The sequence below is a fragment of the Luteimicrobium subarcticum genome, assembly GCF_002798015.1.
Taxonomy (GTDB): Bacteria; Actinomycetota; Actinomycetes; order Actinomycetales; family Cellulomonadaceae; genus Luteimicrobium; species Luteimicrobium subarcticum.
In genome coordinates, this window is record NZ_PGTZ01000007.1 from 500,790 (window position 1) to 558,460 (window position 57,671).

Genomic DNA, 57,671 nt, shown 5'->3' on the forward strand with positions numbered 1-57,671 from the left:
CACGCACACGGTGGCACCCCGTGGACGGGGTGGCTGAGGTCCGACCGGTGCACGACCCTCAGCCGGTGCTGTCCGGCGGGTCAGGTCTGCGCGTCGAGCTTCGCGATCTCCTTGTCGATGCGCTGGATCTCCGCGGCGAGGTTCTGCCGCGCCGACTCCTCCCACGCGCTGCCCAGCGGGCTGGTGAAGATGGCCTGGCGTGCGAGGAACTTCGACACGATGGCACGTCGCGCCCGCAGGAACACGGGCCACGGGATCGCGGAGTACTCCTCGCGGACCGCACGCAGGTACTCCTTGTAGCGCTGCGGCTCCGCGGCGAAGATCGCGAGGTCGGCGTCGCACAGGACGGCCCCGTCGAAGTCGTCGGCGTCCGGGTAGTGCCGGTGCAGCGCCAGGACGAGGTGTCGCACGCGCTCGGCCGTGCGCTCCGGGACGCCCAGAGCCGCGAGCTCGTCGTGGGCGAGCGTCGCGCTCGCGTCCTCGTCGGACGAGTCCAGCGTGGCGCGCTCCGCGTCCTCGTCGTGCCCGAAGACGGCGCCGTGGTACCAGGCGGCGAGGCGCACCTGGTCGGGCCCGTGGGTCTCCTCGGCGAGCTCGTCCACGTGACCGAGCACGTCGATGAGGTGCCGCACGTTGTGGAAGGTCCGGGACGGGTGGGACCAGCGCTCGACGAGCGCCTTGCCCGTCGCTCGGATCTCGTCGTCGGGTGCGGTGGCACCCAGAGCCTTGCAGGAGCGGACCCATGACGAGATGAGCCACTGCTGCGCCTCGGCGACGCCCATCGACCAGCCTTCTTCCGGGGACCTGGACAGCGACCGAGCCTACCCCGCGGCAGGGGTCGCCGACGCCGCGTCCGCCGTGGGGACGTCCGTCGCGGCCGCCGGGCCCGCCAGCGGCAGCTCCAGCCGGACCGTGAGGCCGCCGCCCGGGGTGTCGACGACCCCGACACGGCCGTGGTGGGCCCCGGCGATCGCGGCGACGATGGCGAGCCCGAGGCCCGAGCCCCCCGACGCCCGGTTGCGTGACGAGTCGGCGCGGTAGAACCGTTCGAACACGTGCTGCGACTGCTCGGACGTGATGCCGGTGCCGTGGTCGCGCACCTCGAGGACGGCGCGCCCCTCGGACGTCCCGACGGCGATCTGCGCGGGCGTCCCGGACGCGGTGTGCCGGGCGACGTTGCCGACGAGGTTCGCGAGCACCTGACGCAGCCGCTCCTCGTCGCCCACGACGACGACGGGCGCCGGCCCGTCGGACGTGTCGGCGCCCGGCGCGGGCGGGTTGAGGGAGACGAGCTGCACGTCCCGGGTGGGGTCGAGCGCGACGAGGTCGCGCACGGAGTCGGCGGCGAGCACGGTGAGGTCGACGTCGTCCTGGCGCAGCGGGCGGCCCTCGTCGAGCCGGGCGAGCGCGAGGAGGTCGTTGACGAGCGTCCCCATGCGGTTCGCCGAGTCCTCGATGCGGCGCATCGTGTCGTCGACCTGGTCGTGGGACGTCAGCGCGCCCATGCGGTAGAGCTCCCCGTAGCCCCGGATGGTCGCGAGCGGGGTGCGCAGCTCGTGGCTGGCGTCGGACACGAACCTCCGCATGCGCGCCTCGGATGCCTCCTGGGCGACGAACGCCGCCTCGATCTGCGCGAGCATCACGTTGAGGGACGCGGTGAGCGAGCCCACCTCGGTCGACGGCGGCTCCTGCGGGATGCGCTGCGTGAGGTCGCCGGCCGCGATGGACGCGGCGGTCGTCTCGATGGCGTGCAGGGGCCGCAGCTCGCGGCGCACGAGCCACCAGCCGAGCACCGCGCCGAGCAGGATGACGGCGAGGGCGGTCAGCCCGAGCACCTTGGAGAGCTGGTGCACCGTCGACGAGACGTCGGCGAGCGGCAGCCCGACGTACACGATCGAGTTCAGGCTCCCGTCGGTCGTGGAGGTCCCGGTCGCCGCGATGAGCCGCCACTGGGTCGACGCGTCCGTCCCGTCGACGTTCTTGGCGTCCACGGTGAACGGTTCGCGGTCGCGGACCTTGACCTCGGTGAGCGTGAGGTCGGGTGTGACGGGCACCCCGTACATGTCCTTGGTGGCGGACTGCTCAAGGGGCAGGGTGCCGCCCGACAGGAAGTCCACCTCGACGTACCACTCGCTGGGCAGCGCCGTCTGGTTCTTGCCCGTCGACTGCTGTGACTGCAGCACGACCTGGTCGGCGTTGCGCAGCAGCTCGCTGTCGACCTGGTCGACCAGGTACCGCTGCACGAGCGTGGTGGACGCGATCGCCGCGACGACGAGCCCCACGGCGAGCAGTGCGGAGACGATCGCGACGAGCCGGGTGCGCAGCGAGATCCGGGCCCACCACGTCCAGCGCGGGGAGCCAGGGGGCGCGGCGACGCGGCGGACGACCGGTGCGTCGTCGGTCGGCGCGCCACCGCCGCCCGCGGGCGCGCCCGTCGGTGCTGCGGGCTCGTCGACGGTCACGGGCACCGTCACCGGGGTGGCTGGCGCAGCAGGTACCCCACTCCGCGCTTGGTCTGGATGAGGGCGGGCAGGGGGACCTGCTCGCCGTCCGGGCCCTCGGTGGTCAAGGTGTCGATCTTGCGCCGCAGGTACGAGATGTACGACTCGACGATGTTGGCGTCGCCGCCCCAGTCGTACTGCCACACGTGGTCGAGGATCTGCGCCTTGGACAGCACCCGGCCGCCGTTGAGCATGAGGTAGCGCAGGAGCTTGAACTCGGTGGGGGAGAGCTCGACGAGCTGCCCGGCACGCTGGACCTCGTGGGAGTCCTCGTCGAGCTCGAGGTCGGCGAACCGCAGGACGGCCGAGTCGTCGGGCTCGGCATGGGTGCGGCGCAGCACCGCACGGATGCGGGCGACGACCTCCTCGAGGCTGAACGGCTTGGTGACGTAGTCGTCGCCGCCGACCGTGAGGCCCGCGATCTTGTCCTGCGTGTCGTCGCGGGCGGTGAGGAACAGGACGGGCGTGTACTGGCCCTTCTCCCGCATCCGTCGCGTCACGGTGAAGCCGTCCATGTCGGGCAGCATCACGTCGAGGACGACGAGGTCGGGGTCGAGGTCGCGCACGAGCCGCAGCGCGCTCTGCCCGTCCTCGGCGGCGTGGACCTCGAACCCGGCGAACCGGAGCGAGGTGGACAGGAGCTCACGGATGTTCGGCTCGTCGTCGACGACGACGAGGCGTGCCTCAGGCTGACCCATGCCTGAGAGTCTCCCGTGTCCGTCTGGGTCCCGCCTGGGAGGAACCCGGGCGTCGGCCGGGGAATCGCAGGACGTTACAGGAACGCGACCGGGTCGAACTCCTCGATCGGGATGATCCGGACGCGCGGCAGGATCGTGTTGAACGCCGCGACGTCGTGCTCGAGGTCGAAGATCTCGAGCCCGCGGCTCGCGAGCTCGGTCATGCGCTGGTTCACGAACTCGCGGAACCCCAGGAGCCCGACGCGGCGCGACCCGTCGAGGAGCGCCTCGACCTGCGGGATGAAGTCGCCGTCGTGGCTCGCGAGCACCACGTTGCCCGGGCGGTCCTGCAGCGCCTCCAGCGTCCGCTGGATACCGATGTCCACGACCTTCTCGGAGCCGTTGCCCGCGAGGGGGACGGGCCGGTAGCCCATGGCGAGGAGCGCCTGCACGAACGCCATCGGCATCGAGCCGGAGGTCGCGTTGAGGAAGAACAGCCCGCGCACCGGTGCGCCCCACTGCTGCCCGGCGAAGTCGACGATCCGGTCCCAGCGCGGACGCTCGTCCGGCGTGGGGCGGTGCCCGAGGACGCTCATCCCGAGCGTCGCGTCGATGTTCTCGCCGTCGACCAGCAGATAGGTCGCGGGCGTGCCCGCGGACGTCGCGTCGCTCATGGCGTCCAGGGTACTGGCGCCCGGTCGTTACGGTGGACCGATGAGCACAGCGCCCGCGCCGCGCGGCCCCGAGCGCTTCCTGCGCGACGGCCGTCTCGAGCAGATGCCACGCCGATGGGACGACAAGCGGGCCGTCGTGCTCCTGCTGGCCTCGCGGGTGCTCGTGCTCGACGAGCCCACGAGCGAGCGGGTGCTCACCGAGCGTCTCGCCGCGGTCACGGACGACCCCGTCGGCCTGCGCCGCGCCATGGTGGACATGGGGTACGTCAGCCGGACGCGGGACGGGTCCGAGTACTGGCGCACCGTCGTCGTCGAGCCCTGACCGTCAGGACGGCAGCTCGCGCGCCAGGCCCTCCTCGAGGTCCTCGGCGTCGAGGATCTTGTACGCGTAGCCCTGTTCGGCGAGGAACCGCTGCCGGTGCGCGGCGAACTCCTGGTCGACCGTGTCGCGCGCGACCACCGTGTAGAAGTGCGCCGTGCGGCCGTCCTGCTTGGGGCGCATGACGCGGCCGAGCCGCTGCGCCTCTTCCTGTCGCGACCCGAACGACCCGGACACCTGCACCGCGACGGACGCCTCGGGCAGGTCGATCGAGAAGTTCGCGACCTTGCTCACGACGAGCCGGTGGATCTCGCCGGTGCGGAACGCGTCGAACAGCCGCTGCCGCTCCTTGACCGTCGTCTCGCCGGTGATGAGGTCGGCGTCCAGGTGCTCGGCGAGCTCGTGGAGCTGGTCGATGTACTGCCCGATGACGAGCGTCTGCTCGCCCGGGTGCGCCTGCAGGATCTGGTCGACGACCCGGTTCTTGCCCGGGGCCGACGCCGCGAGGCGGTACTTCTCCTCGGGCTCCGCGACGGCGTACGCCATGCGGTCCGCGTCGGACAGCGTGAGCCGGACCTCGGTGCACTCCGCGGGCGCGATGTAGCCCTGCGCCTCGATGTCCTTCCACGGCGCGTCGAACCGCTTGGGTCCGATGAGGCTGAACACCTCGTCCTCGCGGCCGTCCTCGCGCACCAGGGTCGCGGTGAGACCGAGCCGCCGGCGCGCCTGCAGGTCCGCGGTCATGCGGAAGATCGGCGCGGGCAGCAGGTGGACCTCGTCGTACACGACCAGTCCCCAGTCGCGGGCGTCGAGCAGCTCGAGGTGCGTGTACACGCCCTTCCGGCGGGTGGTGAGCACCTGGTAGGTCGCGATGGTGACGGGCCGGATCTCCTTGCGGGTGCCCGAGTACTCGCCGATCTCGTCCTCCGTGAGCGTCGTGCGGCGGACGAGCTCGTCCTTCCACTGGCGTGCGCTCACCGTGTTCGTCACCAGGATCAGCGTGGTCGTCGACGACTTCGCCATCGCCCCCGCGCCCACGAGCGTCTTGCCCGCGCCGCACGGCAGCACGACGACGCCCGACCCGCCGTGCCAGAACGACTCGACCGCGTGCTCCTGGTACGGGCGCAGGGTCCAGCCGTCGGGCGTCAGCGCGATGTCGTGCTTCTCGCCGTCGACGTAGCCCGCGAGGTCCTCGGCCGGCCAGCCCAGCTTGATGAGGACCTGCTTGAGGTTGCCGCGCTCGCTCGGGTGCACGACGACGGTGTCCTCGTCGATGCGGTCGCCTACGAGGCCCGCGGTCCGCTTCGAGCGCAGCACCTCCGTGAGCACGGCGCGGTCCGTCGTCTGCAGCACGAGCCCGTGCACCGGGTGCTTGACCAGCTGGAGGCGGCCGTAGCGCGCCATCGTCTCCGCGACGTCGACGAGCAGCGAGTGCGGGACCGGGTACCGGCTGTAGTCCATGAGCGCCGAGACGACCTGCTCCGCGTCGTGCCCGGCCGCGCGCGCGTTCCACAGGCCCAGCGGCGTCAGCCGGTACGTGTGGACGTGCTCGGGCGCGCGCTCCAGCTCCGCGAACGGCGCGATCGCGCGCCGCGCCTCGGTCGCCTGCGGGTGGTCGACCTCGAGCAGCAGCGTCTTGTCGGACTGGACGATCAGCGGTCCGTCGGTCATGCAGGCTCCTTGTGGGGGGTGGCTGGTCAGTCGTCGCGCGGGACGACCGACGCGATGCGGTGCACCGCGACCGTGAGCTCCGCGTCGCGTGCGGGGTCGACGGCCCGCAACCGTCCGCCGTCGAGGCGCAGCGGCCGCACCGTCCGGATCACCGGGGTGCCGTGGCCGTCGACCGTCGACAGGTCGACCAGCCGGCGCTCCTCGATCGCTTCCCGCAGCAGAGCCAACGTGTCGGCGGGCGGCGTTGTTCCGGGGCGGGCCCCTGAGGCGTGGGCGGCACCCGCACGGTGCGGACCCAGATCGAGATCCGGACCCGCACCCGCACCGGTCGAGCCCGTCGCCCCCGGGTGGTCCGCCGCGCGCGCCAGGTCGTCCCGGGCTCGCAGCTCGGCGACGACGCGGCGCGCTCGCGCGTCCTCGTCGACCCGTCGACCGGACGGGGGTCCGGTCGACGGGCCGCCCGCGCGACCTCGTCCACGCCGCCCGGACGGTGGTGCGGCACGTCGGCGCTCGCGGGCGGTGGAGACCGCGCGACCGTCAGGGCCCTCGAGGACGGCCGTCACCCCCGCGGCGGCCAGCGCCTCGTGGAGCCGCGCCGCGGGGATGTTCGCGGCGACGACGGTCGGCGCGAGCCCGACGAGGCCGAGTGCACGCAGGGCGGGGTCGGCGAGGAGGCTCGCGACGACGGCCGGGTCGTCGACGCGCACGTAGCTCAGCGCGGCGCCCACCCGGACCCGGCCGTGCCGCCGGGCCACGTCGCGCACGAGGTACTCGAGCGCCTGGGGCAGCGGCCCGCGCGCGTGCCGGTCGATACGTCCCAGGACGTCCTCGGCGCTGAGGCCGCCCGCCATGGCGCGCTCGACCGACGCGGGCGTGAACCGGACGGTCAGGGCGGCACCCCGGGACTCGACCTCCGCGACGGCGTCCAGCAGCTCCGCGAGGTCGCGCCCCGGGCGGCCCGGCACGATCCCGGTGAGGTCGCCCTGCACCAGCAGGTCGTCGACCGGGGCGGGGAGCACGGCGTCGAGCGCGACGGCGGTGCGCGCGAGCGCCGCCGGGTCCGGCGCGCCCCCCGGGTCGCCGTCGAGGAGCGTGGCCCCCGGGGTGCTCAGCGCACCGAGCGCGACGACGCCCAGCAGGCGGGCGCCGGCCAGCACGCCGTCGACCGCGTCCCCGGGCGGCACGTTGCGCGGCGCCTCCCAGGCCAGCACCGCGCGGACGTCGGCGGGCCCGAGCGCGACCGGCGACGCGCCCACCGCGTCGAGGACGGTCCGGCGCAGGCGCACCGCCCACCCGACGGCGTGGTCGGGGGAGAGCGCCGACCGGACCGAGCCCTGCTCGTCGCGGGTGGCCGCGAGCCACGCCGCCCGCGGGGACGCGGACCAGGCGTGCGCGAGCCGCGCCCACCGGGCGTCGTCGTCCTGGGCGAGCCACGAGTCCGCGAGCGTCGTCGGCGCGAACGACGCGGGCACCTCGCCGTCGTCGGCGACGAGCTCGGCGGCGAGGGCCAGCTCCGCGGCCGCGGCGGCCGTCGCGTCGTCCGTGTCGAGGTGGAGCGCGAGGCGGCGCAGGTCGCGGACCGCCAGACCCCCCGTGCGCAGGACGGTCGGTGGTTCGTCGTCCCACAGGCGCAGCAGGTCCGTGACCAGCCGGACCATCTCGAGCGCCTGCTGCGCCGCCTCCGCGTCGACGGTCGCGTGCGCGGGGGAGCGTCCGTCCGCAGGGAGCGGCGGGCCAGGACGGACGTCGCGGTGCGTCCGACCCGACCGGAGCGCGAGGCCGACCTCGCCGGGCAGGACGACGTGCCCGGCGTCGGGCGCGAGCAGCAGGCCGTCGGCGACCAGGCGGTCCACGGCCGCGACGGCGCGCGGCTCGTGGGGCGCGACCCCCACGGGCGGGCCCCACGCGAGCGCGTCGAGCACGGCGCGGCCGCGCCCGCCGTCGGACCGGGCCTTCTCGAGGAGCGCGGCCAGGTCGTCCGCCGGGTGCGGGGCCGCGGGGCCGAGCCCCGCCGGGTACAGGCCGAGCAGCGGCGCGACACCGGGCGCGGCCCGGAAGCCGTCGGGCGTCGACCAGACGAGCGCGCGGGCGTCGAGGTCGGCGAGCGTCACAAGGACGGACCGCCGCAGCGCGGCCGGGTCGACGTCGTCGGCGGGGGAGAGGGCGGCCACCACGTCGTCCGGCGTCGTCGGGCGTCCGAGCGTCGCCAGCGCCACGAGCGACTCGAGGACCTGCAGGCCCAGGCGGTCGCAGTCGGCCAGGGCACGCTCCGTGCTCGCGGTGCCGGTCGCCCGCGCCGCGAGCGAGCGCAGCGTCGACGGCGACGGGTTCACCAGATCAGGGCGGGCGCGCAGCAGCGCGACGAGCGCGTCGTCGTCACGGGTGCGCAGGGCCTCGCTGAAGGTCGAGGCGGACCGGTGCTCGGCCATCCGATCGATCCTACGGGGACGGCCCCCGATGCTCGCGTCGGGCTCGCGTGCGGCGGTCGCGGCCCGGTGACCCCGTCGGACCGGGCCGAACCGGTAGGCTGGTGCGCCGGAGCGTCCCGAGACGTTCCCAGACGTTGCGCCAGTCGTTCCGTCAGGTCCCGGGTGTCAGACCCCGGTCCGTCCGAGCAGCAGAGGTTCCATCAGTGCCCACCGGCAAGGTCAAGTGGTTCGACACCGAGCGTGGTTTCGGCTTCATCGCGTCCGACGAGGGCGGTGAGGTCTTCCTGCACGCGTCCGCGCTGCCCGCGGGGGCCGTCGTGAAGCCGGGCTCGAAGGTCGACTTCGGGGTCGCGGACGGCAAGCGTGGCCCGCAGGCGCTGTCGGTCACCGTCCTGGACCCGGCGCCCGCCGTCGCGCGCGCGCCGCGCAAGAAGGCAGAAGACCTCGGCAACATCGTCGAGGACCTCATCAAGCTGCTCGACGGCGTCGGCGGCTCGCTGAAGCGGGGCCGGTACCCCGAGAAGGCCGCCGCGGCGCAGGTCGCGACCCTCCTGCGGGCCGTCGCGGACGACATCGAGGCCTGACATGCCCAAGGACGCCGTGCTGGAGAGCGCTGTCGACCTCGCGCGCGCCGCCGCCGAGGGCGCCGCGGAGCACACCGCCGACGTCGGCGACCACCTCGGCGCGATCGTCGACGCCGACCGCCTCGTCACCCACCGGTTCGCCTGCACGCTGCGCGGGTACACGGGCTGGTACTGGTCGGTCGCGGTGTCGCGCATCCCGCGGAGCCGCACCGCCACGATCTGCGAGGTCGCCCTGCTGCCCGGCGACGGCGCGCTGCTCGCACCCTCCTGGCTGCCGTGGTCGGAGCGGCTGCGTCCCGGCGACGTCGGCCCGGGCGACGTCCTGCCGTTCCTGCCCGACGACCCGCGCCTCGTCCCGGGCTGGTCGCCCGAACCGGGCGAAGGCTCGAGCCAGGGCACAGCCGACGACGACGACCTCGTCCCGATCGACGAGCTCGCGGTCGCGCGGGTGCGCGTCCTCGGACGGCAGGGGCGCGACGAGGCCGCGGAGCGCTGGTACCAGGGTTCGCGCGGACCGACCTCGCCCGGCGCGGTCGCCGCGGAGTCGGCGTGCGGGTCGTGCGGGTTTCTCGTCCCGCTCCAGGGTGCGCTCGGTCAGGTGTTCGGGGTCTGCGCGAACGCGTGGTCGTCCGACGACGGCAAGGTCGTCAGCCTCGACCACGGGTGCGGCGCCCACTCCGAGACGGACGTCCCCGCGCACCCGAGCGACTGGCCCGCGCCCGACCCGCTGATCGACGAGCTCGTCGTCGACGTGGTCGCCGAGGCTCCGTCGGCTGCGGAAGCTCCCGCCGCAGACGCGCCCGCCGCGGAGGTACCCGCCGCTGACGCGCCCGAGGCCGACGCAGCACCTGCTGATGCAGCACCTGCTGAGGCACCCGCGGACGAGCCTTCGTCCGACGAGAGCACCGGCACGGAGACCGCGCCGAGCGCGTGACGTCCGCCGACCCGTTCGGGACCGCCGCGCTGCGAGACGCCGCGCTGGACGCCTGGCGTGCGTCGCCGACACGGCTGCGCGAGGACGCCAACCTCGAGGAGGACCACGGGCGCGGCTTCTACCGCGACCGGGTGGTCGTCGAGCTCGCCCAGAACGCGGCCGACGCCGCGGGACCGGACGGCGGCGTCCTGCACCTCGACCTCGTGGCGGCCGACGGCGCGACGTACCTCGTCGCGCGGAACACCGGGTCGCCGCTCACCGCAGCCGGTGTCGCGTCCCTCGCGTCCCTGCGCGCCTCGACCAAGTCGTCGGGGGTTGCGGCGTCGGGCGCCGGGTGGTCGGGTGCCGCGCCGTCCGGCGCCGTGACGCCAGACGCCCGGGACGCCCGCCCCGCGACGGTCGGCCGGTTCGGGGTCGGCTTCGCCGCCGTCCGCTCCGTGTCGGACGAGATCCTGTTCCTCACGCACCCGTCGGACGGGACCACGGGCGCGTCGCCCGGCGTCGCAGGCGTCCGGTTCTCGCTCACCGCGACGCGGCAAGCGCTCGCAGCGCTCGGCGGCACCGCGCAGGACGTCGTCACGGCGCGCGGCGACGCGCTCCCCGTCCTGCGGCTGCCGTTCCCCGCGACGGCCCGCGACCTGCCCGCGGGACTGCCAGACGACCTGGCCCTCGGGCCGGCCGACGGCCCGGTCGACGACTCGCGCCCGGGCACGTCCGGCACGTCTGACCTGGCAGGTGCCACGGAGCCCGCGAGCGCCGTCGTGCTCCGCCTGCGGGACGCCGACGCGGTCGCCGCAGTCCGGGCACAGCTCGACGCGCTCGATGCGGTGCTGCTCCTCGCGCTGCCCGCCCTGGACGTCGTGGTCGTCCGGACGCCGGGCACGGACGAGGACGCTCTCGTCGAGCGGGTGCTGACCCGTGCCGCGTTCGACGGCTGGCACGTCGCGACCGCGCACGGCATCGTCGCCGACGACCTCCTCGCGGACCGGCCGGTCGAGCAGCGCGACGCCACGGGCTGGAGCGTGACCTGGGCGGTCCGGCCGGGTGCTCCGCGGTCCGTCGTGCACGCACCCACGCCGACGGACGAGCCGCTGGCCCTCCCCGGGGTGCTGGTCGCGTCGTTCCCGCTGGACGCGACGCGGCGACACGTCGTAGCCGGTCCGCTCGCGGACGAGGTCGCCCGGGCGGCCGGGCGCCTGTTCGCGAGCGTCGTGGCGGACGTCGCGCAGACGTCCCCGGCGGACGCGGTCGCGCTGGTCCCCGAGCGCGTGCCCGCGGGCCGTGTGGATGCCGAGGTGCGCGCCGCGGCTCTCGACGCGCTCCTGGACGTCCCCCTGTTCGACGGCGCGTCGGCGCGGACGGGTGTGGCGATCGAGGGTCCCGTGGGCGAGGACGCCGCCGTCGTCGACGCGCTCCGGCCCGCCGTGCCCGGCCTGACCGTGCTCGCTCCGGCGTCCCGACGGGCGGCCCGCACCCTCGGCCTCCCGGTGCGACCGCTCGCAGACGTCGTCGACGACCTCGCGGGCGGCCTCCCGCCGGGCGGGTGGGGCGGGGTCCTCGACGCGCTCGCGCCGCACGCGGGCGCCCCCGAGGTCCGGGAGGCGCTCGCCGCGCTGCCGGTCCCGGTGCTGACCGGCGCGGGGACGTCGGACGGGACGGTGCTCCACCGCGGCGCGCGGGGGACCGTCGTCGGGCACGGTGACCCCGAGGTGGTCGCTGCGCTGTCCCGGCTCGGCGTGCGCGTCGTCCACCCGGACGCGGCGCACCCCGTCCTCGAACGTCTGGGCGCGCTCCGCGCGGACGACCCCGCCGTTCTGGACCTGCCGGCCGTCGTGTCGGCGCGGGACGGTGGCCCCGGACGGCTCGCCGAGCAGGAGGACGACGACGACCTGCGCGACGACGTCCTGACCGTGGTGCAGGCGGTCGTGCGCGCCCACCCGGCAGCCTCCGTGTCCGGCGGTGCGTTGCTGTTCCCCGGGTTCGAACCGGAGACGGGCGACGTCGTCGACCAGGTCGCACCGGACCTCGCGCTGCCCGGGACGTGGGCGGCCGACCACCTGGACCTCGACGTGCTCGACCCGGACCTCGTGGACCGGTGGGACGCCGCGACGCTGCGCGCCGTGGGCGTGCGGGCGGGCCTCGGCACGCTCACGCTGCGCGACGTCGTGCTGCCCGACCCGGACGACGAGGAGCCGGTGTTGCCGGACGACGTGCTCGACCAGGTCGGTGACGACGTGCTCGACCACCTCGACGACCTCGCGGACGTGCTCGGTGCCGGGGTCCTCGTGGACGAGCTGACGGTCGTGGTGCCGCTCGACGCCGCCCACGACGTGCCCGTCGACGAGCTGCTGCGCCACGTCCTGGGCGACACCGACCTGCGTCATGCACTCGTGGACGGCGTCCGCGTGGGGGACGTCACGGTCCCCTCGCACCTCGCGGGCTGGCTGCGCCGGCGGCTCGCTGCGCCGTTCGCGGTGCCGGGGGGCGGTGCGGGCGTGCTCCTGCGTCCGGCGCCCGACGAGGTCGTGGCAGTCGTGGGTGCCGACCCGGAGGTCTGGGCAGCCCTCGGCGGGCTGGCGTCCCCGGCCGACGCAGACGACGCGACCCTGGCGGACCTGCTCGACGGCCTGCCCCCGGTGGGCACGGCCGTCCCGGCCGCGGAGGCGGTGGGGCTGTGGCGCCGCGTGCGGACGGCGGTCGCCGAGGGTGTGACGTGGGCGCCGCCGGAGCGCGTGCTCGCATGGGTGACCGGCGGCTTGGCCGACGGTTCGGACGGCTCGGCGGCCGGCCGGTTCGAGGTGCGGGCCGCCGAGGACGTCCGGGTCGCGTCGTGGCCGGGTGCGGCCGTGCTCGGACCGGTGGTGCCCGCGCCCCGGGACGTCGTGGACCTCGTCGCGGACGCGCTCGACCTCGACGTGCTGGACGTCGGGCTCGCGGGCCGTGCGGCGATGCTCGACGACGGCACCGACGGCACCGACGGCACCGACGGCACCGACGTCCCGGTGCCTGGCGAGGCGCTGCTCCTGCTCCGTGCCGCAGCCCCCGCCGCGGCGCTCCCGGAGCGCTACCGCGAGCACGACCGGCTCGTCGTCGGCGCGCACGAGGTGGCCTGGTGGCCGGCGGGGACCCCGGACGCACCCGTCCTGCACGTCGCGACGACGGCCGGGCTCGCGGCCGCCCTCGCGTGGGCGGCGGGACGCCCGGGCCTCGAGCACGCCGTGCTGGCCGTGCTCGAGGACCCGGGCCGCGCGGACGAGGTCGCGGCGCTCGACGCCTGGGGGTGACGGGTCACCCGGCGCCGGGCGCCGCACCCCGTCAGTGCGCGTAGACCGCGATCTCGGAGAGCTGCGCCCCGGCGCTGCCCGTGTTGCTCGAGACGGTGAACGTCAGGTGCTGCGCCTCGACGGCCGGGAACGTGAGGGTCACGGCGTCGTCGTCGACGCCCGAGTCGAACGTGTAGCGGTCCGGCTGGGCGGGGTCGCGCAGCGCGGTGCTCGTGACGCCGGCGACCGGGACACCGTCGGCGGACACGGTGATCGTCTGGTCCCGCACGCCCCAGCTCGGCGGCAGCGACAGGACGACCCGGCGGACCGTCGTCGTCTGCCCGAGGTCGACGGTCGCGGACTGGGGGAGCCCTGCCGCGTTGTCGCTCTCCCAGTAGCCGTTCCCGCTCCCCGCGTCGCCGTCGACCAGCTTGGCGGGGCCGTACCAGTCGTTGACCTGCGAGGTCGCGGTGGTGGCGCGCCCGAGTGCGAGGTCGCCGTCCGGGTCGAAGCCCACCCCGGTGAGCATCACGACGTACGGCCCGGCCGGTGAGGTCGAGTCGACCGTCACGAGCCCTGAGTAGTTCTTCGACGCGGTCGGGGCGAACGCGAGCCCGAGCTCGCACGCGCCGCCCACGGCGATCGTCGCGCACCCGTGCGTCACGGTGAACCCGGCGGGCGGCAGCACCTGCTGGACGGTGACGGGCTCCGGGCCGGGGTTGGTGATCGTCAGTGTCCGGGTGGTGGTCGAGCCCAGCGACTGGAACCCGAAGCCGACGCCGTCAGGCTGGTCGAGCACGAGCTGCCCGGCGGCGGGCAGGCCGCAGCGGCTCGACGACCAGCCCAGGTTCAGGCCGGTGCGACGCACGACGAAGCCGCTCGCGCAGTCCTCGACCCCGACCGTCCCGAGGCCCGTGGCGACGACGGACGAGAAGGTGCCCGAGCCCGCCGCCGAGAGCTGGAGCGCGGAGCTCCCCGCCTTCGCGACCGCGACGCGTGACACGCTCAGACCCGTCACGGACGAGCCGTCGACCTGGACCCCTGCGAACGAGGAGTCCGCGAGCACCGAGTCGCTCACCACGACCTTGCCCGTGATCGGCGCGTCGTCGGCCCAGACCCACACCGCGCCGATCTGCGTGGGCGCGTTCGGCACGAGGCCGCCCGTGCGCAGGAACAGGTTCCCGGACGCGGTCGTGGTCCCGGACAGCGGCACGGAGCCGAACCGGTTGCCGATCTCGATGCCCGCGCCCTGCGTCACGGTGTCCGCGGCGACGGAGTGCGTCACGGCGTTGTCGTGGCCGCCGTAGAGACCGAAGCCGTTCGCGAGCACGGGCGACGACACCGTGACGTGGTCGACGGTGTCGCCGTGGTCGGCGCGCTGGTCGGACCACAGCGCGACGCCGTCGTCACCGGTCCCGCGGACGAACACGTCGCGCAGCGTCGTGTCGCTGACACCGCCGTGCAGGTTGATGCCGTCCGCCCACGTGTCCTGGACGCGCAGGTGCGTCAGCGTGAGGCCCGACGACGGGCCGTCGAACCACGCGCCCACCTTGGTGTGCTCGATCCACACGTCGTCGACGGTCGAGCCGCCGCCCATCGAGCCGCCGAGCCCGGAGTCGGACGTCGCGTCGTCGCGCACGGTGGTGTCGCCCTGGATCGTGAAGCCTGACAGGTGCACGCCGGTGCTCGTCGCGGGGGACGCCGCACCGTAGACGCCGACGCCGGCGCCGCGGAGCGTCGTGTACCAGGGTCCGGCGCCGGCCAGGGAGACCTGGTCGACGACGAGGTGCCGCGTCACGGCGTATGTGCCCGGGGCTAGCCAGACGCCGGTGCCCCGGGCGCTCGCGGCGTCGAGCGCCGTCTGGATCGCGGCGCCCGAGTCGGTGGCGCCGGTGGGGTCTGCGCCGAACGTGCGGGCGTCGAGGAAGCCGGCGGGCGACGCGGTGGGCGCGCCGACGAGCTCGAGGTCGGCGAGGTCGACGACGGTGCCGTCCGACGTGGCGGCGAGCCGGAGCGTCGTGCCGGCCGGGAGGGTCCGGCCGAGCAGTGCGTGCGCGTCGTCGAAGACGTGGTGCGGTCCGCCGTCGGCCGGGTCGTTCGTGAAGGGGTAGTTCCCGTACGCCCAGGCGTAGCGGGAGGTCAGGGGCAGGCTCGTGACCGCGCGGCCGTCGGCGCTGACCGCCAGGGTCGACGTCGTGCCGTCCGGGACGGAGTACCGCACGTCGAGGGCGTTCGCGGGGCGCGCCAGCACGATGTCGACGTGCTGCCCCGCGGCGAGGCGGACGGCCCGCCGGCCGGACGCCTCGGCGGCGACGGTCGTGAACGCACGGGAGGCGGCGAGCACGGTGCCGTCCGTGCGGGCGCTCTCGGCCTCGTGCTCGACGAACGGCACGCGGGCTCCGGGCGCGCTCGGCAGCGTGGCGCCAGCGAGCGTCGGCAGTGCCGTGCCGGGCACGGACGTGGGTGTCGGGAGCAGGGCTGGCGCCGGACGTGCCGCGAGCGCGGCGCCCGCGGCGGACGCGGGCAGGGTCGCGGCCAGCGACAGCGTCGTGGCGGCGAGCAGGGCGAGGGTGGCCCGGGGCGTCGCCCGGGGCAGGGAGGTTCTCATGCGGAGCGGTCTCGATTCGCGGGTTCGTCCCGCGAGGTTCGCGGGATGCCGAGGAGGAGGCCGCCGACGACCGGGTCGTTCACCGGGCGTCGGGCTGGCTCCTCGCGTGGTCGCGAACATGACGTGCCGCTCCGCAGGTCATGTGGGCCAGGTCACACTAGCGAGGCTGCTCCTGCGACGGCAAGGGCTTGCCCAGGTACCGGGCGCGGTTGCGGCGCTCCCACAGGAGCCCGAGGCCTCCGACGGCGATGCCGGCCACGGCCGTCCAGACGAGCGTCGCCGCGTCGGAGCCCGTGGCGGCGAGCACGACCGCGACGACGAGGACGACGCCCCACGCGGCCAGACCGAGGTACAGGGGGAGCCGCAGGTCCACGCGCTCGACCGGAGGTTCCGCGCGTCGGCGCTCGGGGTGCAGGACGACGTCCACCAGCGAGGGCATGCACCGAGCGTATCCCGCGGCCGTGGTGGTGCGTCGGTGGTGCGTCCGTGGTGCGTCTCACCCGGGTGAAAAGGCCTCCGCAAGGCGGGAGAGTACGCGGACGGCGGTATTCTCGCACGGTCAGAGCACCGCCCGGGGGTCGTGCGGCGCTGACGGAGCGGCCGTCAAGAACCGGCGACCGGAAGGAGTCCGACCGTGGCAGGAACTGTCGCCGAACGGCTCGGCACCGTACCCGGACGCACCGAGGCCCGACGCAGGGCGCGGGTCCGTGACGCCTCGCGCGACGCCGCCGAGCTCCGTTGGCACCAGTCGTACCGTCGTCGGCTCCTCGTGTCGGACACGGTCGCCGTCATCGTGTCCGTCGTCCTGTCCTACCTGCTGCACCGCAACGGGCTCGAGGCGGGTCGACCGAACGCCGGTCCCGTCCAGAACACGCTCGTGGCGGCGGCCATCGCCCTGGCGTGGGTCGGGCTGCTCGGCTACACCAAGTCCCGCGACCCGAAGATCCTCGGGAGCGGCCCGTCCGAGTACCAGCGGGTGTTCGGGGCCACCTGGCGCATGTTCGCGACGCTCGCGATCGTCGCGTTCGTCGTGCAGTACGCCCCGGCGCGCGGCTACATCGCGATCGCGGCCCCCATCGGCCTGTGCGCGCTGCTCGTGGAGCGCTACGCCTGGCGCCAGTGGCTGCACCGGCGTCGGGCGGACGGCCAGTGCGTCTCCACGGTCCTCGCGATCGGGCACCGGGAGCACGTCCGTGAGCTCGTGCGCGACCTCAACACGCGCCCCGACTCCGGGTACCGGGTGGTCGGGGCGTGCGTCCCCGTCGGCGAGCAGCCCGAGGGCGGCGACATCCTCGGCGTGCCCGTCGTGGGCGACCTGTTCTCGGCAGCGTCCGTCGCGCAGGACGTCGGTGTCCACACGGTGGCGGTCACCGGGGCGGACGCGCTCACCGCGGACGTCGTGCGCCGCCTCGGCTGGGAGCTCGAGCCGTCCGGCGTCGACCTCATGCTGACGGCGGCGCTGACGGACGTCGCCGGCCCGCGCATCATGATCACGCCCGCCGAGAACGTGGCGCTCGTGCACGTCGAGGCGCCGCGCTTCACCGGTGTGCGGTACTGGACGAAGTCCACGATCGAGTGGCTCATCTCGTTCGCCGGGCTCGTCGTCCTGCTCCCGCTGCTCGTGGTCGTCGGGGTGGCCGTCAAGGCGACGAGCAGCGGCCCGGTGTTCTTCCGCCAGGAGCGCGTCGGACGCAACGGCACGGTGTTCCCGATGTTCAAGTTCCGTTCCATGCGGGTCGGCGCCGAGTCGGAGCTGAGCGACCTCGTCACGCAGAACGAGGGCGCGGGGCTGCTGTTCAAGATCCGTGACGACCCGCGCGTCACGTCGGTCGGGCGGCTGCTGCGCCGGTCGTCGATCGACGAGATCCCGCAGCTCTTCAACGTCCTGCGGGGCGACATGAGCCTCGTCGGGCCGCGCCCGCCGCTGCCCAGCGAGGTCAGCGCCTACGAGGCCGACGTGCGCCGCCGCCTGCTCGTCAAGCCGGGCATGACCGGGCTGTGGCAGACGAGCGGGCGCTCGGAGCTCTCGTGGGAGCAGAGCGTGCGGCTGGACGTCTACTACGTCGAGAACTGGACGTTGTTCGGCGACCTGATGATCCTGGCTCGGACGGGCAAGGCCGTGCTCCAGGGGCGCGGAGCATACTGACGCTCCCGCGGTCTGGCACCATGTGACCCATGACCAGCACGGCACCCGCGCGCCCGAGCGCCCTCGACCGCTACTTCAGGATCAGTGAACGCGGCTCGACCGTCGGCACCGAGATCCGTGGTGGCCTCGTCACCTTCTTCGCGATGTGCTACATCATCGCCCTCAACCCGCTCATCCTCGGCACCGTCAAGGACGGCACCGGCCACTTCCTCGCGGACGGCAACCTGGCCGTCATCGCGGCGGCGACGTCGCTGGTCGCCGGGGTGATGACGATCCTCATGGGTGTCGTCGCGAACTTCCCGCTGTCGATCGCGGCGGGCCTCGGCCTCAACGCCGTCGTGGCGTTCTCGATCGCTGCCCGCCCGGGCGTGAGCTGGGCGGACGCGATGGGCCTCGTGGTCCTCGAGGGCGTCGTCATGCTGGCCCTCGTGCTCACCGGTTTCCGGACTGCCATGTTCCGGGCGGTCCCGCAGGAGCTCAAGGTCGCGATCAGCGTCGGTATCGGCATGTTCATCGCACTCGTCGGCTTCGTGGACTCCGGCTTCGTCCGCGCGGGCGGCGGGACGCCGCTCTCGCTCGGCATCGACGGCTCGCTCGCCGGCTGGCCGATCCTCATCTTCGTCATCGGTCTCGTCCTGCTCCTCGTGCTGATGATCCGCAAGGTGCGCGGCGCGATCCTCATCGCCATCGCCGCCGCGACGATCCTCGCGGTCGCGGCCCAGTCGCTGTTCCACGTCGGCGCCCAGGGTGCGGACGGCTCCAACCCGCGCGGCTGGTCGCTCAACGTGCCGTCGTTCCCCGGGTGGGGCAACCTCGTCGACGTCCCGGACCTGTCGATCGTCGGGCACTTCTCGCTCACCGGCGGGATCCGCGAGCTCGGCATCCTCACGGTCGTGCTGCTCGTCTTCTCGCTCGTGATCGCCGACTTCTTCGACACGATGGGCACGATGGTCGCGGTCGGCAGCGAGGGCAAGCTCCTCGACGCCGAGGGCAACCCGGTCGGCACGAAGAAGATCCTCGTCGTCGACTCGGTGGCGGCGATGGCCGGCGGCGTCGGCAGCGTCTCGTCCAACACGGCGTTCGTCGAGTCGACGACCGGCGTCGGCGACGGTGCCCGCACCGGCCTGTCGAGCGTGGTGACGGGTGTCGCCTTCCTGCTCTCGATGTTCGCGGCGCCGCTCGTCAGCATGGTGCCGTCCGAGGCCGCGGCGCCGGCGCTCGTGCTCGTCGGGTTCCTCATGATGACCCAGGTCGCGGGGATCGACTGGAAGCACTGGGAGCTCGCGATCCCCGCGTTCCTCACGATCGTCCTCATGCCGTTCACGTACTCGATCACCACGGGCATGGGCGCGGGGTTCATCGCCTACGTGATCCTCCAGGTCGCGGTCGGCAAGGCGCGCAAGGTCCACCCGCTGCTGTGGATCGCGGCGGCGGCGTTCGTCGTGTACTTCGCGCTCGGCCCCATCGAGGAGCTCCTCAACGCCTGACGGCGCGTGCCCACGTCATGGACCAGACCTTCTTCCCGCTCGACAACACGGTGCAGCGCGCGGACTGGGGTTCGACGAGCGTCATCCAGGGCCTCCTGGGCGAGCCGCCGGACGGGCGCCCGGCCGCCGAGCTGTGGCTCGGTGCGCACCCGCTCGCACCGAGCGTCGCGTCGACGCCGCTGGGCGCGGTCTCGCTCGTCGACCTGGTCCGGGCCGACCCGGTCGGGATGCTGGGCCGCCGCGTCCAGGACACCTACGGTCCCCGGCTGCCGTACCTGCTCAAGGTCCTCGCGGCCGACCGGGCGCTGTCGCTGCAGGTCCACCCCAAGCCGCACCTGGCGCGCGCCGGCTTCAACCGGGAGAACGCGGCCGGGGTGCCGCTCACGGCGTCCCACCGCAACTACAAGGACGACCAGTCCAAGCCCGAGATGATCGTCGCCCTCGGCCGGTTCGAGGGGCTCGCGGGCTTCCGCCGGCCCGACCGATCCCTGGCGCTGCTGCACGGGCTGGACGGCGACCTCGTGGCCGCGATGCGTGACGCGCTCGCGGGCGGGGGCCGGGGGCCGCGCCCGCTCGTCGGCACGTCGGCGTCGGTCGTGCGCGACGCGTTCGAGCGCGCCGTGCACGCCCGCCGCGACGAGCGCGTGGCGGACGACGTCGCGACCACGCTCGCGAGCGTCCGGGCACGGGCCGGGACGGTGCCGGGGTGGATGGCGCTGGCCGACGCGGCCGCGCTGCGGCTCGGCGCGGACTACCCGGGCGACCCCGGTGCGCTCGCCGCCTTCCTGCTCAACGTGTTCGTGCTGCACGCGGGAGAGGCCGTGTTCCTCGCCCCGGGTCAGGTCCACGCGTACCTGCGCGGCGCGGGAGTCGAGATCATGTCGAGCTCGGACAACGTCCTGCGGGCCGGGCTGACCCACAAGCACGTCGACGTCGACGCCCTGCTCGAGTGCGCCGACTTCGCGCCGTCGCCGCCGCCGCACCCGCAGCAGTCGGCGGTCGCGTCCGGGCTGACGTCGTACCGGGTGCCGGTCCGGGAGTTCGGGCTCGTCGTCGGCGAGGTGCACGGCGAGCCGGCCGACCTGCCGTCCGACGGGCCGCGTGTCGTGCTCGTGCTCGACGGGGTGGTGGACGTCGTCGCGGGCGTCCACCGGACGCGTCTGGGCCGTGGCGCGTCGGTCTTCGTCCCGGACGCGGCGGGTCCGCTCGCGGTCGAGCCGGTCTCGGTCGTCGGCGCGACAGGCGTGCGGGGCCGTGTCGCGGTGGCGTACGTCCCCTGAGCCGCTGAGTGCCGCGGCCCGGCTCGCTGCACAGGGTCCGACGCAGGTCCCGGCGTCGCGTCCGTCGGATACTTAGCAAGGGTAATGACGTATGCTAAGGATCATGCCCCCGCCTGCCTCGCCCGCCACAGCCGTGCCCGACGACTCCTCGACCTCCGCCGCTCCCGCCCCGGAGCGCCCGGCCGTCGCCCAGACCCCCGCCGCCGAGCTGCGGGTCGCCCTCCTGCGCACGACGCGGCGCCTCAAGCAGCAGCGCGGCGCCGCCGGCCTGTCCGACGGGCAGCACGCCGTCCTCGTCGAGGTCTGCCGTCGCGGCCCGTCGACGCCCGGTGCGCTCGCCGAGCACGAGCGCATCAGCGCGCCGTCGATGACCCGCATCCTCAACGGGCTCGTCGAGCTCGGGCTGGTGCGCAAGGACGCCGACCCGCAGGACGGGCGCCAGGTGCTCGTCGACCTCACGGACGCCGGTCGCGACGAGCTCGCGGCCACCCGGCGGGCGCGCGACGCGTGGCTCGCCGACCAGCTCGACCGGCTCGACGCCGCCGACCGCGAGACGCTCCGCCGTGCTGCCGAGATCCTCGTGGAGGTGGCCGCTCGGTGAGCACGTTCGACTCGCTCCGCTTCCGTAACTACCGCCTCTGGTTCGCCGGGGCCCTCGTCGCCAACGTCGGCACGTGGATGCAGCGCGTCGCGCAGGACTGGCTGGTGCTGACCCACCTGTCGCACGACTCGAGCTTCGCCGTCGGCATCGTGACCGCGCTGCAGTTCCTCCCGTTCCTGCTCATGGCGCCCGTGGGCGGGCTGCTCGCCGACCGGGTCGACCGGCGCAAGCTGCTCATGACCACGCAGGCCGCCATGGGAGCGCTCGCGCTCGGCCTCGGCACGCTCGTGCTCACCGGCACCGTCCAGCTCTGGCACGTGTACGCGTTCGCGCTCGCGCTCGGCGTGGTCGCCACGATCGACGCGCCCGTGCGGCAGACGTTCGTCTCCCAGCTCGTGCCCGCCGACCGCCTCTCGAACGCCGTGGGCCTCAACAGCGCCTCGTTCAACGCCGCGCGCCTCATCGGCCCCGGCGTCGCCGGCCTGCTCATCGCGGCCGTCGGTGCCGGCTGGGTGTTCGTCATCAACGGCGTCTCGTTCGCCGCGACGATCCTCGCCCTGCTGCTCATGCGCGTGCGCGACCTGCGCCCCATGCCGGTGGCGCGCCGCGGCCGCGGCCAGGTGCGCGAGGGGTTCCGCTACGTCCGCGGGCGCAGCGACATCCTCGTCATCATGGTCGTGGTCGGCGTCGTGTCGATGTTCGGCCTGAACTTCCAGCTCACCTCCGCCACGATGGCGCGCACCGTGTTCGACAAGGGCGCGGGGGAGTACGGCGTCCTCGGCTCGATCCTGGCCATCGGGTCGCTCGCCGGCGCGCTGCTCGCCGCGCGGCGCAAGCAGCCCCGGGTGCGCCTCGTCGTCGGGGCGGCGTTCGCGTTCGGTCTGGCGGCCGGGGCGCTCGCGCTCGCGCCGTCGTACCTCATGTTCGCCGTCCTGTGCATCCCGGTCGGGCTCGCGAGCCTCACGATGATGACGGCGGCGAACGCGACCATCCAGATGTCGACCGAACCCGAGATGCGCGGCCGCGTCATGGCCGTCTACATGATGGTGTTCCAGGGGGCGACCCCGATCGGGTCACCGATCGTCGGCTGGATCGGGCAGCAGCTCGGGGCGCGGTGGTCCATCGGGATCGGCTCCGTGACCGCGCTCCTGGTCTCGGTCGGCGCCTATGTGTGGATGAAGCGTCACTGGCACGTGCAGGTGCGCTACCGCGTCGCGGCACGCCCCCACCTCGTGGTGCGGCACCTCGACGCGGACGCCGGCCGGACCGTCGCCGGGCCGCTCGCGCCGGCGCAGCGCGCCGCCGCGGCCCGCGAGCTCGAGGCCGCCGAGGAGCACGCCCGCTCCAGCGCCGCCTGAGCGGACGGGTGCGTCAGCCGAGCCGCTCGACGACGTGGTCGACGCACGCGGTGAACGCCTCGACGTCAGCCGGGTCGATCGCGGGGAACATCGCGACGCGGAGCTGGTTGCGGCCCAGCTTGCGGTAGGCGAACGCGTCCACGACGCCGTTCGCGCGCAGCGCCGTGAGCACGTCGGCGGCGGGGATCGCGTCGTCGAGGTCGATCGTCCCGACGACGTCCGAGCGCTCGGCCGGGTCCGCGACGAACGGGGACGCCCAGTCACGCGCCTCGGCCCACGAGTAGAGCGCGCGGGCCGACTCGGCCGTGCGTGCGGTGGTCCAGGCGAGACCGCCTTGCGCGAGCATCCAGTCGACCTGCTCGGCCAGCATGACGAGGGTCGCGACGGCCGGCGTGTTGAGCGTCTGGTCCTGGCGCGAGTTCTGCACGGCGGTGGTCAACGACAGGAACTCGGGGACCCAGCGCGACTCCTCGACCGCGGCGGCGCGCGCCACGGCGTCGGGGGACAGGAGCGCGAGCCACAGGCCGCCGTCGGACGCGAACGACTTCTGCGGCGCGAAGTAGTAGGCGTCGGTCTCGGTGACGTCGAGGGCGAGACCGCCCGCCGCGGACGTGCCGTCCACGACGGTGAGCGCACCCGCTTCCTGCGAGCCGGCCACGCGCCGCACCGGCGCGGCGGCGCCGGTCGACGTCTCGTTGTGCGGCCAGGCGTACACGTCGACGTCGGTGTCGGGGCGGCAGTGCGCGACGGTGCCGGCGGGCGCCTCGACGACGACCGACGGCGCGAGGAACGGTGCCCGCGACGTCGCGGTGGCGAACTTGGCCCCGAACTCGCCGAACGTGGCGTGCTGCGCGCGCTCGCGCACGAGGCAGAAGGTGGCGACGTCCCAGAACGCGGTCGAGCCGCCGTTGCCGAGCGCGACCTCGTACCCGTCGGGCAGCCCGAAGAGCTCGGCGAGCCCCTCGCGCACGCGCCGCACCAGCGTCCGGACGGGCGCCTGGCGGTGGGACGTGCCGAGCGGGCTCGTCGCCGCTGCCACGAGGGCGTCGACCTGCGTCCTGCGCACCTTGCTCGGGCCGGACCCGAACCGCCCGTCGGCGGGCAGGAGCGAGGCCGGGATGCGGATGTCCTGCGGGGCGACGCGCGGGGTCTCGTTCGTGGGCACGGCGCCACCCTATCGGCCGCCCCCACCTAGACTGGTGCGGGCCCGTCGGCACGACCTCGACGTCCCATCCACGGCACTTCACGGAGGAGCGCACGCGTGAGCGATCTGATCGACACCACCGAGATGTACCTCAAGACGATCTACGAGCTCGTCGAGGAGGGGATCGTCCCGCTGCGTGCCCGGATCGCGGAGCGGCTGGGGCACTCCGGGCCCACCGTGTCGCAGACGGTCGCACGCATGGAGCGGGACGGCCTGGTGGTGGTCACGGGCGACCGTCACCTCGAGCTCACGGAGGCGGGCGAGACGAAGGCGATGCGCGTGATGCGCAAGCACCGGCTCGCGGAGCGGCTCCTGACCGACGTGGTCGGCCTGGAGTGGGAGTACGTCCACGAGGAGGCGTGCCGGTGGGAGCACGTCATGAGCGACCGGGTGGAGCGGCGGCTCGCGGAGCTCCTCGACCACCCGCACTACTCGCCGTACGGCAACCCGATCCCGGGGCTGTCCGAGCTCGGCGAGGAGCCCGCCCGGGAGAACTTCCTGTCGGCCGGGGTCGCGTCGATCGCGACGGTGCTGCCCTCTCTGGGCGACGGCGACGAGCGCACGCTGGTGGTCCGCCGGCTGGGCGAGCCGCTCCAGACGGACGTCGAGCTGCTGGCGAGCCTGTCCGCGACCGGCGTGCTGCCCGGCGCCGAGGTGCGGGTCGCGCGGGCCGACGGGCGCACCACCGTCGGTGCTGCCGGTGTCGAGCGGCCGCTCGAGCTGACCGAGGACCTCGCACGGCACGTCTTCGTCGCGGTCTCCTGACGCCCTGAGGAGCCCTCCTGGTCCCGCGGGGTCGCCGTCGGGTCGTCGGTCTCCGGCGAGGCTCGGTGGGGCCCGTGAGGTCCCCGGTGTGACCGCGCGAGGCGCAGTGGGACGGCCGTCCAGGTGCGTCGGCGCGGGGTTCGGTGATACTGCTCACAAATCTTTGTGATCGGGGCGTGACATATGAGCTCCGGGTCGTGTACCTTCGGGGAAGCTTCGAGGCCGAACGGCCCCGAACCCGTGTGGGGAACGCCGAACCCTGTCACCCCGCACGGGTCCCAGCGAGACGACGACGACAGGGGCGGGGGACCCACGACCGGGGGTCGTCAGACCTCCTCGGGGTGAAGCCGGAAGTACCGCAAGGTGCCAAGGCCGGGTGACTCTCCCATTCGAACCCGACAGCTGACTTCGCAGGCGTCATAGGAGACACGAGTGAGCACGAGCACGACTCGCGCCCGGCATCGCGCCGCGCGTCGCCCCGTCACCCCGCTGACCTCTCTGGCGACCGTCGCGTCCGGTGGCATCGCCACGGCCGGCCGTCGCACCGCTGTCGTCGCTGCCTCGTCGGGCCTCCTGGTCTCGATGCTCGGCGGCGCCGCCCACGCTGCTCCCCACGAGGACAGCACCCCCAAGCTCAGCACCGTCGACCTCGGCTCCCTCACGGCCGCCGCGAAGGCCGAGCTCGCCGGCTCGACCACCGTCACGGTCAAGAAGGACGTGAAGTGGGAGGGCGAGCGCCTGGCCATCAAGGTCACGCCCGCCCCTGAGCCCGTCCGCGTGGCCCCCGTCGCGAGCCGCGACGCCGAGCGCACCGCGATCACCACCACGACGAGCGACTCGACCAGCACGCCGTCGACCGACTCGGGCGACGACACCGGCTCGTCGACCGTCCCCGCGTCCGCGGTCGGCAGCAAGGTCATCGCCGTGGCGTCGCGCTACGTGGGCGTCCCGTACGTCTACGGCGGCACGACCCCGTCGGGCTTCGACTGCTCCGGCTTCACCTCGTACGTCTACGGCCAGCTCGGCGTCTCGCTGCCGCGCAGCTCGTCGGCGCAGCGCTACGCGGGCACCGTGGTGCCGCGCTCGCAGGCCCAGCCGGGCGACATCATCTGGACGCCGGGCCACGTGGCCATCTACGCCGGCGGCAACATGATGATCGACGCCCCGCGCCCCGGGAAGACGATCCAGTTCCGCTCGATCTGGCAGACGAACCCCACGTTCATCCGCATCGGCTGACCTGCCGGACGCATCACCACGAACCCCGCCGCGCGGCACGCACGGCGGGGTTCGTCGTGTCCCGGCGCCGTCGTGCGCGGGCGTCGTTATGCTCGGTGCATGACGCGCGCAACGAGTGTGGTCGTCGGGGTCGACGGCTCGCGTCCCAGCCTGCACGCGCTGGACTGGGCTGCCCTGCAGGCGAGCCGACGCGGCTGGGACCTGCACCTCGTCTGCTCGTTCTACCTCCCGACGCTCACGGCCGCGTCGCTCGACGGCGGCTACGTGCCGATCGACGAGGACGCTGTCGAGGCCGGTGCGCAGGCGGTGCTCGAGCGGGCCGCGGCCCGGGTGGCCGGCAAGGTCGGTACGGTCACCACGGCGTCCAGCCCCGGTGACCCGACCGGGCTCCTCGTGGACCTCAGCGCGGACCACGGTCTCGCGGTCGTCGGCACGCGGGGCAAGGGCGGCTTCGTGGGGCGTCTGCTCGGCACCGTGTCGTCGGCCCTGCCCGCGCACGCCTCCTGCCCGACGGTCGTCGTCCCGCTCCGGCAGGACCGCGGGGGCCGCGGGTCAGACCCGGACGACGTGGCCGACCTGCCCGAGGTCGTGCCGCCGCGCCGCATCATCGTCGGCGTCGACGGGTCGCCCACCTCGGAGCTCGCGCTGCGCCACGCAGCCGACCAGGCGCAGCTCTGGGACTGCGAGCTCGTCGCTGTCTCCGGTGTGCCGATCGCGTCGGGGGCCGGCGTGCTCGCCTGGCTCCCGTCGACGGTCGACCACGAGCAGGTGCTGGACGACGTCGCGGGCGCCCTCGACCGGATCGTGGGCCGGCTCGAGAGCGAGCGTCCCGGGCTCCAGGCGCGGCGCATCGTGCTCGACGGCACGGGTGCCGAGCTGCTGGTCGAGTTCTCGCAGGCCGCCGACCTGGTCGTGGTCGGTTCCCGGGGGCGCGGCGGCTTCTCCGGGATGCTGCTCGGCTCGACGAGCCAGGCCGTCCTGCACCACGCACAGTGCCCCGTGATGGTGGTGTCGAAGCGCTGCGCCGACGAGCCTGCGGCGTCGCCGGCGTCGTGACGTCAGCGTCCTGAGGCGAGCTCGACGAGCGCGTCCCGGAGCTGGTCCGTCGCCCACGTGAGGTCCGCCTCGCGGACCACCAGCGGCGGCGCGAGCCGGATCGTCGCGCCGTGGGCGTCCTTCGCGAGGACGCGGCGCGCGAGCAGCCGCTCACAGAGGGTGCGGCCGACGACCGAGTGCTCGGGGTCGCTCGCGGGCACGTCCAGCCCGGCCCACAGCCCCACGGTCCTCGCAGCGACCAGGAGGCCGTCGTCGACCAGCGCGCGCGTCGCTGTGGCGAGCTGCTCGCCGAGGATCTTGGCGCGCTCCTGGTGGTCGCCCGTCTCGAGCAGGTCGAGGACGGCGAGCGAGACGGCGCAGGCGAGCGGGTTCCCGCCGAAGGTCGAACCGTGCGTGCCGGGTGTCAGGACGCCGAGCACCTCGCTCCGGCCCACGACCGCGGACACCGGGACGACGCCACCGCCGAGCGCCTTGCCGAGAGTGGTGAGGTCGGCGCGCACGCCCCACAGGTCGAGCGCGAGGGTCGTACCGGTGCGGCCGAGCCCGGACTGGATCTCGTCGGCCACGAGCAGCACCCCGTGGGCGTCGCAGGTCCGTCGGACGGCCGGCCAGAAGTCGTCGGGCGGCACGACCACGCCCTGCTCGCCCTGGACGGGCTCCATGAGGACGGCCACGGTGGTGTCGTCGACCGCCTGCTCGACGGCGGCGGCGTCCCCGAACGGGACGACGCGGAACCCGGGCGTGTACGGGCCGAACCCGGCGCGGGCGTCCGGGTCGGTCGAGAACGACACGATCGTCGTCGTCCGGCCGTGGAAGTTCCCCGCCGCGACGACGATCGTCGCCTGGTCGGCAGGGACGCCCTTGACGTCGTAGCCCCACTTGCGGGCGGCCTTGATCGCCGTCTCGACGGCCTCGGCCCCGGTGTTCATGGGGAGCGCGAGGTCGGTGCGCGTGAGGGCGGTGAGGCGTTCGGCCCAGGGCTCGAGGAGCGTGTGCGAGAAGGCGCGTGACGTGAGGGTGAGGGTGTCGAGCTGTCGGTGCGCGGCCGCGACGAGGGCGGGGTGTCGGTGCCCGAAGTTGAGGGCCGAGTACCCGGCGAGGAGGTCGAGGTAGCGGTGACCGTCGGTCGCGGTGACCCAGGCGCCCTCGCCCGCGACGATCTCGACGGGCAGCGGCGCGTAGTTCGGTGCGATCCGGCTGCGCGGGGTTGCCGGTGACGGGGCGGCGGGGGGCGGTGCGCCGCTCATGCGCGCAGCTCCAGCGTGCAGCACTTCGCGCCGCCGCCGCCGCGGAGCAGCTCGGACGTGTCGACCGCGACGGGCTCGTACCCGCGCTCGCGCAGCGCGCCCGCGAGGTGGGTCGCCGCGGGTGCGTGCACCACGTGGCGGTCGTCGGAGACGGCGTTCAGCCCGAGCACCTCGGCGTCGGCGTCCTGGGCCAGGAGCGCTTCCGGGAACAGGTGCTCGAGGGTCTCGCGGGACGCGTCGTCGAACGCGGGCGGGTAGTACGCGACGTCTGCGGGGTGCCGGCCGTCGCTGCCGCGCAGCACGGTGAGCGCGGTGTCGAGGTGGTAGAACCGCGGGTCGACCAGGCGCAGCGAGACGACCCTGCGTCCCCACAGCCGGGCGACCTCGTCGTGCGCGGCGAGCGACGTGCGGAACCCGTGCCCGGCGAGCAGCACGTCGCCCGCGCGCAGGATGTCGCCCTCGCCCTCGTTGGTCGCCGTCGCGGCGTGGGGTGCGTACCCGTGGTCGGCGAGCCACTTGAGGTAGGCGGGGGCCTCGGCGGCGCGCTCGGGGTATGTGAAGACGCTCGAGCACGCGACGCCGTCCTGCACGGTGGCGCCGTTGGCGGCGTAGACCATGTCGGGCAGGCCGGGCACGGGATCGATGGTCTCGACGGTGTGCCCGAGGTCGCGGTAGAGGTCGCGCAGACGCTCCCACTGCGCCACGGCGAGCGCCGTGTCGACCGGGCGTCGGCGGTCCATCCAGGGGTTGATCTCGTAGCTCACCGTGAAGAACGTCGGCGGGCACATGAGGTAGCGGCGCCGTGCTGTCTCGTGCTGCTCGGTCACGCCGCCTCCTCGGGTCGGGGGCCCGGTGGCCGCAGGGGTGGCGCGGTCGGCCGGTGGTCCGGTCAGCGTACGTCCGGACGGGCGGGACGGCTCGAGGGCGCGCGCAGGGCACAGGAGCTTGCGAAAGTTCTATCAACGATATATCGTCGAGATATCGAAACAACGACCACAGGAGGAACCACCATGCGTGGCACACCAGAGAACCCCCAGCACCTGTACGACGACCAGCGCGGCCAGCGCCGCCACCACCGCCCCGAGCGCGGCTTCGGCCCCGGCCGCGGCGTCGGGCCCGACGGCCCGCGCGACATGCGCCGCCAGGGCGGCCCGTGGGGCTTCGGCCCCGGCTTCCCCGAGGGCTTCGGCCCCGGTGGACGCGGCGGGCACGGACCCCGTGGCGGCGGACCCCGGGGCGGCCGCCGCGGCCGCGGCGACGTCCGGGCCGCTGTGCTGCTGCTGCTCGTCGAGCAGCCGATGCACGGCTACCAGCTCATCCAGGAGATCGCCGAGCGCAGCGGCGGAGCATGGCGGCCCAGCCCGGGCGCCGTGTACCCGGCACTGAGCCTCCTCGAGGACGAAGGTCTCGTCGAGATCGCCGCGTCCGAGGGGCGCCGCCTGGCGAGCCTTACCGAGGCCGGCCGCACCTACGTCACCGAGCACGCCGACGACCTCACGCCCCCGTGGGCGGACGTCGACATGGCCGCCGCGCAGCGGCACGTCCGGCTCCGGGAGTCCCTCGGGGCGCTCGCGCAGGCGGTCGCCCAGGTCGCCCGCACGGGCGACGACGCGCAGGCGGGCGCCGTCGAGGCCGTGCTCGACCGGACCCGCCGCGAGATCTACCTCGTGCTCGCCGGCGCCGCGGAGCCGCAGCAGGACGGACCGTCCGAGGACGGCCCCGTCACCGCCTGACGTGCGCGGCGGTCACCGCCGCACGTGCGCTGCGGCGTCGAGCCGCGGCCAGGCCGCGCGGATCATCGCGCGCAGCACGAGGTGCGCGACGGGCGACGTCCACGACGCCGGCAGCACGTCGGTCACGTGGACGTCCTCCCACCACACCACCCGGGACGAGGACGCCGAGGTCGCCCTGACCTCCAGCCCTGCCGTCCCCAGCAGCACCGGCCCGAGCTTGCGGAACGTCGCGAGCCCGGGCCGGTCGTCGTCCGGGGGCTGCCACGCCGTGATCCGCATGCGGTCGACGAATCCCGGGCCACCCCGACGCGCGCCCGGGCCGCTGACGACCGCGAAGACGGCGCCGACGGCGGGCTCCCACGGCTCGGCGGGCCCGTCCGGGCCGTGCCCGTCCGCCCCCGGGTCGGTCCCGCCGGCGAGCTCCACGCGCGTCAGCGGGACCCACGTGCCGTGGGTCCGCACGTCGGCGACCAGCGCGAACGCGTCCGCCGCCGGCACGGCGAGGTCGTGCGACAGGTGCAGGACCCTGGTCACACGTCGTCCCGGGCGACGAGACGCGGCGGCGCGTCGGCGTCGGTGCCCTCGACGACACGCAGCGACGGGCGGAACGTCGCGGGCGCGGGACCGAACGCGGACCGCGTCTGCTGCACCACCGCGGACGCGAGCGAGCGCCCACCGACCCAGCCGACCGCGGCCCCGACCCCGAACGGGATGACGCGGCCGAGGGTGAGCCCGGCCTGCTTCGCGAGCTGGGTCTTGACGAACTTGCTGCTCAGGGCGTGGTTGACCTGCTTCAGCGTCGACGACGGCATGGCGGTCAGGAGGGCGCGCCCCCACAGGACGCTGGGACCGCCGGACGTCGCCCGGGTGACCGTCTGGGCGCCCTTCGGGCCCAGCACCGACGCGAGCAGGAGCGCGCGACGCCGGTCGAGGTCCTCGACCTCGATGCCGTGCACCTCCGCGACTGCGAGCGCGAACGCCGCGGAGCTCGCGAAGAACGTCGCGACGTCGCTCGACGACAGCACGAGGCCGACGCCCGTGCCGACGCTGGGGAGCGCCGCGGCGACTCCGACCGCCCCACCGGTGGCCGCCAGCACGTGCGTGTACTCCTTCTCGAGCAGCACGACGAGCTCGGCGGGCGTGGCCATCGGGTTCCGGCGACGCAGGCTCGCGACGTGCCGACGGATCACGGGGAGCGGGATCCCGACGGCGTTGTCCAGCGCGACGTCGAACGGGCGCCGCGGCGCCCAGGAGGGACCTGTGGCCGGGCCTGCTTCCGGGTCGCCCGTCGTGGGGAGCGAGGCGGGGCGCGCCGCGCGGTCGACGGTGCCCTGCGGGTCCGGGCCGGGCGCGCGGACGACCGCGTCCTGCGACGGATCGGGGCGCGCGGACCCGCGGCGCGGCCGGCGGATCATGCGATCGCCGCCTCGGACGCCCCATCGGTCCCGTCGCGGTCGCCGCCCTCGGGCGGTGCCGCCGACGCGTCGACGAAGCCCGTGACGATCTCGACGCCCGCCTTGAGCGTCCGCCCGACGGTGCACGTCTGGTCGATCGCGCGCGCCGCGACCTTGAGGACGCGCTCGCGGGTGTCGTCGTCGAGGGCCGACAGGTCGAGCTCGAGCGTCTCGTGGAGCGTCGGGTAGCGGTCCTCGTCGACGTCCTTCGGGCCGTCGACGCGGATCGTGATCGAGTAGTCGTCGCCGAGGCGGCGCGCCAGCGGGACGTCGCTGCTCATGCCCGCGCACCCGGCGAGGGCGATCTTGAGCAGCTCGCCGGGCGTGAAGACCGCGCCCTCGGACGCAGGGCCGATCTCGACGGTCGCCCCGCGGCCCGAGAAGCCGCGGTACGTGCGCGAGCCGGTCCGCTCGACCCACAGCGGGTCGCTCGGGGACGGCGAGGAGGTGGGGATCTCGTCGGTGCTCATGCGGGGAATCCTCCCATCGGTCGTGACCGCACACGCGGTGTGCGGCACCTGCCGGACACGGATGACGATCCTGCGGCGCCGGCGGTCCGTCCGCCCGGCGTGTGGGTGCCACCCGCCTACACTTCCCAACGTGACCAGTGACGCGAGGATTCCGTCGGACCCGATCCCGGCGCCGCCGGCCGGCACCGTCCCGACCCCGTACGAGGACCTGCTGCGCCGCGTCCTCGCGGAGGGCACGCACAAGGACGACCGCACCGGCACGGGCACCCGCAGCGTCTTCGGCGCGCAGCTCCGCTACGACCTGTCGGAGGGGTTCCCGCTGATCACCACCAAGAAGGTCCACCTGCGCTCGATCGTGCAGGAGCTGATCTGGTTCCTGCGGGGCGACTCGAACGTCCGCTGGCTCCAGGAGCGCGGCGTGAGCATCTGGGACGAGTGGGCCGACGAGGACGGCGAGCTGGGGCCGGTCTACGGCGTGCAGTGGCGCTCCTGGCCGACGCCCGACGGCGGGCACGTCGACCAGATCTCCCAGGTGATCGAGCAGATCCGCACGAACCCGGACTCGCGGCGCCTGGTGGTGTCGGCGTGGAACGTCGCAGCCGTCCCGGACATGGCGCTGCCGCCGTGCCACCTGCTGTTCCAGTTCTACGTCGCGGACGGCCGGCTCTCCTGCCAGCTGTACCAGCGGTCCGCCGACCTGTTCCTCGGCGTCCCGTTCAACATCGCGTCGTACGCGCTGCTGACCCACATGGTCGCCGCGCAGACGGGCCTGGAGGTCGGCGACTTCGTGTGGACGGGCGGCGACTGCCACGTCTACGACAACCACGTCGAGCAGGTCGGGCTCCAGCTCTCGCGCGACCCGTACCCCTACCCGACCCTGCACCTCGCGGCGCGGCCCTCGATCTTCGAGCACACGCTCGAGGACGTCGAGGTCGTGGACTACGTGTCGCACCCCGCGATCAAGGCGCCGGTGGCCGTCTGATGCTCGGGCTGGTGTGGGCGCAGGCGCGCGACGCGTCGGGGCGGGCCGTGATCGGGTCCGAGGGGACCATCCCGTGGCACGTCCCGGAGGACATGGCGCACTTCCGCACCGTGACGTCCGGTCACCCCGTGATCATGGGGCGTGCCACCTGGGACTCCCTGCCGGAGCGGTTCCGGCCGCTGCCGGGGCGCACCAACGTCGTCGTGACCCGGCAGCGCGGCTGGTCCGCGGGCGTCGACGGCGTGCTCGTCGCGGCGTCGCTCGCCGACGCGGTGGCGCAGGCCGCGCACGCCCCCGGCGGGGACGAGACCTGGGTGATGGGCGGTGCGCAGGTGTACGCGGCGACCATCGCCGCGGCCGACGTCCTCGAGGTCACGGAGGTCGACCTGGTCGTCGACGGCGACGCGTTCGCACCGCTCACCGAGGACGGCTGGGTGCCCGTCGGCGTGGGGGAGTGGCTCATGTCGTCGAGCGGGGTGCGTTACCGGTTCGTGCGCCACGAGCGTGAGGACCCGGCCGTCGACACCGAGTCGACGGCACTGCGCCGCCTGCTGCTGTCCGACGAGACGAGCTAGAGCAGAGCGCCGGTCGCGAGGCCCGCGCACAGGGCGCCGACGAACACGAGCGTGTCGAGCCACGACGGCCCGAGCCGTCGACGGCGGGCGGACGTCGTCCGCGCCGTGCGGGGCCGGACGGCGGGCAGTGCGGTGGGCGTGCCGACGAACAGGACCGACATGGTGCCCCCTCGGTTGACCGGGTATCCACCGCCAATCTCGCACCGCGGGGAGCGTCGCGCGCGGCGGGCCGCGGGTGAACTCGAGGACACGGAACCGGGCAGCGGGCCAGCACGGCGGACGAGCGTGGCCCTCCCGGAGAACCGGGAGGGCCACGCTCGTCTCGAGGTCCGGCGGGCGTCAGGGGCAGACGCCCGCCGGAGTCGTGCGGCGGGTCAGCAGGCGCCCGCGTCGGTCCACACGCCCGCGGTGCCCGGGGTCTCGCCCTGGGTCCACCACTTCGCGGTCCACGAGTGGCCGTTGTACGACACCTTCTGGCCACCCGTGTAGACGGTCGCCGCCGACCATGCCGTGGCGGTGCACGTGCCCGTCGAGCTGGTCGCAGTGGCGGTCTTCGTCGGGGTCACCGTTGCCGTCGGGCTGGTCGTCGCGGACTGCGTGGGCGACGCGGTCGTCGTCCCGCAGGTGCCGGCGTCCGTCCAGACGCTCGCGGTGCCCGGGGTCTCGCCCTGGGTCCACCACTTCGCGGTCCACGTGTGGCCGTTGTACGAGACCTTCGCACCGCCCGAGTAGGCGGTCGCCGCGGCCCAGGCCGCGGCCGTGCACGAGCTCGGGGTGGTGGCGGTGGCGGTCGGCGTCGCCGTCTTGGTGGGCGTCGTCGTCGGCGTCACGGTCGGCGTGGTCGTCGGCGTGGAGGTCGCGGTCGGCGTGCTCGTGGGCGTGCTCGTCGAGCCCGACGTGAAGGGCGCGAAGATCTTCGAGAACGCCCAGGTGTCCTGCGCGATGCCCGAGCACTCGTTGGCGCCCGCCGTCCCGACGCAGCCGCCGTTGTCCCGCTGGAGCGCCCAGAACGACAGGAACCCGACGCCCTGCGCCTTCGCCCACGTGTAGACGGTCTGCGCGTTCGCGACCGTGAACGTCTCCGCGGCGCCGAAGTCGTCGATGCCGACCATCTCGATGATGCCGGTCATGCCCCAGAGCTGAGCCGTGGTCTTGGACGGGTAGAGCGCCTTGAGCTGCGACACGAGACCCGTGATCGCGGTCTTCGTGTCGTTCGCCATGTCGTGCGGCTGGTTGTCGTAGTAGTCGAACGTCATGAGGTTCACGAAGTCGATGCGCGCGTTGTTCGTGACCGCGTTGCGCAGGACCGCGAGGCCGTTGTCGACCAGGCCGCTCGTGGAGGTCGGCAGCGTGTACGCGAACTCGATCGTCCGGCCGTTCGCGGCCGCCCAGTCCTCGACCAGCTTGATGGCCTTGTTGCGGCGGTCGATGCCCGCCGAGTTGTCGAGCGAGTCGGCCTCGACGTCGAAGTCGATGCGCGTGACGTCGTACGTGGTGATGAGGTTCTCGAGCGCGCTCGCGATCTTGGTCACGTCGGTGCAGGAGTCGGCGAGCTCGGTGCCCGTCGTGTCGGCGCCGTAGCCGCCGAGGGACGGGATGACGTCGCCGCCGGCAGCGCGGATCTGGGTGATCGCGGCGCCGTACTGCGCTTGCGACACCGGACGGCTCCCGTCGCCGTCCCAGTAGAGGCCGCAGTCGCCCTTGGCCTTCGTCTGCAGGAACGACAGGGTGAGGTACTTCGCTCCGGACGCGGCGGACAGCGTCGCCGGGTTGTCGCCGTTCCAGACCTCGAAGTACGGGGCGAAGACGTGCGGCGGGATCGGGGTGGCGGCCTGCGCCGGGGCGGCGGACGCGACGCCCACGAGGGCGGCGGCCACGCTGGTCAGGGCGGCGGTGCCCAGGGCCAGCAGCTTCTTGGGGATCATGGGGACCCTCCGGGTCGAGGACCACCCGATGGTGAGGCGGTCAGGGGGACCGAACTGTAACCGGTCTTAACTATTCGACCGTAAATCGGACAATCGGGGCCGTCAAGACGGGAAGACTCGTACGCAGGTCGCACAGCCTCCCGGCCCCTCCGCCCGTTCCCGCCGGCCCGCGGCCCGTCGCCGCCGCGGCCCCCGCCGGGCCGCCGAGAACGTGATCGTGGCCCTCCCCGTCGGCGGGAAGGGCCACGATCACGTTCTCGGCGGTGTCGGTGCCTAGCAGGCGCCGCCGTCGTTCCAGACGCTCGCGGTGCCCGGGGTCTCGCCCTGGGTCCACCACTTGGCGGTCCACACGTGGCCGCTGTAGGAGGCCTTCTGGCCGCCGGTGTAGACGGTGGAGGCGGACCACGCCGTGGCGTTGCAGGTGTACGTGGGCGAGACGGTCGGCGACGTGCTGGACGTCGGGGTCACCGTCGGGAAGCCGCAGCTGCCGCCGTCCGCCCACACGTCCTGGCTGTTGTTGCCGGGGGTGTCGCCCTGGGTCCACCACTTCGCGGTCCACGTGTGGCCGTTGTAGGAGACCTTCGCGCCACCGCTGTACGCCTTCGTCTTGACCCAGGCCGCGGCCGTGCACTGGTCGGGTGCGGTGGGGGTGACGGTCGGGGTCACCGTGGGCGTGACGGTCGGCGTGGCCGTCGGCGTCACGGTGGGGGTCACCGTCGGGGTCACGGTGGGCGTCACCGTCGGCGTCGTCGTCGGCGTGCTCGGCGTCCCCGACGTGAACGGGGCGAACGCCTTCGTGAACTGCCACGTCGTCTGGCTCACGCCGGAGCACGTGTCGCTGCCGGCGGTGCCGGGGCAGCCGCCGTTGTCGCGCTGGATCGCCCAGTACGACAGGAGGCCGATGCCCTGCTGCTGCGCCCAGGCGAGCACCGGTGCGGCGTCGGCGGTGTTGAAGGTCTCGGCGGCGCCGTAGTCGTCGATGCCGATCATCTCGGTGACGCCGACCATGCCCCACAGCTCGGCGTCGGTCTTCGTGGGGTACAGGTTCTTGAGCTGCTTCTGCAGCCCGGCGGCGGCCGTCTTCGTGTCGTTCGCCATCTGGTGCGTCGCACCGTCGTAGTAGTCGAACGTCATGATGTTGACGAGGTCGATACGGGCGCCCTGCGTGACTGCGTCCTTGAGGACCTTCAGGCCGCTGCCCGCGAGCCCGGACGTCGTCGTCGGGAGGGTGTACTGGAACTGGACGGTGCGCCCGTTGGCCGCAGCCCAGTCCTCGACGAGCTTGATCGCCTGGTTGCGGCGCGTGATCGCGGCCGCGTTGTTGAGGGACTTGTCCTCGATGTCGAGGTCGATGCGCGTGACGTCGTACGTCGTGACGACGTTCTCCAGCGCCGCGGCGATCTTCGAGACGTCGGTGCAGGAGTCGGACAGCTCGGTGCCGGTCGAGTCGGCGCCGTAGCCGCCGAGCGACGGGATGACGTCGCCGCCCGCGGCGCGGATCTGGGCGATCTCGGTGCCGTACTCGGCCTGCGACGCGGGGCGGCTTCCGTCGCCGTCCCAGTAGAGGCCGCAGTCGCCCTTGGTCTTCGCCTGGAGGAACGCGAGGGTGAGGTACTTCGCGCCGGACTGGCTGGCGACGGTCGCAGGGTTGTCGCTCGAGTACGCCTCGAAGTACGGGGCGAAGACGTGCGGCGGCAACGGGGTGCCGCCGGCGGCGTGCGCGGGGGCGGCGGCACCGATGCCGATCGCCGCGCCGACGAGGCCGGCGACGGCTGCGCTGCCGACCGCCAGCATGCTCTTGCGGATCATGTGCAGACCCTCCGGGGGTGACGAGCCGGCCGCCCGGGCGGACGGTCGGGTACTGCCGGTCTCGTGCGTCCCGGACGCCCGGGGTGGGAACTCCCGACCGTCGCGAGGCACGGAGCAAGGAACGTCAACTGTTAACAATCCTTACTTTCGGACGGTAAATCGGACATTTGATGGCGGTCAAGAGAGGGAAGTCCCGTAAGCGGTGTACGGGTCCGACGTCGCGGCGGTCGCGGGTCCCCTCGATCGGCCGGATGACCGGCGCCGTCCGAGTGCCCCAGGGGCACTCCTGCGCCCCAGGCCCGACGGAGGTCCTCGGTCCCACCCCGGACCCGGCGCCGCAAGACGTCCGCGCGTGTGCGCGTCGATCTGGTTGCCCCAGGTCACGCGTGTCCGAATCGTCCGTCAAAAGGGCGCTATCGTACCGGCGGCGGCAAGAGGTCGCCTTGGTAGCAGGGGGCATGCACCATGCGAGGAGTCTCAGCTGGCGCTGGCCCACCCGAGCCGTTCCACGCCTGGTCAACCCGCAATATGCCAGCGACTGGATGACGGGAGCCATCGTCGCAGCCGCCGTCTCCGGTGTTGCCGCGGCAGTCATCGGGTGGGCGCCCGAAGCCGACAGGAACCAGGTGCGGCAGGAGGGTGGCAGGACCGAAGCCCGTCCCCTGCCCTGGATCGCGCTGTGGTGCGCGGCCGCCGTGTGCTGGGGCCTGGCCGTACCGAGTCTCGTTGCCCAGTACCTGCCCTGGTACGCCCGGCCGAGCTGGATCGCCCAGGTGAACGCCGGACGCAGCAGCCCAGACGTGGCAGCGCGATGGGTCGGTGCCGTCCAGTCGGAGAAACCCCCCGGGACGCTCGCGGTCGCCGACCCCAGCGTGCTCGCCGGTCCGCTCCTGCCGGAGGTGCTGCGGCTCGAACCCAGCACGGCATCGGTGGACCACGACGCGGACTCCGACCCGGGGACGGTCACTGTCCGAGCCGTCCGAGGAGAGACGATGACCTCGCTGGTGTACATCTGCCTCGAGCCTCGCGGCGCCACGTGGGTCGTCACCCGCGTGCGCTCCGCGCCCGACTGCCCACGGACGAGACCATGACCCCTGGACACCGCGATGGAAGACGCGGGACGCCGCCGAGCGCGGGACCGGCTGATGCGGTCGTCGGTGATGGTGCTGCTCGTGTGCGCTCCCGGACGGCGGGGCGCCGTCGCAGCCGTGACAGCCGTGCTGGTGGGCGGAGTCTTGGGCGCGACAGCGCCCACCGCCGTCGGCGCGGCGCCGCACGGCGCCGGAGTCGTCCTGGGAGCCTGCGCCGCCTCGGCGGGGGCACTCTGGGCGGGCGTCCTGGCCCTGCCCGCCCCGCCCTCGTCGCAGTCGTCGCCGACCCCGCCGCCGCGGATCAGTGGGCTCTGCACCTGGCCGGCTGGTCCCGGACGGCACGGACCGGGCGCCCCCTGGCCGCAGCCGGCCTCCTCGCTCTCATCACCCTCTGCGCCGCGGCAGTGCTCGGGGCTCTCGTCGGCGGTGCCGACGCACTCCGGCACGGCCAGCCGCCATGGGCGCCTGGACCGGGCCTCACCACCAGCGCCGCGCACGCTCTGGACCAGGCACCGCTCTGGCTGGCGCTGTCCACGACCGCGCTGTCCGTCGCACTCGTCTGCGCCGACGTCAGTGCACGCGCGACCGTCCCCACGGTGATCATCACGACCGCGACGTTCATCACGCTGCTGGTTGTGCTCTACCCCTCGCCGTTGCGGGTCGTGCTGGCCTACTCTCCCCTCGGCCCCGCGTGGTCCGTCACCTACCGCAGCGGCAGCGAACGACTCCTGCTTCCCCTGTCGACCGGGCAACGCCTGACTGTCGCCATCCTCTGGGCCTGTCTCGCGGCCGTCCTCGTCCTCACCGTTCGACGCCGCGCGGCGCGGAACGTGCGCGGGCGACTCTCGACGTCCGCGTCGCGCCCCTCCTCCACGTGACGTGAGGCAGCAGCGACGCTGACACCACCGGTCCCCGGTGTCGCTCCTGTACCATTCACGCGGACCCTCGAGGCGCTCGATCGGCTTCGAAGGCTCCACGCAGGGACTCGACCGGACGACTGGGCGCACGGCGCGATCGCGCGCGAGACGTGTTCCCAGTGATCTCCCGGGTCGGTCCCTCGCGCCTGTAGCTCAGGGGATAGAGCACCGCTCTCCTAAAGCGGGTGTCGGCAGTTCGAATCTGCCCAGGCGCACCGTCGTTCCCGTCCCGGGATCAGCCCACCAGCCCGCACTCGTACGCGGTGATCACGAGCTGCACCCGGTCGCGCGCACCGAGCTTGCGCAGGACCTCCGAGACGTGCGACTTCACCGTCTGCTCGCCGATGAAGAGCTCCGCGGCGATCTCGGCGTTCGACAGCCCGCGCGCCACGGTCAGCAGCACCTCGTGCTCGCGCGGAGTCAGCGTGTCGAGGCCCGTCGCCCGGGAAGCCCGGTCCGGCGCGCCGGCCCGCGCCGCGAAGTCGGAGACCAGGCGCCGCGTGATGCTCGGGCCGAGCAGCATCGCGCCGTCGGCCACGAGGCGGACGCCCTCGACCAGCCGGCCGGCCGTCACGTCCTTGAGCAGGAACCCCGACGCGCCCGCCCGCAGGGCGTCGTAGACGTACTCGTCGAGGTCGAACGTGGTCAGGACGAGCACTCGGGTGCCCGGGTGCTCCGCCGTGATGCGCTGGGTGGCGCCGATGCCGTCGAGCCGCGGCATCCGGACGTCGACCACGGCGACGTCCGGTGCGGTGCGCGCCACCGCGTCGAGCAGCGCGACGCCGTCGGCGACCGTGGCGACCACCTCGACGTCCGGGGCGGCGCCGAGGATCGCGGCGAACCCGTGCAGCACGACGGGCTGGTCGTCCGCGACGACCACACGGAGCGGGCCGGGGGCGGCGTCCGCGTCCTGCCGACCGGCCGGCTCCTCCCCGCCCGTCACGGTGCGACCCGTGAGGACGCGTCGGCGGCGCTGGCTCTCTCAGGAGCCCCGGCCACCCCGGCGCTCTCGGTGCCTTCGGTGACCGGCAGCGTCACGACGAGGACGAACGCACCGTCCTCGACGGCGTCCAGCACGATGCCGCCGAGCGCCTCGGCCCGCTCGCGCATCCCGGCGAGCCCGCGCCCGGTGCCGCGTCGGGACGCAGCCGCAGCCGTACTGGCGGGCACGGGGTTCACGACGCGCACGCCGACCTGTCCCGTGCGGTGGGTCAGCGTCACGTCGACGGGCTGTCCCGGGGCGTGGCGCCGGGCGTTCGTCAGCGCCTCCTGGACGGAGCGGTAGAGCGCGTACCCCTGCGCGGCGGGCACCCCGTCGCACGCGCCCGTGAGGTCCACGGTCTGCCCGGCGGCGCGCGCCTGGTCGACGAGCGCGACGACGTCGCACGCGCCCGGCTGCGGCGCCCGGTCGGCGTCGGCGTCGTTGCGCCGCAGCACCGCGAGGACGTGGCGGAGCTCGTCGAGGGCGCTGCGAGCGTCGGTCGCGATGTCGCGCAGCACGGCGCGCGCGGTCTCCGGCAGGTCCGGGTGCTGGAAGGGCGCGGCCTCGGCACGGACGGCGACGAGCGACACGTGGTGCGCGACGACGTCGTGCAGGTCGCGGGCGAGCCGGGCGCGCTCCGTGGCGGCGGCGGCGTCGTCCTCGGCGTGCTGCCGCGCGGCCACGGCGTCCTCCTCGCGGCGCTGGAGGCGGTCGAGCGCCCGCCGCCCGAGCCCGACGCCGGCGGTGAGGAGCACCGCGACGGTGAAGATCCCGGCCGCCTCCCACTGCCACCCCGAGTGGTCGTACACGCCGGCGTAGATCTGGCCTGCGGGCGTCGCAGCAGGGATTCCGGCCAGCGCGTACACCCATGCGACGACCACGGAGGCGGTCAGCGGCACGAGCGCGAGGCGCCACGACCGGTCGAGGAGCAGGCAGCCGACCACGAGGAGGGCAGCCCACCAGCCGAGGGCGAACGTGGCCCAGAGCGGCACCGCCGCGAACGGCGCGAGCACGAGCACCGTCGCCGTGCGGGGAGCGCGTCGGGCGAGCAGGATCGCCGCGACGACGGCCACCGCGCTGAGCAGGCCCCACGGTCGGAGCAGCGGGCCGTCCCACCAGCGGGTGCCGGCGAGCAGCGCCCAGTCGTAGGGCACGTCGCGCGGCCCGGCACCCGCGGCGTCCCGGACGATCCGCGAGCCGGCGACGAGCGGGGACACGAGCAGGACGAGCGCGACGAGCACCGCCGCGACGCCCGGCACGAGCCGGTGCCGCCATCGGTCGGCCGCGGGACGGGGGACGTCCGGGGCTGGGGTCGCAGGGGTCGCGAGCGGGGACGTCGGGAGCGGGACGGATGTCGTCATGACGACGATCCTCCCGTCCCGCCGGGATCGTCCGGAACGCCCGCAGGACGGATCCTGCCTCCCCCGCCGGAGGGGGAGGCAGGCCCCTCAGCCGAACCGGCCGTTGACGTAGTCGTACGTGCGCGGGTCGCGCGGCGCGGTGAACATCGCCTCGGTGTCGCCGTGCTCGACGATCGTCCCGGGCGTCCCCGCCTCGGCGAGGAAGAACGCGCACTGCTGCGACACGCGTGCGGCCTGCTGCATGTTGTGGGTGACGATGACGATCGTCACCTCGGCCGACAGCTCGCCGATGGTCTCCTCGATGCGTCGCGTGGACGTCGGGTCGAGCGCGGAGCACGGCTCGTCCATGAGCAGGACGCGGGGGCGCACGGCGAGGGACCTGGCGATGCAGAGGCGCTGCTGCTGGCCGCCGGACAGACCGCCGCCGGGGGCGCGCAGCCGGTCCTTGACCTCCTTCCAGAGGCCGGCCTTCGTGAGGGACGACTCGACGAGCGCGGCACGCTCGTCCTTGCCGACCTTCAGCCCGGTGAGCCCGAGCCCCGCGACGACGTTGTCCTGGATGGACATCGCGGGGAACGGGTTCGGCTTCTGGAACACCATGCCGATGTGCCGACGCGCCTCGGTGACGCGCCGCGATGCGTCGTACACGTCGACGCCGTCCAGGAGCACCTCGCCGGCGAACGCGGCCGACGGGACGAGCTCGTGCATGCGGTTGAGGGTCCGCAGGAAGGTGGACTTGCCGCACCCGGACGGGCCGATGAGCGCGGTGACCTTCCCGGCGGGCATGGTGAGCGACACCCGGTCGAGGACCTTGTGCGTGCCGAACCACGCCGAGACGCGGCGGGCGTCGAGGGTGCTCTGCGTGGTCGCGGCGGCGCGGTCGAGCAGCGGGTCCGTCACCGGGGCGGCGGTGTCCGGCGGTGCGGTGTCGGTCCCGGCGAACCGGACCGGGGGCAGGACGGCGGTGGTGGCCGCGTCCGACGGGGGGAGGATGGACGTCACGGCCGCATGATGGCCCGCCGAGGTGGCGTCCCGGTGAACCGTGGGCATCACAGGAGGTTCGGCAGGAGGACGAACGCCTCCTGGCCCGCGAGCAGACCGAGCAGCAGCAGGACGGGCGCACCCACGAGCCACGTCTGCCACCGTCCCCACCACGTCCGCAGGAATGCGAGGCCGACGACGCAGAGCACGAGGGCGGCCAGGGCGATGACGAGCCACGGCCAGGCGGACGGGTCGCCCGCGAACGCGAGCTCCGACGGGCTGAGGGACCGGGCGGACGTGACCTCGACGGGCGTGGTGAACGGGTCGCTCGTGAGGGTCGCGTCGACGCGCACGACGTCGTCGGGCAGGAAGCGCGGGCCGGAGGCGCTGACGAGCGTGAGCCGGCCGGCGCCGTCGGTGAGGACCGGCGGCAGGGGCGAGCCCTCGTGCCGCACGTCGGTGACGCGGTACGTCGCGGTGCCCTGTCCGGTGACGGCCTCGACGGTGCTGCCGACCGGCAGGTCGGCGAGGCCGCGGAACGGCCCGCCGAAGAGCGACTGCCGGCCCATGACGACGCTCGCGCCGACCTGACCGGGCAGCACGGTGTCGCGCCGGTGCCCCGGCCCGGAGAGCGTGACGTGCGACGCGGTGCCCTCGAGGACGACGTCGTCGACGCCCAGGGCGGGGATCCGCAGGATCGCGACGGGCGTGCCGTCCGGCAGGAGGTGGTCGTCGGTGCCGACCTGGCCGACGGGGGCGGTGCCGTCCGCGAGCGCGGACCGGAAGTCGTCGTACGCGACGTGCTGGTCGCGCGCCTCGTGCAGCGGCGAGACCACGAGGGCCTGGAGGACGAGCCCGAGCAGCAGGGCTCCGAGCCCCACGAGGGCGCCGCCGAGGAGGCGGGCGCGGGCGGGCGGCTCGAGGTGGGGGAGGGCGTCGTCGGGGCCCAGCGACGGGGTGGGGGGAGCGGCGGGCGCCGGCGCCGGGGACGCGGGTGCCGGGCCGGGGGACGACGTGGTGGACGTGCTCATCGGTGTCCTCGGAGGTTCGGGGGGACGGACGGACGGGGGCCGGCACGCTGGACGCGTACCGGCCCCCGCCCGGGGTGGTGTGCTCGAGGTCAGCGGACGACCTTGATGGACTTCACCGAGCTGGTCGACGACGCGACGGTCGTCGAGCCGCTGTAGGAGACCACGAGGTGGTGGGTCCCCACGGAGAGCCGCGGCAGGGTGATCCGGGCGGCGCCGCTGCGCAGCGTCGCGTGGCCGAGGACGACCGAGCCCTGGCGCACGGTGACGGTGCCGGTCGGCGTGACGCCGGTGGCGACGATGCGGACGCTCACGGAGCCGTGGTAGGAGGCGTGGACGGACTTGATCGTCGCGACGGAGACGGACGAGGAGTCCTTGGCGACGCGCACGGACAGGGAGCTGCTCGAGCTGCTCTTGACGACCGTGGTGCTGGCCGGCTGGTAGACCGCCTTCACGGAGTAGGCCGTGCGGGTGGCCTTGATCGCCAGCTTGGCGGTGTGCGTCGTCGTGGAGAACGGCACGGTGCCCAGGCGGGTCGAGCCGTCGTAGAACGAGACCTTGCCCGACGCGTACTTCGTGGCGGAGACCCGCGCCGAGAGGGTCATCGTGTGGCCGACCATCGGCTTGGAGGACACCGCGACCGTCGTGGTCGACGAGACGGCCGGGACCGCGGTCGCGACGAGCGGGGCCGTCGCGGTCGGGGCGGGGGCGTCCACGCCGGCCAGGGCGGGCACGAAGTAGGCGAGCACGTCGGTCGTGCCGACGGCCGTGGGCGTCCACGACGCGGTGGCCTTCACGGAGTCGCCGGCTGCGACCTTCGCGCTGGCGATCGTCGTGGCGACGCCGCCGGACACCTTCGCGAACGTGACGGTGCCGCCACCGACACCGACGCTCGTCACGGTGGCGGAGAGCGTGGCGGCCCGGCCGACCGTGGACGACGGGAGGGCGCCGAGCGTGATGCTGCTGGGCGACGTCGCCGCGGCGTAGGCGCGGGTGGTGGTGTCGCCGCACTTGACGCCGCCCGTGAGGAGGCCGAAGCCGTACGCGGTGATCACGGACGACTGCTTGCAGACCTCGGAGTCCGTGCCGACGAACGCCTTGTGGATGTCGGACGACGGGTCGTCGGCGAGGCGCGACGGCACGATGTCGTAGACGAGGCGCGTGTAGCCGGCGTAGGCCGGGTCGAGCGAGTAGGCGGTGCCGGAGCCCTGGACCGCGGACGTGCCCGCGACCTTGCCGAGGACGACGCCGGCGCGGTTGTCCGTGACCTTGCCGTTGGCCTGCGCGACCCACTGGCCGGCCGAGAACGGCGCGATGGCGCCGGCGTCCTGGTCGGGCGTGCCGCTCACGAGCGCCTGGCCGTGGTGCTCCTGGACCTGCTGGCCCGCGAAGTCCTTGTCGGTGACGTTCGGGTACTTGCTGGTCGAGATGTCGTTCTCGGTGATCCCGACCTGCCCGAGCCAGTACGACCGCGTGCCCGAGCCGGCCTGCGGGATGAACGTGGTGAGCTTGACGGTGGTCGAGCCCGCGGCCGGGGTGTCGGTCGGGCGCAGCAGCGAGGACACGCCGCCGAGCACCTGGACCCGGTCGTACGCGCCCTGGTAGATGTCCTTGAGCTGGTCCTTCGTGAGGTTGCTCGGGACGACGCTGTTCGGCGCGACGGCGTACGTGACCGCGTCGCTCGCGAACGGGATGTACGTCAGGACGCCGTCCGGGCGGACGTCGGCGGCCGAGGGTCCGCTCGACGAGCGGGCGAAGTCGATCGAGCCGAACACGTCCTGGGTCGTCACGGGGAGGGTGCCGCCCGAGGCCGTCGCGATGTTGGCCGACGTCGTCTGGCCGGTCGCGAGGCGCAGGAGGTCGCGGCCGGCGCCCGAGCCGTTCGCGCGGGGGACGGCGGTACCGCCGACGCGGGTGGCGACGGTGCTGCTGCCCGTGGCGTCGTACGACGCGAGCAGGTTGCCCGGGACGGCGGCGGCGACGGCGTTGAGGACGTCCTGGGTGGTGTCCGAGCCGAGACCGACCAGGGTGCCGTGGGTTCCGGCCGCCGGGTCCGCCTGGGCGGGAAGGGCGAGCGCGCCGAGCGCCAGGGCGCCGGCGCCTGCGCCGACGGCCAGACGGGCGAAGGCGTTCACCTTCATGGTGGGCTTCCTCTCTGAGGTGTCCGAGGTCTCGCGGGGCCGCGAGGGTGTCGCCGCTGTGCGGCGACGCTCGGACGGTAGTGACCGTGTGCCAACGGACACCCCGTGCCGGCCGACCGGACGGCGAACTTCCGGACGGTTTCGGCGAACACGGGGTGTCCGTCCGGGGGCGGGCCTCAGACGACGGCGAGGAGCGCCGCCCGGGCCTCGAGGAGCGTCGCCCGCCGCATCAGGATCGGGCCCGCCACGGCGCAGGGGAGCCCGACGCCGAGGCATCCGGCGAGCCCGAGGCGGAACGCCGTGACGGACGCGGGGGTGACCTGCGGCGCCACGGTCTCGCCGGACGCGGCCGCCGCGCCGCCGGTCGCGCCGTCGGGGTCCTGCCCGGCGCCGGCGTCGGCCGGGCCGGCGGGCAGCGTCGTGACGTCCGTGCCGGGGCCACCGACCCCGCCGTCACCCGCGCCCGTGCCGCCGGGCAGGGGTGTGCTGGTGCCGTCGTCGGTCCCGCCGGGCGACCCGTCGTCGGTGCCGTCTCCGGTCCCGTCCGGCCCGTCCGAGTGCTTCGGGCACGTCGCGGCGACGCGCGCCGGGCTCCGCAGCAGGGCCGCGAGCCCGGCGCCGCGGCGGGCGTCCGTGGCGGACAGCGGGACGTACCCGCGGGGCAGCTGCCCGGGGGCGTCGCCGACGACCTGGCCGGTCGTCGTGGCGAGGTCGAGGAAGGTCGCTGCGGCTGAACGGTCCTGCGGGGTCGCGAGGCAGACCGCCACGGCGGCGTAGCTCACGGTCGCGAGGGGGTACGCGCCGAGGACGCGCGCGTCGGGGTCGGGGACCTTGACGCCCGGGACGGTGGCGGACTCCGGCATGGCCGCGACGGCCGCGCGCACGGTCGCGTCGGACGCGGCGACGGCGTCGCCGGTCGCGCTCACGATCTTCGCGGTGCGCAGGCCGTAGCGCTCCGCCGAGCTGAGGTCGGTGAGGGCGAGCTCGAACCGCTGACCCGGGAGCTGCGCGCCGGACGACGTGAACGCCGGCGGGAGCTTCGTGGGGTCCCACACGGTCTTGCCGCCCGCGTCGGCACGCTGCGCGCGGCGGGCCGCCTCCTGCATGTCGGCCATGTACGGACGCATGTCGAGGGTGCCGTACCCGGGTGCGGGCACGGTGTCGTCCTGGCGGTACGTGCTGAGGTCGGCCTTCGGGTAGCTGTCGAGCGTGGGGTCGGTCGCGAGCCCCAGGGCGAGGTACGACGGGTTGATCACCATGCCCCACTCGTCGGGCGCGCCGCGCAGGAAGGCGGCGGCGTGCGGGTCGGCGCGGACCCAGTCCCACAGCTGTGCCGCGGCGTCCGACGAGCCGAGGCTCACCAGGAGGCCGTCGGGCGCGGACGCCGGCACGAAGTCGGCGAGGTCCGGGTTGAGCCGGACGAACTCGGGGTCGTTGACGATCGAGCGGGGGTTCTTCGCGATCTCCTTCCCGCCGCCACCGGGCACGTCGGCCCGGTACGACTGGGTGAGGAGCTTCGCGAGGAGGCGTGCGTCGAGCGTCAGGTCGGTCACCGGGGTGCCGTTGCGCGCCGCGCCGGGGGTGCCCGGGGCGTCGTACACGTCGATGTTGTACGCGACGACGAGGGCGGACTGCGCCACCGGCGCGTACTGGATGCCCGCGCCCATCGCGGTCGCCGGGTCGACGGGGTCCTGGACGAACGCGATCCGCGACGCGCCCTCGACGGTGCTCGTGAGCTGGCTGCGCGCCTCGTCGTCGCCGATCTGCGAGAACCCGTACGTGGTGCCCTTGGCGCACAGCGCGGGCTGCCACGACGTCACGGCGTCGGCGACGAGCTCGTGCCCGACGACCCGCTGCTCGTCGGCGCCGATCGCGCACGCCGAGCCGACGGGCCGGAACCCGAGCGGGACCACGATCCGGTCCCGCCACACGGAGGCGGACAGCGGGGAGCCGGACATCGAGCCGTCGGGGGTCTGCGCGACGGGGGTGCCGTCCGCCGTGACGTCGGTGCGCGGCACGACGACCAGCCAGCAGGAGCGTGCCGTGGTGCGCGTCAGACGGTCGCCGCAGCCGAGCTGCGGTGCCTCGAGCGTCGTCTGGGTGGTGAAGACGGTGGTGCCCGTGCCGTCGGACCCGGTGCGGACCGCGGTGAGCTCGTTCGTCGTCGCGGCGGTGAAGTAGCTCGAGGTGTCCCACACCTTCGTGCCGTCGACCGCGGTGAACGGCACGGCGTACGCCCGCAGGAACGGGTTGGTCAGCGGCGGCGGCACGAGGTAGTCGTCCGTGTAGGCCTGCGCGGGGTCCTCGCCCGCACGCAGCGTCCGGCCGCCCACGCGGTCCCCCAGCAGCCCCGACAGGCCGGACGCGGGCGCGCCCCACTGGCACTGCTCCGGTGTGGGACCGGTCGTCGCGTCTCCCCAGCACTGCATCACCTGGAGGTAGTTCGCGGCGAAGCGGCCGTTCGACGTGGCGGGCGCTCCGCTCCAGGCCAGGGTCAGGCCCTGGTTGGTGACGTTCTTCGTCTGGTTGACCGTGAGGGACAGGTCGTGCAGGGCGTCGTACGACGGGTCGCTCGCGTCGTGCCCGGGCCCGTCCACCCAGCTCACCGTGGTCGTCGACGACGTGGTGGGGAAGCCCGCGGGCAGGGAGACGGGTGGCGTGGTCGGGCTGCCGGTGGGCGTCGCGGAGGGGCTGTCGGTCGGTGTTCCGGCGGTGCCGGTGGTGGGGGTGTCGGTGGGGGTGTCGGTGGGGACGTCGGTGGCGCCCTGGCCGGGTGTCGTGGTGGCGGTCCCGGTGGGTGTGTCCGCCGGAGCGGTCGTCGTGGGCGCCGGGTCCGCCGTCGCCGGGTCGGCCCCGGCGGCCGTCTGCTCGCCCGCGGGGAGGCCCGTGGTCCCGACGGTCGGCGACGGCGTCGGTGTCGCCGCACCGGCGGCGACGGCGAGCACGCCGGAGCACAGGGTCAGACCGATCCCCGTGACGGCGAGCGCGGAGCCGACCCGCCGCAGCGTGCGGGTTCGCGTCCGGGGGCTCATGCGCGGCCTCCGCCGGAGGCGCCACGACGGGCGCGGGCGACCAGGGGCGGTGCGAGGATCGCGCCGAGGACGAGGAGCACCGCCAGGACCGCGGCGAGCTGCTGCGCGCCGGCGGAGGAGGGCTTGTCGGTCTGCACGGGGAGCCCGGCGACGGCCTGGCACACCCCGGTGTCGGCCTCGCAGCTCACCGGTCCGCCGCCGTAGTCGGCGGCGACGACGCTCGTGGTGCCGCCCGCCGCGCCGGCCGCGTCGGTCCCGGGTGCCGCGCCCGCGTCCGTCCCGGCCGCGGCGCCACCGGTGCCGGTCCCGGTGCCCGTCCCCGTGCCCTTGCCGGTGGCTCCCGTGCCGGACGTCCCGGTGCCCGTCCCCGTGCCGGCTCCCGTCCCGGTCCCCGTCCCGGCACCCGTGCCTCCGGACGTCGACCCCGTGGACGTGCCCTTCCCGGGCGGCGTCTTGCCGCTCGTGACGGGTGTCGTGGTGCCCTTGGCGCCGCCCGTGCCGGTCGAGCACTGCGTCGTGCCCAGCTTGTCGCACTCGGACGGCTGCGGCGCGTTCTTCGCGAGCGTGTTGGAGCCGTCCGCCGAGAAGGTCGGGTTGTGGCAGCTCTTGATGTCGATGCTCTGGGCGGCGACGCCGGGGATGCGGCGGACCTGCGCCAGCCCTGCCTTGACGAGGTTCACGGGCAGGGGGGAGTACCCGAGGACCGGTGCCTGCTGCTGTCCCTCGCACAGGAAGTAGTAGGCGAACGCGCCGAGGGTCTTGCCCTTGGCCTCCGTGAAGCCGTTCTGCGTGGCGGTCGGGACGACGACGTAGCTGTACGACGACAGCGGGTAGGTCCGGGGGTCCGTGCTGGTGTAGACCCGGGACAGGTCCTGCGTGAGGTAGGCGGGGGAGCTCTTGTCGTCGTTGATGCGCGCCGACAGGAGGGCGACGGCGACGTTCGACGCGGTCGGCTCGACGTAGTAGCCGGCGGCGTTGAGGATCTTCGCGACCGGGTAGCCCGTCTTGAGCGCGTAGGAGTACTCGACGTACGTGATCGTGCCCTGGTTCGCGGTCTGCGCGACGTAGCCGGCCACGCCCTGCGAGTTCGGCTGGGACACGAAGCCCTTGCCGGCGACCGTCGGGAAGTTCGACGTCACGCCGCAGGGCGTGGAGCGGCCGGCCTTGGCGCAGTACGCGTTCCAGAGGCTCGGGTACCGCGCGGCCATCCAGGTGCTGAACTGCGCGGTCGAGCCGGACCCGTCGGACCGCACGACCGGCACGATCTTGCGGGGCGGCAGCGCGAGCCCGGGGTTGTCGGCCTTGATGGCGGCGTCGTCCCACGACGTGATGACGCCGGTGAAGATCTTCGTGAGGACCTCGCCGGAGAGGCGGAGGTTGGTGACCCGGTGCCCGCCGACCTGCAGGTTGTACATGAACGCGGTGCCGCCGGCCACGATCGGCATGTAGGCGAAGGACCGCGTGGGGAGGGTGTCGAGCACGCCCCCGTCCTTGAGCCCGTACGGGATCTCGGTGCTGGCGAAGTCGACGGTGCCGGCCTTGAACTGGTTGCGGCCGTCCGAGGAGCCGGTGCTCGCGTAGTTGATGCGCATGCCGTACTGCTCGACGTTGCGCCGCCACTGGTCGATCGCGTTGGAGCTCCAGGACGACCCGGCGCCGTTGATCGGGACGTAGCCGTCGGCGTGCGCCGCGCCCACCGGCACGGTCAGCAGGGGGAGGGTGGCCACCAGGGCGGCGAGCGCGAGGAGCAGGCGCCCCCGGGTCCGTCGGCGGCGAGGGTGCAGGGTCACGAGGGCTCCTCGAGAGGGGGGCCGCCCAGGGCAGGGTCGGCCGGGTCGGCAAGCTCGGCGGGGTCGGCAGGGTCCGTGGGGTCGACGGGTCCCGCCGGGTCGAAGAGACCGTCGGCGTCGGCGTCGGCGTCGGCGTCGGCGTCGGCGGAGCGGCCGCGCCGGGGGACGAGGCGGGCGTACGTGAGAGGTGCGGTCCGGAGGCGGTCCATGACGCGGTCGTACCGGTCGGCGCGGCGGGCGCGGGCGGCGGCGTCCTGCGCCCCGATGACGCGGGCGGCGACGAACAGCAGGATGACGAGCAGCATGAGGACGACCGCCGTCCCGAAGCCGCGCTCGATCATCGTGGGCTCGGGCGACTTCACGAACTGGAAGATCGCGAGGGGCAGCGACACCATCGGCCCGTGCAGGGGGTCGACGTTGAGCGACGCGGTGAACCCGGACGTGAGCAGCACGGGCGAGGTCTCGCCGATCCCGCGGGCCGTCGCGAGGATGATCGCGGTCGTCAGGCCCGACCGGGCGGTGGGCAGGACGACGTGCACGACGGTCCGCCACTGCCCGGCGCCGAGCCCGACGGACGCCTCCTTGAGGGTGTGGGGGACGAGCCGCAGCACGACGTCGGAGGACCGGACCATGATCGGCAGCATCATGATGCTGATGGCCATCGACGCGGCGAGGCCCGACTTCTCGACGCCGAACGTGAGGATCGCGGTCGCGTAGACGAACAGCCCGGCGACGATCGAGGGCAGCGCGGTCATGGCTTCGACGACGGTCCGCACGAACCGCGCGAAGCGTCCGGGCACCTCGGTGAGGAACACGGCGGTCGCGAGGCCGAGGGGCACGGTGATGGCGAGCGCGATCGAGATCTGGATGAGGCTGCCGACGATGGCGTGCAGGACGCCGCCCACGGTGAGCGGGTCGAGCGGCCCGGCGAGCGCCATGTCCTGGGTGAAGAAATTGGGGTGCACGAGGGCCGCGAGCCCGCGCCCGAACGTGAACACGACGATGAACACGAGGGTCGCGAGGACGACGAACGCGAGCCCGTGCACGACCACCATGACGACGCGGTCGCGCACCGCGGGCGCGTCGGCGTCGAGCGACACCGCGGTCGCGTAGACGACGAGGAACAGGGCGACGGCGATCGCGGTGCACGCGGGCACGCCGCGGACGGGCGCGAGCTGCGTGGCGACGACGGCGGTCAGGGCGAGGGCGGCGAGCCCGGAGCCGACGAGCGCGAGGGCGTCGCCGATCCGCGTGCCGCCGAGGTGCCGGACCCGTTCGGGGCCGCGGTCGGCGGCCGGGTCGGGCGTGACGGTCGGCGGGTGGACCGCGGTGGGGGCGGCCGCGGTGGCGTCGGGGACGGCGATGGTGGTCACGGGGGTCCTCGGGTCGTCAGCTGGACGCGCCGGAGCGCGAGCGCGCCACGATGCTGGAGGCGCCGAAGTTGACGGCGAGGGTGAGCAGGAAGAGGGCGAGCCCGGCGGCCATGAGGGCCGACATCCCGAAGGGCGAGGCCTCGCCGTAGCGGAGCGCGATGAGCGACGACACGGAGTTGGCGCCGTTCTGCAGGACGTGCCACTGCACGGCGAAGACGGGCGAGATGATCATGTAGACGGCGATGGTCTCGCCGAGCGCACGCCCGAGCCCGAGCATCGTGCCGCCGATGATGCCGCCCATCCCGTAGGGCAGCACGACGGACCGGATCATGCCCCAGCGGGTCGACCCGAGCGCGAGGGCGCCCTCGCGCTCGCCCACCGGGGCCTGCATGAACACCTCGCGCATGATCGACGTCATGATCGGCGTGATCATGAGCGCGACGACGAGGCCGGCGACGAACGTCGACGAGGTGTAGAGCGTCACGGGGGACAGCGGGTCGTCGGGGTCGGCGCCCTCGACGCTGAGCGGCGGGAACCAGGCGAACACGGTCGAGACCCACCGGGCGATGCCGGTGAGGTTCCCCTGGAGCCAGAAGAAGCCCCACAGGCCGAACACGACCGACGGGACGGCGGCCATGAGGTCGACCAGGCTGACGAGGGTCCGGCGCAGGCGGGTCGGGGCGTACTCGCTGATGTAGAGGCTGGTCCCGAGGGCGAGCGGCAGGGCGACGGACACGGCGACGGTCGCGATGAGCAGCGTCCCGACGAGCACGGCGGCGATCCCGAAGTTTCCGGAGTCGGGCTCCCACGTCTGGGTGGTGAGGAAGCCGGGGCCGGCGACGCGCAGGGCCTGCCAGGCGCGGGCGAGCAGGAAGATCCCGACGAACGACATGATCGCGAGCACGGTGATGCCGCCGGTGCGCAGCACGCCCCGGAACGCGCGGTCCGCGGGGGCGCGGCGCGTGCTGGTCCGGCGGGGCAGGTCGTCGAGATCCGTCACGGGGAGTCCTCCGGGCGCGGGGGCGCGCCGCGGGCACGGGGCGCGGTCGAGCGCGGGTGCTGCGCCGAACGGGTCGAGGGTGACGGGTGCGGGCGACGTGCGGGGTGTCGGTGGAGGGCTCGCAGGCGGACGTTTCCTGAAGGGTCGGTGAACGACCCGTCAGGGGCGGCGCCACCGGGCGAGGTAGGGCAGCCCCGCGTGCTCCGACCAGGCACGGAGCGTCGGGGCCGCGGCGGCGCGCAGCCGCGTCACGAGGTCGTCGTCGACGCGCCGGCCGAGCGGGTACGGGAAGTGGTCCCGGTGCTCGCGCTCGAGCAGCAGCACGAGGTCGTCGTCGTCGGCCGCCCGGGCCCACGACTCGGTGCGACCGCGCTCGTGCCGCTCGACGTCCCACGAGCCGTCGGCGGCGCGCCGTGCCGTGAAGTCGGGGTCGCCCCCCCAGAGGATCCGGTCGCTGCCGGCCGTGGTGAGCGGACCGGCGCCGAGACCCGCCGCGGTGAGCGCGTGGACGAGCCCGACGGGCGTCCAGGGGGCGGGGAAGAAGGTCGCGAGGGCGACCCGGAGGACGGTCGGCGCGGGCTGCTGCTCGACACGCGTGCCGTCGCGGCCGAGCCGGTCACGCTCGGCGTCGAGCACGGCGAGCGTCGCGGTGTGGGCGAGACCTACGTCCGGGGTGCCGAGCGCCGCGACCCAGGTGCCGAGAGCGGTGACGAACGCGACGGCGTCCTCGGCGGTCCGGAACGGGGGGACCGGGATATCGGGGACGGGGCGCCGCCCCCAAGGCACGCCGTCGTCGGCCGCGCCGTCCGCGGGCGCGCCGGTCGGGGGAGTCGGCGGCGACGTTGCGGGAGCGGCAGCCGTGCCGCTGAGCGCGACGACCTGCGGGTGGTCCCAGGGGGCGAGACGCTTGGCGCGGGTACCGGACAGGACGACGAGCGCGCCGGCCCACGGCCCGCTGCTCTGCAGGGCGCGGCGGCGCCAGCGCTCCCCGTCGGACGTGACGATCGAGCTCCCGGTCGTGCGCGCGACGGTGCGCGGCTCGACGACGCCGGGGTGCGCGTCGTCGACGTAGGCGACGGGCGAGCCGGGTGCGGCCCAGGCGAGGGGGTCGTCGGCGGTGCGGCGTGAGGTCACGGCGTCTCCTGTCGCGAGTGGGACGAGCGTCCCACGCTAGCGCGCCCGGTGCGACGGCGGAGGGTTCGCAGATCCCCGTCGAGGCGCCCGGAACGCCGAACCGGGACACTTGTCCCACATATTGATATGTGCCACTGACCTGCGGTTATGGACGAGTGACCAAGATTTCTGCCCCGATCGGCCCGCGGGGTGTTGACGACCCGCTCCGAGCCCTGCACACTCTTACTCGACAGCGCGCATCGCTTGCCCCCTGCGCGGTGCGCGCTGTTCCTCGTGAAGCAAGGGCCCCACCCTCGGGTGGGGCCCTTGCTCGTGTCCGGACGGGCCCCGGGGTCGCCCTCGGACGGATCTCGCGACACCCGGCGTGCCAGCAGGGGAGCGCCGCCCCGGACGGTTAGCGTGCAGGGGTGACTGCAGCCGGACCGCCCTTCGAACCAGGCCGCCGGCCGAGCTCGCCGCTCGGACGCCTCCTGCGGCGCGAGCGCGAGCGCGGGCACGTGCCCGATCCCGCGGCGGACGCCGCCGTCCCGTCGCCCGCCGGCACGTCCGCCGCGCCCGCCGCCGACGGGCAGCACCCAGCCGCTCCGCCCACCGACGGCCGGGCGGAGCGCCCCGCTGCACGCCCGACCGACCGGCCGCTGCCCACCGACGAAGCCGTCGGCTACGCGCTCGACTCCTGGCGCGCCGCGATCGTCGGGCTCGTCGGCGGTTCCTCCCTGCTCGACGTCACCGTGCTGGGGGACGCCGTCGTCGACCTGTCGGCCGCGCACCCGTCGGGCCTTGCGCAGCTGCTGGCCGGCCGCCCCACCCGCCTGTCCAACCTGTTCCGCGAGCCCGACGCGCTCCCCGCCGCCCGGCGCAGCGCGCGCGCCGTGGTCGCGCACACCCAGGACGTCACGCAGCGCTACGGCACCGCGCCCACCTACCTCGCGATCGGCGTCGCGTCGTGGGAGCCGCGCCCCGGCGAGGTCGTGGGCTCCGACGACGTGGGGGCGCTCGCGCGCGTCGCGACGTCGCCCGTGCGCCGCGTGCTCAGCCCGTCCGGCGCCCCTTCGGGCACCGCTCCCGAGGCGACCGCCGACGGCGTCCTGCTCGTCCAGGACGCCTCGGGCCGGGTCGGGCCGGCCGAGGACGGCGCGCCGACGGGACCGACAGCGCACGGGACCGACCACCCGGACGCCGTCGCCGAGCTCGACGCCCCCGCCGCGACCGACCGCCCGGCCGGCGCGTCGTCGTCCCTCGCGTCGCCGTCCGACGCGTCCACGGACGACGACGCTGCCGAGCCCGCCGAGCCCGAGGGCGTGCCCGGCCTCCCGGCGACCGTGCACGCGCCGGTCCTGCTGCGGTCCCTCACGATCCGCCCGTCGGGGCGCGGCGACACCGACTTCGAGCTCACCCTCGAGCCCACCGTCGAGATCAACTCGCTGCTCGCCCGCGCCCTGCGCGACCACGGCGCGCTCATCGACCCGGTGTCGCTGGCCCAGGGCGCGTTCACCGGGGTCGGGTTCGACCCGTCCCAGGTCATGGCGCGGATCCGGACGCTCGGCACGGCCGTGCTCGACGGGTTCGACCTCGTCGACCGCACCCTCGTGGGCTCGTTCGTCCACCCGGGGCAGCACCTCGTCGACGACCTCGACGAGCTCGCGCCGTCGCTCACGCGGCACGAGGTCGTGGCGGCGCTCGCGGGGTCGTCCGACGTGCCGGTGCCGCTCGGCGGGCCGCTGCCGGCCCGCACGACGGGCGACGGCGACCCGGCGCTCGAGCGGGGCGTCGGCGACCTCGACGCGACCCAGCGGTACGTCGTGGACGTGCTCGCCACCGGACGGCACTTCGCGGTCGACGCGCCGTCGGGCAGCGACGTCGTCGGCACGGTGGCCGCTCTCGTGGCGGAGGCCGCGGCGAGCGGCCGGCACGTCCTGTACGTCGCGGGGCACCGCCGGGCCGCGGAGGCCGTGTGCGGCCGGCTCGGCGACCTCGGCCTGGGCGAGCTGACGTTCGAGATCTCGACCGACCCGGACTGGCGGCCCGCGGCGGCGAACCGCCTGCTCACGGCCATGGCGGCCGAGCCCGCGCAGATCGACCTCGCGGCGCACGCCGAGACGATGGACGCGCTCGTCGGGTCGCGCGCGCGGCTCACCGCGTACATCGGCGCGCTGCACCTGCCGCGCGAGCCGTTCGGCGTGTCCGCGTACGAGGCGCTGCAGGCCCTCGCGCGGCTCACGTCGGAACGCCCCGCGCCCGCGACCGAGGTCCGGCTGTCGGCGCAGACCGCGCTCGGGCTCGACGAGGCCGAGCGCGCCGCCCGGTCCGCCGACCTGCGCCGGGCGGCCGAGCTCGGCGCGTTCACCCTCGGCGCCACGTCGACCCCCTGGTTCGGCGCGGACCTCACGACCGACGACGACGCGCACGCCGCCCTGGCCCGCCTCGACCGGCTGCGCGAGCACACCCTGCCGCGGCTGCGACGGGAGATCGACGCGGTGTCCTCGTCGACCGGGCTCGCGCCCGCGACGACGCTCCAGGGCTGGCACGACGTGCTCGAGATGCTCGGCGGGATGCGCGGCACGCTCGACGTGTTCCAGCCGCTGGTCTTCGAGCAGTCGGTGGCCGACATGGTCCAGGCGACCGCGACGAAGCAGTGGCGCCTGGAGCACGGCATCGAGATGGGGTCCGTGGTGCGCCGCCGCCTGGTGCGGGGCGCGCGCGACCTGCTCCGCCCGGGCGTCCGCGTCGACGACCTGCACGCCGCGCTGCTCGAGGTGGAGGCGCAGCGCGCCGTGTGGGCGACGTACTCTCCGGCCGGCGGCTGGCCGCGCCTGCCCACGGGCCTCTCGGACATCGAGGCGACCGCCGAGGCCGTCCGCATCGACGTCGACGAGCTCTCGGCCGTCCTCGCGGGGACGCCGGGCGGCGCGGGGCTCGCCGACCTGACCTTCGACGACCTCGAGGCCCGGCTGACCGTGCTCGCCGACGACCGCGCGGCGCTCGACACGCTGCCCGAGCGCACGGCCGCCGTGCGACGGGTGCGGGCCGCGGGCCTGGGCGACCTCGTCGAGGACCTGCAGCGCCGGACCGTGCCCGCCGGCCTCGTGTCCGCCGAGCTCGACCTCGCGTGGTGGGGCTCCGTCTTCGAGCAGATCGTCGCGTCCGACCCCGCTCTGGGCGGTCAGGACGGGCCCGGGCTCGACGCGCTCGCCGCGCGGTTCCGTGACCTCGACCGCCGGCACGTCGAGGCGCTGCCCACCGCGGTGCTCAACGAGGTGCGCGCCCGCACCGTCGCCGCGATGCGCGCCGACCCGGAGGACACGCAGGCGCTCTTCGGCGAGCTGCTGGAGGGGCGCATGCGGTCCGTGCGCGAGCTGCACGAGAAGCGCCCCGACCTCGTGCGCGCGCTGCGCCCCGTCGTCGTCTCGACGCCCACCCTCGTGCCGCAGCTCGAGCCCGCGACCCGGACCGTCGACCTCGTCGTCCTCGACGCCGTCCAGCACGTCCCCGTCGAGACGCTGCTGTCCGCGATCGTCCGCGGGCGGCAGGTCGTCGTCGTGGGCGACGTGCGGGCCGCGTCCGGCACCGCGGTGCGCGAGCTCGCGCGCGTGCTCCCGACGATCACGCTGCCGTCCACGGCGACGCGCCGCGACCCGCACCTCGTCCGCTTCCTCGCCGACCACGGGTACGCGGGCGTGCTGACGCCCGCGCCGCTGCCGTCGAGCACGCCGCGCGTGCACCTGCACCTCGTCGACGGCAACGGCATGCCCGACCCCGCCTCGGGGGCGGTCGAGTCGACCCAGGCCGAGGTCGACCGCGTCGTCGAGCTCGCGATCGAGCACGCGATGCTGCGCCCCGAGCAGACGCTCGC

The 57,671-nt window shown here is 74.4% G+C and carries 45 protein-coding genes, 1 tRNA gene and 1 riboswitch (1 of these 47 only partly in view); of the genes, 19 read left to right on the forward strand and 27 right to left on the reverse strand.

The window, feature by feature from the left end:
- Positions 1-80: 80 nt before the first annotated feature.
- From CLV34_RS07340 to CLV34_RS07355, 4 genes are all read right to left on the reverse strand, one after another.
- Positions 81-782, reverse strand: a complete 702-nt coding sequence (locus tag CLV34_RS07340; protein ID WP_100349598.1) for an HD domain-containing protein — start codon at positions 780-782, stop codon at positions 81-83.
- A 39-nt stretch (positions 783-821) separates the two neighbouring features.
- Positions 822-2,462, reverse strand: a complete 1,641-nt coding sequence (locus CLV34_RS07345; protein ID WP_245859081.1) for a sensor histidine kinase — start codon at positions 2,460-2,462, stop codon at positions 822-824.
- 8 nt (positions 2,463-2,470) lie between these two features.
- Positions 2,471-3,199 carry a response regulator transcription factor gene (locus tag CLV34_RS07350; protein WP_100349600.1) on the reverse strand — a complete coding sequence of 243 codons (729 nt, stop codon included), beginning with the start codon at positions 3,197-3,199 and terminating at the stop codon, positions 2,471-2,473.
- Positions 3,200-3,273: 74 nt separating this feature from the next.
- Positions 3,274-3,852 (reverse strand): NYN domain-containing protein, encoded by a 579-nt coding sequence (locus CLV34_RS07355; protein ID WP_100349601.1) that lies wholly within the window; start codon positions 3,850-3,852, stop codon positions 3,274-3,276.
- 40 nt (positions 3,853-3,892) lie between these two features.
- On the opposite strand from CLV34_RS07355, the gene CLV34_RS07360 reads away from it, so the two are divergent.
- Positions 3,893-4,174, forward strand: coding sequence for a DUF2087 domain-containing protein (locus tag CLV34_RS07360; protein WP_100349602.1), 282 nt, complete (start codon positions 3,893-3,895; stop codon positions 4,172-4,174).
- Between the two features lie 3 nt (positions 4,175-4,177).
- Here the strand turns inward: CLV34_RS07360 and CLV34_RS07365 are convergent, their stop codons facing one another.
- Together CLV34_RS07365 and CLV34_RS07370 are read right to left on the reverse strand one after the other, a co-directional pair.
- Positions 4,178-5,842: a DNA repair helicase XPB gene (locus CLV34_RS07365; protein WP_100349603.1), complete on the reverse strand. Its 1,665-nt coding sequence runs from the start codon at positions 5,840-5,842 to the stop codon at positions 4,178-4,180.
- A 26-nt stretch (positions 5,843-5,868) separates the two neighbouring features.
- A complete protein-coding gene (locus tag CLV34_RS07370; RefSeq protein ID WP_100349604.1) occupies positions 5,869-8,271 on the reverse strand; it encodes a helicase-associated domain-containing protein in 2,403 nt (800 codons plus the stop codon).
- Between the two features lie 203 nt (positions 8,272-8,474).
- Between CLV34_RS07370 and CLV34_RS07375 the strand changes: the two genes are divergently transcribed.
- Genes CLV34_RS07375 through CLV34_RS07385 form a run of 3 tightly spaced genes read left to right on the forward strand, consistent with a single transcriptional unit; the run spans position 8,475 to position 13,073 of the window.
- On the forward strand, positions 8,475-8,855 hold the full coding sequence (locus CLV34_RS07375; protein WP_100349605.1) for a cold-shock protein: 381 nt from the start codon (positions 8,475-8,477) through the stop codon (positions 8,853-8,855).
- Position 8,856: 1 nt separating this feature from the next.
- Positions 8,857-9,789 carry a DUF3027 domain-containing protein gene (locus tag CLV34_RS07380; protein ID WP_100349606.1) on the forward strand — a complete coding sequence of 311 codons (933 nt, stop codon included), beginning with the start codon at positions 8,857-8,859 and terminating at the stop codon, positions 9,787-9,789.
- On the forward strand, positions 9,786-13,073 hold the full coding sequence (locus CLV34_RS07385) for an ATP-binding protein (RefSeq protein WP_100349607.1): 3,288 nt from the start codon (positions 9,786-9,788) through the stop codon (positions 13,071-13,073). The genes CLV34_RS07380 and CLV34_RS07385 overlap by 4 nt, the downstream gene beginning before the upstream one ends.
- A 31-nt stretch (positions 13,074-13,104) precedes the next feature.
- On the opposite strand, the gene CLV34_RS07390 is transcribed toward CLV34_RS07385, so the two are convergent.
- The gene (locus tag CLV34_RS07390) at positions 13,105-15,660 is read right to left on the reverse strand and encodes a glycosyl hydrolase family 28-related protein (protein WP_170044612.1); all 2,556 of its coding nucleotides are present in this window, start codon (positions 15,658-15,660) and stop codon (positions 13,105-13,107) included.
- A gap of 157 nt (positions 15,661-15,817) precedes the next feature.
- Entirely contained in the window at positions 15,818-16,099 is a 282-nt protein-coding gene (locus CLV34_RS07395; RefSeq protein ID WP_100349609.1) for a DUF2530 domain-containing protein, read from the reverse strand.
- A 195-nt stretch (positions 16,100-16,294) separates the two neighbouring features.
- On the opposite strand from CLV34_RS07395, the gene CLV34_RS07400 reads away from it, so the two are divergent.
- From CLV34_RS07400 to CLV34_RS07420, 5 genes are all read left to right on the forward strand, one after another.
- The gene (locus CLV34_RS07400) at positions 16,295-17,806 is read left to right on the forward strand and encodes a sugar transferase (RefSeq protein WP_245859082.1); all 1,512 of its coding nucleotides are present in this window, start codon (positions 16,295-16,297) and stop codon (positions 17,804-17,806) included.
- A 29-nt stretch (positions 17,807-17,835) separates the two neighbouring features.
- A complete protein-coding gene (locus tag CLV34_RS07405; RefSeq protein ID WP_100349611.1) occupies positions 17,836-19,293 on the forward strand; it encodes an NCS2 family permease in 1,458 nt (485 codons plus the stop codon).
- Between the two features lie 17 nt (positions 19,294-19,310).
- Positions 19,311-20,573 carry a mannose-6-phosphate isomerase, class I gene (manA, locus tag CLV34_RS07410; RefSeq protein ID WP_100349612.1) on the forward strand — a complete coding sequence of 421 codons (1,263 nt, stop codon included), beginning with the start codon at positions 19,311-19,313 and terminating at the stop codon, positions 20,571-20,573.
- A 103-nt stretch (positions 20,574-20,676) separates the two neighbouring features.
- Positions 20,677-21,174: a MarR family winged helix-turn-helix transcriptional regulator gene (locus CLV34_RS07415; protein ID WP_100349613.1), complete on the forward strand. Its 498-nt coding sequence runs from the start codon at positions 20,677-20,679 to the stop codon at positions 21,172-21,174.
- Entirely contained in the window at positions 21,171-22,532 is a 1,362-nt protein-coding gene (locus CLV34_RS07420) for an MFS transporter (RefSeq protein ID WP_100349614.1), read from the forward strand. The genes CLV34_RS07415 and CLV34_RS07420 overlap by 4 nt, the downstream gene beginning before the upstream one ends.
- Positions 22,533-22,545: 13 nt before the next feature.
- On the opposite strand, the gene serC is transcribed toward CLV34_RS07420, so the two are convergent.
- Entirely contained in the window at positions 22,546-23,697 is a 1,152-nt protein-coding gene (serC, locus tag CLV34_RS07425; protein WP_245859083.1) for a phosphoserine transaminase, read from the reverse strand.
- Positions 23,698-23,793: 96 nt separating this feature from the next.
- Between serC and CLV34_RS07430 the strand changes: the two genes are divergently transcribed.
- The 3 genes from CLV34_RS07430 to CLV34_RS07440 all read left to right on the forward strand — a co-directional run bounded on the left by CLV34_RS07430 (position 23,794) and on the right by CLV34_RS07440 (position 26,793).
- Entirely contained in the window at positions 23,794-24,501 is a 708-nt protein-coding gene (locus tag CLV34_RS07430; RefSeq protein ID WP_100349615.1) for an iron-dependent transcriptional repressor DtxR, read from the forward strand.
- Positions 24,502-24,741: 240 nt separating this feature from the next.
- Positions 24,742-24,933, forward strand: a riboswitch (cyclic di-AMP (ydaO/yuaA leader).
- Positions 24,934-25,737, forward strand: coding sequence for a C40 family peptidase (locus tag CLV34_RS07435; RefSeq protein ID WP_100349616.1), 804 nt, complete (start codon positions 24,934-24,936; stop codon positions 25,735-25,737).
- Between the two features lie 99 nt (positions 25,738-25,836).
- Positions 25,837-26,793: a universal stress protein gene (locus CLV34_RS07440; protein ID WP_100349617.1), complete on the forward strand. Its 957-nt coding sequence runs from the start codon at positions 25,837-25,839 to the stop codon at positions 26,791-26,793.
- 2 nt (positions 26,794-26,795) lie between these two features.
- Here the strand turns inward: CLV34_RS07440 and rocD are convergent, their stop codons facing one another.
- Positions 26,796-28,040 carry an ornithine--oxo-acid transaminase gene (gene rocD / locus CLV34_RS07445; protein WP_100349618.1) on the reverse strand — a complete coding sequence of 415 codons (1,245 nt, stop codon included), beginning with the start codon at positions 28,038-28,040 and terminating at the stop codon, positions 26,796-26,798.
- Positions 28,037-28,828, reverse strand: coding sequence for a dimethylargininase (gene ddaH, locus CLV34_RS07450; protein WP_100349903.1), 792 nt, complete (start codon positions 28,826-28,828; stop codon positions 28,037-28,039). The genes rocD and ddaH overlap by 4 nt, the downstream gene beginning before the upstream one ends.
- Positions 28,829-29,050: 222 nt before the next feature.
- Between ddaH and CLV34_RS07455 the strand changes: the two genes are divergently transcribed.
- Positions 29,051-29,773: a PadR family transcriptional regulator gene (locus tag CLV34_RS07455; protein WP_100349619.1), complete on the forward strand. Its 723-nt coding sequence runs from the start codon at positions 29,051-29,053 to the stop codon at positions 29,771-29,773.
- Positions 29,774-29,785: 12 nt separating this feature from the next.
- On the opposite strand, the gene CLV34_RS07460 is transcribed toward CLV34_RS07455, so the two are convergent.
- Genes CLV34_RS07460 through CLV34_RS07470 form a run of 3 tightly spaced genes read right to left on the reverse strand, consistent with a single transcriptional unit; the run spans position 29,786 to position 31,697 of the window.
- Positions 29,786-30,307, reverse strand: coding sequence for a hypothetical protein (locus CLV34_RS07460; protein ID WP_100349620.1), 522 nt, complete (start codon positions 30,305-30,307; stop codon positions 29,786-29,788).
- The gene (locus tag CLV34_RS07465) at positions 30,304-31,188 is read right to left on the reverse strand and encodes a hypothetical protein (RefSeq protein ID WP_245859084.1); all 885 of its coding nucleotides are present in this window, start codon (positions 31,186-31,188) and stop codon (positions 30,304-30,306) included. Before CLV34_RS07465 ends, CLV34_RS07460 begins: the two co-directional genes overlap by 4 nt.
- The gene (locus CLV34_RS07470; RefSeq protein WP_100349621.1) at positions 31,185-31,697 is read right to left on the reverse strand and encodes an OsmC family protein; all 513 of its coding nucleotides are present in this window, start codon (positions 31,695-31,697) and stop codon (positions 31,185-31,187) included. The genes CLV34_RS07465 and CLV34_RS07470 overlap by 4 nt, the downstream gene beginning before the upstream one ends.
- A 130-nt stretch (positions 31,698-31,827) precedes the next feature.
- On the opposite strand from CLV34_RS07470, the gene CLV34_RS07475 reads away from it, so the two are divergent.
- Entirely contained in the window at positions 31,828-32,679 is an 852-nt protein-coding gene (locus CLV34_RS07475; RefSeq protein ID WP_281255179.1) for a thymidylate synthase, read from the forward strand.
- Entirely contained in the window at positions 32,679-33,254 is a 576-nt protein-coding gene (locus CLV34_RS07480) for a dihydrofolate reductase (protein ID WP_100349623.1), read from the forward strand. Before CLV34_RS07475 ends, CLV34_RS07480 begins: the two co-directional genes overlap by 1 nt.
- Here CLV34_RS07480 and CLV34_RS16320 read toward each other — a convergent pair.
- The 3 genes from CLV34_RS16320 to CLV34_RS07490 all read right to left on the reverse strand — a co-directional run bounded on the left by CLV34_RS16320 (position 33,251) and on the right by CLV34_RS07490 (position 36,988).
- A complete protein-coding gene (locus CLV34_RS16320) occupies positions 33,251-33,415 on the reverse strand; it encodes a hypothetical protein (protein ID WP_157803742.1) in 165 nt (54 codons plus the stop codon). The two genes, CLV34_RS07480 and CLV34_RS16320, sit on opposite strands and share 4 nt — an antisense overlap.
- Positions 33,416-33,628: 213 nt before the next feature.
- On the reverse strand, positions 33,629-35,179 hold the full coding sequence (locus CLV34_RS17190) for a chitinase (RefSeq protein ID WP_100349624.1): 1,551 nt from the start codon (positions 35,177-35,179) through the stop codon (positions 33,629-33,631).
- Positions 35,180-35,452: 273 nt separating this feature from the next.
- Positions 35,453-36,988, reverse strand: coding sequence for a chitinase (locus CLV34_RS07490; protein WP_100349625.1), 1,536 nt, complete (start codon positions 36,986-36,988; stop codon positions 35,453-35,455).
- A 542-nt stretch (positions 36,989-37,530) separates the two neighbouring features.
- Here CLV34_RS07490 and CLV34_RS07495 point away from each other — a divergent pair.
- The 3 genes from CLV34_RS07495 (at position 37,531) to CLV34_RS07505 (ending at position 39,211) form a co-directional block, all read left to right on the forward strand.
- Complete coding sequence (locus CLV34_RS07495; protein ID WP_100349626.1) at positions 37,531-38,079, forward strand: hypothetical protein; 549 nt, start codon at positions 37,531-37,533, stop codon at positions 38,077-38,079.
- Between the two features lie 404 nt (positions 38,080-38,483).
- Positions 38,484-38,957 (forward strand): hypothetical protein, encoded by a 474-nt coding sequence (locus CLV34_RS07500; RefSeq protein ID WP_100349627.1) that lies wholly within the window; start codon positions 38,484-38,486, stop codon positions 38,955-38,957.
- Positions 38,958-39,138: 181 nt separating this feature from the next.
- Positions 39,139-39,211, forward strand: a tRNA-Arg gene (locus CLV34_RS07505).
- A 20-nt stretch (positions 39,212-39,231) separates the two neighbouring features.
- On the opposite strand, the gene CLV34_RS07510 is transcribed toward CLV34_RS07505, so the two are convergent.
- The 10 genes from CLV34_RS07510 to CLV34_RS16325 form a co-directional block, all read right to left on the reverse strand.
- Entirely contained in the window at positions 39,232-39,939 is a 708-nt protein-coding gene (locus CLV34_RS07510; RefSeq protein ID WP_100349628.1) for a response regulator transcription factor, read from the reverse strand.
- The gene (locus CLV34_RS07515; protein WP_100349629.1) at positions 39,936-41,339 is read right to left on the reverse strand and encodes a sensor histidine kinase; all 1,404 of its coding nucleotides are present in this window, start codon (positions 41,337-41,339) and stop codon (positions 39,936-39,938) included. Before CLV34_RS07515 ends, CLV34_RS07510 begins: the two co-directional genes overlap by 4 nt.
- An 87-nt stretch (positions 41,340-41,426) precedes the next feature.
- Positions 41,427-42,227 carry a phosphate ABC transporter ATP-binding protein gene (locus tag CLV34_RS07520; protein WP_211289397.1) on the reverse strand — a complete coding sequence of 267 codons (801 nt, stop codon included), beginning with the start codon at positions 42,225-42,227 and terminating at the stop codon, positions 41,427-41,429.
- Positions 42,228-42,388: 161 nt separating this feature from the next.
- Positions 42,389-43,351, reverse strand: a complete 963-nt coding sequence (locus tag CLV34_RS07525; protein ID WP_100349630.1) for a sortase — start codon at positions 43,349-43,351, stop codon at positions 42,389-42,391.
- Between the two features lie 89 nt (positions 43,352-43,440).
- Positions 43,441-45,489 carry an Ig-like domain repeat protein gene (locus tag CLV34_RS07530; RefSeq protein WP_100349631.1) on the reverse strand — a complete coding sequence of 683 codons (2,049 nt, stop codon included), beginning with the start codon at positions 45,487-45,489 and terminating at the stop codon, positions 43,441-43,443.
- Positions 45,490-45,665: 176 nt separating this feature from the next.
- Positions 45,666-48,521: a hypothetical protein gene (locus CLV34_RS07535; protein ID WP_100349632.1), complete on the reverse strand. Its 2,856-nt coding sequence runs from the start codon at positions 48,519-48,521 to the stop codon at positions 45,666-45,668.
- Complete coding sequence (pstS, locus tag CLV34_RS07540) at positions 48,518-50,311, reverse strand: phosphate ABC transporter substrate-binding protein PstS (RefSeq protein WP_245859085.1); 1,794 nt, start codon at positions 50,309-50,311, stop codon at positions 48,518-48,520. The genes CLV34_RS07535 and pstS overlap by 4 nt, the downstream gene beginning before the upstream one ends.
- Complete coding sequence (pstA, locus tag CLV34_RS17195) at positions 50,308-51,684, reverse strand: phosphate ABC transporter permease PstA (RefSeq protein ID WP_100349633.1); 1,377 nt, start codon at positions 51,682-51,684, stop codon at positions 50,308-50,310. Before pstA ends, pstS begins: the two co-directional genes overlap by 4 nt.
- 16 nt (positions 51,685-51,700) lie before the next feature.
- Positions 51,701-52,684 (reverse strand): phosphate ABC transporter permease subunit PstC, encoded by a 984-nt coding sequence (gene pstC / locus CLV34_RS07550; RefSeq protein ID WP_100349634.1) that lies wholly within the window; start codon positions 52,682-52,684, stop codon positions 51,701-51,703.
- Positions 52,685-52,843: 159 nt separating this feature from the next.
- A complete protein-coding gene (locus CLV34_RS16325; protein WP_157803743.1) occupies positions 52,844-53,818 on the reverse strand; it encodes a hypothetical protein in 975 nt (324 codons plus the stop codon).
- Between the two features lie 407 nt (positions 53,819-54,225).
- On the opposite strand from CLV34_RS16325, the gene CLV34_RS07560 reads away from it, so the two are divergent.
- Positions 54,226-57,671, forward strand: partial view of a hypothetical protein gene (locus CLV34_RS07560; RefSeq protein ID WP_157803744.1) — the 5' portion only. 1,204 nt of this gene lie beyond the right edge of the window; the window shows 3,446 of its 4,650 coding nt (coding positions 1-3,446); it begins with the start codon at positions 54,226-54,228; the stop codon falls past the right edge of the window.

Bases quoted from the DNA above. Each gene is read 5' to 3' on its own strand.
- CLV34_RS07340 (WP_100349598.1), bottom strand. From the start codon at position 782: ATGGGCGTCGCCGAGGCGCAGCAGTGGCTCATCTCGTCATGGGTCCGC.
- CLV34_RS07350 (WP_100349600.1), bottom strand. From the start codon at position 3,199: ATGGGTCAGCCTGAGGCACGCCTCGTCGTCGTCGACGACGAGCCGAAC.
- CLV34_RS07355 (WP_100349601.1), bottom strand. From the start codon at position 3,852: ATGAGCGACGCGACGTCCGCGGGCACGCCCGCGACCTATCTGCTGGTC.
- CLV34_RS07360 (WP_100349602.1), top strand. From the start codon at position 3,893: ATGAGCACAGCGCCCGCGCCGCGCGGCCCCGAGCGCTTCCTGCGCGAC.
- CLV34_RS07365 (WP_100349603.1), bottom strand. From the start codon at position 5,842: ATGACCGACGGACCGCTGATCGTCCAGTCCGACAAGACGCTGCTGCTC.
- CLV34_RS07370 (WP_100349604.1), bottom strand. From the start codon at position 8,271: ATGGCCGAGCACCGGTCCGCCTCGACCTTCAGCGAGGCCCTGCGCACC.
- CLV34_RS07380 (WP_100349606.1), top strand. From the start codon at position 8,857: ATGCCCAAGGACGCCGTGCTGGAGAGCGCTGTCGACCTCGCGCGCGCC.
- CLV34_RS07390 (WP_170044612.1), bottom strand. From the start codon at position 15,660: ATGAGAACCTCCCTGCCCCGGGCGACGCCCCGGGCCACCCTCGCCCTG.
- CLV34_RS07395 (WP_100349609.1), bottom strand. From the start codon at position 16,099: ATGCCCTCGCTGGTGGACGTCGTCCTGCACCCCGAGCGCCGACGCGCG.
- CLV34_RS07405 (WP_100349611.1), top strand. From the start codon at position 17,836: ATGACCAGCACGGCACCCGCGCGCCCGAGCGCCCTCGACCGCTACTTC.
- manA (WP_100349612.1), top strand. From the start codon at position 19,311: ATGGACCAGACCTTCTTCCCGCTCGACAACACGGTGCAGCGCGCGGAC.
- CLV34_RS07415 (WP_100349613.1), top strand. From the start codon at position 20,677: ATGCCCCCGCCTGCCTCGCCCGCCACAGCCGTGCCCGACGACTCCTCG.
- CLV34_RS07440 (WP_100349617.1), top strand. From the start codon at position 25,837: ATGACGCGCGCAACGAGTGTGGTCGTCGGGGTCGACGGCTCGCGTCCC.
- rocD (WP_100349618.1), bottom strand. From the start codon at position 28,040: ATGAGCGGCGCACCGCCCCCCGCCGCCCCGTCACCGGCAACCCCGCGC.
- ddaH (WP_100349903.1), bottom strand. From the start codon at position 28,828: ATGTGCCCGCCGACGTTCTTCACGGTGAGCTACGAGATCAACCCCTGG.
- CLV34_RS07455 (WP_100349619.1), top strand. From the start codon at position 29,051: ATGCGTGGCACACCAGAGAACCCCCAGCACCTGTACGACGACCAGCGC.
- CLV34_RS07465 (WP_245859084.1), bottom strand. From the start codon at position 31,188: ATGATCCGCCGGCCGCGCCGCGGGTCCGCGCGCCCCGATCCGTCGCAG.
- CLV34_RS07470 (WP_100349621.1), bottom strand. From the start codon at position 31,697: ATGAGCACCGACGAGATCCCCACCTCCTCGCCGTCCCCGAGCGACCCG.
- CLV34_RS07480 (WP_100349623.1), top strand. From the start codon at position 32,679: ATGCTCGGGCTGGTGTGGGCGCAGGCGCGCGACGCGTCGGGGCGGGCC.
- CLV34_RS16320 (WP_157803742.1), bottom strand. From the start codon at position 33,415: ATGTCGGTCCTGTTCGTCGGCACGCCCACCGCACTGCCCGCCGTCCGG.
- CLV34_RS17190 (WP_100349624.1), bottom strand. From the start codon at position 35,179: ATGATCCCCAAGAAGCTGCTGGCCCTGGGCACCGCCGCCCTGACCAGC.
- CLV34_RS07490 (WP_100349625.1), bottom strand. From the start codon at position 36,988: ATGATCCGCAAGAGCATGCTGGCGGTCGGCAGCGCAGCCGTCGCCGGC.
- CLV34_RS07495 (WP_100349626.1), top strand. From the start codon at position 37,531: ATGACGGGAGCCATCGTCGCAGCCGCCGTCTCCGGTGTTGCCGCGGCA.
- CLV34_RS07515 (WP_100349629.1), bottom strand. From the start codon at position 41,339: ATGACGACATCCGTCCCGCTCCCGACGTCCCCGCTCGCGACCCCTGCG.
- CLV34_RS07525 (WP_100349630.1), bottom strand. From the start codon at position 43,351: ATGAGCACGTCCACCACGTCGTCCCCCGGCCCGGCACCCGCGTCCCCG.
- CLV34_RS07530 (WP_100349631.1), bottom strand. From the start codon at position 45,489: ATGAAGGTGAACGCCTTCGCCCGTCTGGCCGTCGGCGCAGGCGCCGGC.
- CLV34_RS07535 (WP_100349632.1), bottom strand. From the start codon at position 48,521: ATGAGCCCCCGGACGCGAACCCGCACGCTGCGGCGGGTCGGCTCCGCG.